Origin of the sequence: Bacillus cereus group sp. MG1, from assembly GCF_040460035.1 — a bacterium.
GTDB lineage: Bacteria > Bacillota > Bacilli > Bacillales > Bacillaceae_G > Bacillus_A > Bacillus_A cereus.
In genome coordinates this window covers 2,800,686-2,858,356 of the sequence record NZ_JARVGY010000001.1, presented here as the reverse complement: position 1 = coordinate 2,858,356, position 57,671 = coordinate 2,800,686, and the positions used below count along the sequence as shown (strand labels likewise).

Sequence of the window (57,671 nt, the reverse complement as noted above, 5' to 3'; positions counted from 1 at the left end):
CTCTTTCGCTTCTTGATCTTTGTAAATCGTTTCTGTAAAGCTAACTGTGAAACAGATTTTCCAAATAGCTTATAGTATCTATCACTCATTCTTTTACAATAGTTATAAGCAAATCTTGCAGCACCAGCATGGTTTCTAAGCACTTGTTCTTGCTCAGGCGTTGGAATCAGTCTGACTTTCTTCGCCAATATCATCAGAATGTAACTCCTTTAATGAAAGATTTGTTCTTCTGAATCGTAGCGTGTTCCACCAGCATTCTCCTGAGACTACCAGGATACAAACCTGTTAATTCCGATACTTGACTAACTCGTGAAAATTTCATTATTATTCTTAGCTCATTAAATCCAATGTAGCACATACGTTCTATGGATTCAATGAGGTTTGATAGATTTAATTAAATTTATCTCGTTCAACTAAGGGCGCAATTCCTTAGCCAGTTCTCTTATGAACTTCTCATATTTTCACATGAGCGCAGACTATATGTTTATCTCTTTAGAGATAGAGGATTTTTCCACCACCATAGGCTTGTGATGTACTCTCGTCAGTTATACGAGATAGTCGTTGAACGTTCATCTTATCCATTTTGACTTAGATGATTCGAGGCGGAAGACCCATTGTTCTAGTGTTTAGGATTTAACCTTGCACGATCTGATTGATTTTTTCTGCTTTCGCGACATTCACGCTCACCATTTCTGGTCACGTTGTAGTTCAATCAGCTTTAGGGATTGCCCGCAGTTAACCCTCACTACTAGCCAATCACTTGACTAGCAGGGCTTACTGATATATTTAATTAACTTTGGTTATAATTGGTTAAATAAATCGTAACAGTTAGTTACCCCCCTAAAGAATCCCCTTTTAAATAGAATAACCTCACCAATAGACTATCAGGTCATCATACCTTTAAGCCTAAAATAAAAAAACGTTCAAGAAAACGTTTTCAACAACTTTCATTTATACTGTACCATAACAATTTCTATTAAAAAAGATTTTTTTGAAAATTTTATTATTTAACAGAAAATCTTACAAAATCGTCACGTTCTTGTAATGTTCATCGATAGGAAGTTTGCCAAAATTATTGCATAATAATAGTATAACAACAGAAATTATTCATGAGGTGATATATATGAACGGAAATAAAATATTAGCTGCGTTATCATACTTTAGTGTACTATTTGCCCCTATCTTATTCCCTATTATCGTTTGGATTGTGGGAGACGCTGAAACAAAACCACATGCAAAACGTGCTCTATGGACACACATCATTCCAAGTATCGCTACATTCATTGGCGTAACTATTCTAGGAATTATGGGCCTTGGATCTGATCAACCAGACGTAACACTTGGAATTGGATCAATGATTGTCTTAGCTATTTGCGGAATCATCAGCTTATACTACTTCATCTGGAACATTGTAAAAGGCATTAAAGTGCTGAAAGCTTAATTTTAAACAAATGTTTGTTTAAAAAGGGCCCCTTGCAATTTGCAAGGGGCCCTTTTCCTAATTCGTTCACTTTATCTTCTGCGTTTCTTCTTTTTTCTCATCATTTTCTTTCGGCGCGTATTCACTTTATCCGCTATAATGTGGAGCGTACTTGCCACAACAATTCCCATTAAGAACGTTACAATTTCAACCTCATGCTTCTTCGCAATTTCTATTAAATTACCATCCAGTGCGACTACATTTAATAGTAATAAAAATGGAGAAAAAACGATTAACATGTACGCAATACGAATCACATCACCAAGTATAATCGTATGCGTAAAGAAAGATCGATGCGGCATTACTTTCTTATAAGGATACCAAAATATACGTAAGAAACCCCATTTGTTATAAGCATTACTGTACGTATCTAAATCTGGTGTTAAAAATGAAGTACCTACTAAAAAACCAATTGCAAAAGTTAATAAAAAATCAAAATTTGTTAATCCATACGAAAAGAGCAAAAACAAAACAACCGGAAGGGATATTAAGTTTATTTTCGTATGCGTTCTTCCTGATGGCATAATGCACTTCCTCGCTTACGTTCGTCCTGTCACCTTATGACAGATTTCACCTATTGACCTAATTTCTGATCGATAAATGTTGTGTCTATATCCGAACTAAACCATTCTGCCAACTTCACTCGTGCCTTATCTTTCACATCTTCATTGACGTATAACGACACCTGTATTAGTGCGGCCGTTAACGCCCCTAAATCATCCGTATAGCCAATTCCAGCAATGAAATCTGGAATCGCATCAATCGGTGCAATAAAATAAGCAAGTGCTCCAATTACAATAATTTTCACTCGTTTTGGAACATCGGGTCTTTGCAAAACGTAAAACAGTAATAAACTTGCATAAATGACCGATTGCCCTGCTTGCTTTGCAACATGTTTTACTTTCTTCCAAAACGCTTCAACTGAAAATTTTTGTTTCATGTAAAAAGCCTCCCTATTTTTAAAAAGAAATAAGCTACAATATGTTATCAGTAAAAGTTTATGGAAATTACACAAAACCTATCAATGAACTTTTATTGTAACAAACAAACCAAAAAAGAACAAGTGTTCGTTAATTTTTACACTATTTCCTTCATATAATAGATTTCTAGATAACCCTTACCCATCTTCATTTCTTATTTCTCAACAAAGAAAATTTTCACTTCCACTTAACATTCTGCTCTACCTTTGTTATATTTTCTAGTTGACGGACATATAAACGAATGTTAAAGTTTTCTCTGGTAGTGACAAATCTTATACAAAAAATGTAAAATGTTATAGTGTTTCTCAGAAATGAATTTTGTTGTATAATACAGAAATGACGTTATGCTTATGAGCAACAAAAGAAACCAAAAGGGTATGCATAGTTATAGTCGTATATGGGTGAATATAGAACCTTTAATTATGGCCAAGAAAACTATGTATTTTTTATTTTAGCATTTTTCGCTCCAAAATCGACCAAGCCTGATAGAGAAAGGGTGGAAATGAATGAAAGAAACCTTGAAATCACAATTTCAAAATGTGCGTTTTACTGTATTCGTAGCTTTAGCCTTATGGCTGAAAACTTACCTTATTACACGCACAAGCTTTGACTTAAAACTTGAATCTTTCATGCAAGAATTCATTTTATTCCTTAGCCCATTAGCAGCATCATTACTGCTTGTTGGTCTTGCATTATTTGCAAAAGGGAAAAAACGTAACTATATAGCACTTGGAATTAATTTTGTCTTAACAATCGTTCTTGTTGGTAACGTAATGTTCTACGGATTCTACAATGACTTCGTTACATTACCGGTGCTAGGACAAACATCTAACTTCGGAAGTTTAGGTTCTAGTGTGAAAGAATTATTTAACTACAAAATTATTCTTGCATTTGCAGACATTATCATTTTCTTCGTTCTATTAAAGAAAATGAAAAACTTTGCACCTACAGAGCGTGTAGCACGCCCGATGCGTTCCCTATACTTCGTATCAACAGTTGCTATTTTCTTCGCAAACTTAGGACTTGCAGAAGCTGAACGCCCAGAACTATTAACACGTTCATTCGACCGCGTTATGCTTGTTAAAAACTTAGGATTATATGTACACCAAGTATACGATCTTGGCTTACAAGCAAAATCAAGTTCACAAAAAGCATTCGCTGACGGTAGTAAATTACAAGAAACAGAAAACTATGTGAAAACAACACAAAGTAAACCAGATCCAAATATGTTCGGTACTGCAAAAGGAAAAAACGTAATTGTTGTCTCTCTTGAGTCGTTACAAACATTCTTAATTGGCGCAACAGTTAACGGACAAGAAGTTACACCATTCTTAAACCAATTTACGAAAGAAAGTTATTACTTTGATAACTTCTTCCATCAAACTGGGCAAGGTAAAACATCTGATGCTGAATTCCTAGTAGATACTTCTTTATATCCACTAGACCGCGGTGCTGTATTCTTCACACACGGTAACAATGAATATACAGCAACTCCAGAAATTTTACGTCAGCAAGGATACTACACTGCAGTATTCCATGCAAACAACGCAACATTCTGGAACCGTAACATTATGTATCCGGCACTTGGTTATGATCGTTACTACAACGAGCTTGACTACAAGATTACACCGGAAACAAAACTAAACTGGGGATTAAAAGATATCGAGTACTTCGATCAATCTGTTGATATGTTAAAACAAGTGAAGCAACCATTCTATACTCGCTTCCTTACTTTAACGAATCATTACCCATTCACTTACGATGATAATACGAAATTAATCGACGAATACAATTCTGGTGATGGCGTATTTGACCGTTACATGGTAACTGCTCGTTACTTAGACGAAGCAATGAAACACTTTATTGAGCGTCTAAAAGCAGAAGGTATTTACGACAACTCAGTAATCGTATTCTACGGTGACCACTACGGTATTTCTGAAAACCATAACCGTGCAATGGCACAGTTCTTAGGAAAAGAAGAAATCACTGCATTTGACCATATGAACTTACAAAAAACACCGATGTTTATTCACGTTCCAGGTCAAAAAGAAGGTAAAACAATTTCAAAACCAACTGGTGAAATTGACATTAAACCAACTATTCTAAACTTACTTGGTGTAGATTCTACAAATGACGTTCGATTCGGTCATGATGTATTCTCACCTGATAATAAAGGATTCGTTGTTCTTCGTGACGGTAGCTTCGTTACAGATAAATACATGTACACAAACAGTACATTCTATGACCGTGCTACTGGCGAAGTTGTACAATTACCGAAAGAAGAATCCCAGCCACTAATTGATCGTGCCCAAAATGAATTGAACATGTCTGATAAAATCATTGAAGGTGACTTACTTCGCTTCTCTGAAAGTAATAAGATCAAAACTGGTGAAGTAAAAACAGTTATTAAAGAAGAAAAGAAGAGCGCTGAGTAATGAACTGCATCCCAATTGTTAGACACAGTCTAACAATTGGAGGTGCAGTTTTTCTATGGCTAAATTTACAGCTGATGAAAAAATACAAATCGTTCTACGTTATTTGAACGGAAATGAAAGTTATCGAGAAATGGGTAGATCGCTCGGTATAAGTGACACAATCATTTTGAATTGGGTAAACCAATATAAACAGAATGGTCTGGAAGCTTTTCTAAAACGATGTACAAATTACACACAACAATTTAAACTAGACGTACTAAACTTTATGATTGAAAACGGTATGTCCTTATTTGAGACGGCAGCTATCTTTAATATTCCTGCCCCTTCAACGATTTCTGTTTGGAAAAAACAGCTCGAAACACAAGGAATTGATGCCCTTCAATCTAAGAAAAAGGGGCGTCCATCCATGAAAAAAGATTCAAATAAACAATTAAAACAACCTTTAGCTGAAGGGTCAGTCGAAGCACTTGAAGCACGCATTAAACAGCTTGAGATGGAAAATGAGTACTTAAAAAAGTTAAATGCCTTAGTTCAAAACAAGGAAAAATCACAAAACAAGACAAAGCGCAAGTAGTCTATGAATTAAGGCATAAATATTCGGTGAAGGCACTCGTGGAGCTAGCTACTATTCCTCGAAGCACGTATTATGATTTAGTAAAGAAAATGAATCGTCCAGATGTAGATGCCGATTTGAAAGCTGAGATTAAAGCGATTTATGAGGAAAATGAAGGTCGTTATGGTTACCGTCGCATTCGTGATGAATTAACGAATCGTGGCCAGAAAGTGAACCACAAGAAGGTTCAGCGCATTATGAAAGAGCTTGGGTTAAAGTGTGTTGTGCGTATGAAGAAATATAAATCCTATAAAGGAAAAGTCGGTAGAATTGCACCTAATATTTTAGAGCGTAATTTTCATACAGATGCACCGAATCAAAAGTGGGTAACAGACATCACAGAGTTTAAATTGTTTGGAGAAAAACTGTATGTATCACCTGTATTAGATTTGTATAATGGTGAAATTATTACCTATACAATTGGTTCTAGACCGACGTATTCGCTTGTTTCAGACATGTTAGAGAAAGCATTGGAACGTTTACCTGAAACGCACCAGCTACTGATGCATTCGGATCAAGGATGGCATTATCAAATGAGACAGTACGTCCGTACTCTTGAATCAAGAGCTATCGTCCAGAGTATGTCTCGAAAAGGCAACTGTTACGACAACGCAGTAATAGAAAATTTCTTTGGGATTATGAAGTCGGAGTTCCTCTACATAAAAGAATTTGAAAATGTAGAGCACTTTAAAATAGAATTAGAAAAATATATAGATTATTATAATACGAAACGGATTAAGGCAAAATTAAAAATGAGCCCGGTACAATACCGGACTCACTTTTATCAAGCTGCCTAATGAAATAACCGTGTCTAACTTTTAGGGGTCACTTCATAATCTCAGCCTCTTTTTTTATTTTCTTCCATACAACTACTTATATTCATTAACTTTAAAATTACATAACCTTTACCAAATATTCACATAGTGTTAATGAAGAATCTCTATAATAAAATATGTAAACGAGGTTCTACATATTTCTTATCTCTCATCTTTCGTAAGATCCCTTAAAGAAATGTGTAAATCTTTTGTTTCTACTTTCTTATAATTGTCTTTCAACTTGTTTTGTTTCCATACACAAAGTATTCAACGAGACAATGTCCCTATGAAAGATAGCTACCCTCCTTGTGCAGCATTCCATAAGAATGTTGCTTTTTTTTATTTAAAAGCAACATTCTCATTTCTTATTTTCGAATTTGTATATACAAAATGCTGTAAAGTGAAACTTTAATCAGCCCTCATCAATCGGGCATTTACGGGCAGTGATTCGCCCACTTCACTTCTTTGCTCTACCGGAATTTGTAAGTAGGGGCTTTACTGCCGTTAATGCGGGGTAGATCATCCTTATTTCTCTATGATTTACAAATACATATATGGTCATATGTAGAGAATTGCTCACATAAAAATTACTATAGTGATTTTTATCTCGCATGAATGAAAGTTTCACGTTACTTACGTACTTACGAAAGGATGGGACGGAAATTGGCATACGAAAAATTTGTACTTTGGAATGATGAAGTTATTGATACAACAAAACAACAAACGTACATAGAACTTGAAGAAAGAGGTTCGCAGTTCGGAGATGGTGTCTATGAGGTTATTCGCCTATATAAAGGGAACTTTCATTTATTAGATCCGCACATAACGAGATTATATCGATCCATGGAAGAAGTAGAATTATCGCTCCCTTTCTCAAAAGCTGAGCTCATCACTTTACTTTACAAATTAATTGAACGAAACCATTTCCACGAAGATGGCACCATTTATTTGCAAGTATCTCGTGGTGTACAAGCTCGCACACATGTATTTTCATATGACAACCCTCCGACAATTTATGCCTATATTACAAAAAAAGAACGACCGGCTTTATGGATTGAATATGGTATACGCGCTATATCAGAACCCGATACTCGATGGCTACGCTGTGACATTAAATCATTAAATTTATTACCAAACGTACTAGCTGCTACGAAAGCTGAACGGAAAGGCTGTAAAGAGGCACTTCTCGTAAGGAACGGTATTGTAACGGAAGGAAGCCATTCCAACTTCTTTTTAATTAAAAACGGAACGCTTTACACACATCCAGCCAATCACCTTATTTTAAATGGCATTATTCGTCAATATGTCCTTTCTTTAGCGAATACTCTTCACATTCCTGTGCAGGAAGAACTTTTCAGCGTTCGTGACGTTTATCAAGCAGATGAATGCTTTTTTACAGGCACAACGATTGAAATTTTACCAATGACCCACCTTGATGGGACCGCGATTCAAGATGGGCAAGTTGGGCCTATCACCAAAAAACTGCAAAAATCTTTTAATCAAATCTTATTACAATCCAATATGGCATCTTCTTAAACACGAATAATTTCTGTCCTTTCATATTCAATATATGCATTTAAATGGAAATCAAGGTGTAATTTTATGCCTTGATTTTTTTCTTGTAATCTTTTTGTCATATTCAGATTCCTATATAAGTCTTGACAGTAATCGACATGCTCTTTAGAATTTTTAACAGTTGGTAAATATTTCTTCACTACATTACAGACAGAAAGGAATCGACAAATTATGAAAAAGTATCTTGCCGGTCTTGCGGCAGTGTCTGTAGCAGGAGGAGCAGCACCTACACTTGATAGTGTTCAAGCTGCACCTGAACAAAATACACAAAAAGCTGCTACAACTGTCCAAGCTTCTGCATCAAACAGCTCATCTTATAAGGTAAACGCGAGCGTATTACATGTTCGTGCGGGATCAAACACTTCTCACGACATCATCTCACGCGTTTATAACGGTCAATCACTAAACGTGATTGGCGAAGAAAACGGTTGGTTCAAAATTAACATTAATGGACAAACAGGCTTTGTTAGTGGCGAATTTGTATCAAAAAGTGGCGCAGCAAACAACAATGTAAGTACAGGTGGAAACAATAAAGTTACCGCTGATGTATTACGTGTACGTACAGCTCCTAACACATCTAGTTCTGTTTCTGGGCGTGTATATGAAGGACAAACATTAAACGTAATTGGACAAGAAAATGGTTGGGTGAAAATTAACCATAATGGACAAGTAGGTTATGTAAGTGGCGAATTCGTATCTGGCGTTTCTTCTAATGCAGGTTCTTCAAACAACAATACGAATAATAACAACCAAGAAGTAAAACCAGCAAGCGGAAACTATACAGTAAATGTATCTTCCCTTCGCGTTCGTACAGGTCCTAGCACTTCTCACACAACTGTAGGTTCTGTTACAAAAGGACAAGTAGTACAAGTTGTTGGAGAAGTTCAAGATTGGTTCAAAATCAATTACGCAGGACAAACTGCTTATATAAGCAAAGACTATGTAACAAAAGGCGGTTCTAACGAAAACGTTACAGAAGGCAACAAACAAGAGCAAAACAATAATAATGGAACTATTCAAACTGGCGGTTCTTACGTAGTTAACGCTACATCTTTACGTGTTCGTACAGGCCCTGCCGCTTACCATAGTGTAATTGGTGGCGTTTTAAACGGCACCACATTAAACGTAGTTGGATCTGAAAACGGTTGGTTTAAAGTAAATTACCAAGGAAAAACAGGCTTTGTTAGTAGCGAATTTGTAAAATTCGTTAAAGGTGGCACTACTACTCCTGAGCAACCAAAACAACCTGAACAACCTAACCAAGGTGCAATTGGCGATTACTACATTAATGCTTCTGCACTAAATGTACGTAGCGGCGAAGGTACAAATTATAGAATCATAGGCGCACTTCCACAAGGTCAGAAGGTTCAAGTAATCTCTGAAAACTCTGGATGGAGCAAAATTAACTACAACGGGCAAACTGGTTATATCGGAACACGTTACCTATCTAAAACACCAGTTGGAGGCGCAGTAGATAATAAGCCTAACAATAACCAAAATAACAATCAAAACAATAACAACAATAATAATACAGGCAACAATAGCGGCGACAGTTCTTCCGTACTTGCATATGCAAAATCAATGCAAGGTGTACCGTACGTTTGGGGCGGAACTTCTGCTAACGGCGTAGACTGCAGTGGCTACATCTACCACGTATTTAAGAAATTTGGTCATAACATTAGCCGCCAAAGTGTTGCAGGATATTGGAGTAGCCTACCACAAACTTCAAGTCCACAACCTGGTGACTTAATTTATTTCCAAAACACTTATAAATCTGGTCCTTCTCACATGGGTATTTACCTTGGGGGCGGATCATTTATCCAAGCTGGAGATAAAGGTGTAGCAATCGCTTCATTAAGTAACTCTTATTGGAAGAGCCACTTCTTAGGATACACGAAAGCACCTTAATTAATAGTTTCAAAGCCTTCTAGTTTACTAGAAGGCTTTTTTGTACGATTTCAACACATTACTCCCTTTCCCCTAGCTTCCCTCTATAAAAATAATGTATCCATTCTTCCATTTCATACACTTTATTCTACAAAAACAATGCATAACGTTATCATAATGTATATATTTTCATAAAAAACATAACCTATTTCATGTCTATTTATTTTATATGTGTTTTTTTGAAGAATTTTCTTTTTATTTAAACTTTTCATTAGACGTTTGACCTCCGATGTCCATTATGATAAGTTACTAAAGATGTTATATTCGCAAACGTATAGACAACTGGTTTATACACTGTTTTTACTATGAGGAAGGAGCATACACTGCATGAATCTTTTATGGGGAATTGGCGGCGTGATTGGAGTATTAGCAATTGCTTTTCTACTATCTTCCAACCGCAAAGCTATTAATTGGCGCACAATTTTAATCGCGCTAGCATTACAAATGTCATTTTCATTTATCGTATTACGATGGGACGCTGGTAAAGCAGGTTTAAAACACGCTGCTGACGGTGTTCAAGGATTAATTAATTTTTCTTACGAGGGAATTAAGTTCGTTACCGGGGATTTAGTCAACGCAAAGGGACCTTGGGGATTTGTATTCTTTATTCAAGCACTACTTCCAATCGTATTTATTAGTTCATTAGTAGCAATCTTATATTATTTCGGTATTATGCAGAAACTTGTTAGCATCGTTGGTGGTGCATTAAGTAAACTTCTTGGAACTTCTAAAGCAGAAAGCCTAAACTCAGTAACGACTGTATTTTTAGGACAAACTGAAGCTCCAATTTTAATTAAACCTTACTTAGCACGCTTAACAAATAGTGAATTCTTCACTATTATGGTAAGCGGTATGACAGCTGTTGCTGGATCCGTTCTTGTCGGTTATGCAGCAATGGGTATTCCGTTAGAGCACTTATTAGCAGCTGCAATTATGGCGGCTCCATCGAGCTTATTAATTGCGAAACTAATCATGCCAGAGACAGAAAAAGTAGATAATAACGTTGAACTTTCTACAGAACGTGAAGACGCAAATGTTATTGATGCAGCTGCACGCGGCGCATCTGAAGGTATGCAACTTGTTATTAACGTAGCAGCAATGTTAATGGCTTTCATCGCATTAATCGCTTTATTAAATGGGCTATTAGGATTAGTTGGGTCTTTATTCCATATTAAACTTAGCCTTGATTTAATCTTCGGCTACTTACTATCACCATTCGCAATCTTAATCGGGGTTTCTCCAGGTGAAGCTGTACAAGCAGCAAGCTTTATTGGTCAAAAACTTGCAATCAACGAATTCGTTGCATACGCAAACTTAGGACCACACATGGCAGATTTCTCTGACAAGACAAATCTAATTTTAACATTCGCAATCTGTGGATTCGCAAACTTCTCTTCTATCGCAATTCAATTAGGTGTAACAGGAACGCTAGCTCCTACTCGCCGTAAACAAATTGCACAATTAGGGATTAAAGCAGTTATCGCTGGTACATTAGCGAACTTCTTAAATGCAGCAGTTGCAGGTATGATGTTCCTATAAACTTATATAAAGTCTTCTCTTTCTACAAGAGGAGACTTTTTTCATGCAATCCAAACGTCTTTTATGCATCTATTAATCACTTTATCCCAAATATAAGAACATTATGATACAATAATCTTTAAGTCTTTTTATTTTTCCGATGAAAATAGAGATACTACTTGTTGTTGCCCTTCAAAAGAGTGTAACGACATGGTCAATTTCTTAATAATTGCGCATACTACAAGTATCTATTGATGAAATAGCTTTAAGGAGGAAAGTTTTGTGAAAGATAAATTCTATAAAATCCTCTCTATGTGGATTTTACAAATTGTATTTTATTTTACTACTGTACATGTGACGAAATATGAGCATGCGCTCATTTTTACAATAATATACGTAATCGTAAATGTACTATTCTTATTTTTAGCTGACAAAACAGCATTTGTTTTCTTCATACTAGGAACCATTATTTCCGTATTTTATTTGTTCTATCAAGCATGGCTTCACTTATGGAGTACATCAGATCAATGGCAATATATGATTATCCACTTCCTGATGGCAGCTAACTTCTTCATTGTATATATAACAACTCACCTATTGAAAAAAGTGATTCATGAAAATAAAACTTTAACTGAGCGTGTGAGAACATTAGAACAATATATTGGAGAATCAAAATTACTAACAAGACAAGAATTCGAGAGACGCCAAGCGTTATTAACGACTGCAATGAATCGTCGTAATGAAACAGGCGTTATCATTTACTTTGATTTCACTTCCTTTAGTAAATATACGAAGGAAAGTGTTATGAACCGTGTAGCTTCTTTATTAGTTGAAACAGTAAGGAATGATTTTGACCTTGCTGCTAAATATGATAATAATACGCTAGTTATTTTATTACAAAACACAAATGAAGCTGGTGCTGACATTGTAATGAACCGCCTAAAGCCAAAAATGGAGCAATGGCTTGCTGCTGAAGCAATCCGAGATATAAAAATTTCACGCGAGCAAATTGGAAACAAAGGACAAACCCTGTTATGATGACTCTCGTTATACTTCTTTTATTCCTTCTGTTTTGCGTACTCGTTTTTTGGATTAGTATCACATTTTCAATTAAATATGTACTTATTTTTACGGCTTTTCTATTCTCTGGCTTACTCGTTTACTACTCTTTATTAACAATCGCGGGCCTAATTCACCGAAATAGTAAACGAAAAGATCGTACGCTAGAACATTATCCGAGCGTCGATATTTTCATACCTGCCCATAATGAAGGTGTCGTTATTAAAGATACTTTAGAGGCGATGGCGAAGATTGAATATCCAGGAAAGCTAACTATTTATTTATTAAATGATAACTCTCAAGATGAAACACCTGAAATCGGCGATGATTTCGACAAAGCTTATGCTCATATTCGCCACATTCGTGTTCCTCCCGGTGAACCGAAGGGTAAATCACGTGTATTAAACTACGGGCTTAGTATTTCAGATGGTGAATACTTCTGTGTTTACGATGCAGATAACCAGCCTGAACCACACGCACTGCGAATGCTTGTAGAGCACGCTGAAACAACTGAAGATGCTGTTGGAGCTGTTGGACACGTTCGTACAGTAAACGAAAAAAGAAACTGGTTGACGCGAATGATTTCGCTAGAATTTCAAATCTTCCAGCTCCTTATGCAATCTGGACGCTGGTTACTATTCCAAACAGGCTCACTGACAGGAACAAATATGCTTCTTCGTCGCTCCGCACTAGAAGAGCTTGGTGGCTATGACCCTTATGCAATTGCAGAAGATGCTGAATTAACATTACGAATTACACAAAAAGGTTATCTCTTACCAATCGTCTCAGAATCAGTTACTTGGGAACAAGAACCAGAGCATTTAAAAATTCTTATTAAACAGCGTACACGTTGGCTCCAAGGGAATTTATATATTTTAGAAAAAATGTTCTCATCACTAAGTTTCTTTAAAGGAAAGCTGCTTGTTCATTCCTTACAACAAGTTCTAGTGTATGTTGTATTTTGGCTATTCCTAATCATTTCGAACGTTTGGTTTGTAATTGGGCTGCTCGGGATATTCCAAATTCAATATAGCATTCCGCTACTATTTATGTGGTATGTCGCATATATTACATATGTTTCTCAATTATTTAGTGCCCAGAGTGTCTAACGAACCTTTACACCGACTAATATTTTTATTAGCGTTATTATGTACTTTACGTACGCACAGCTCTTTACGTACTTATTTATTCGTAGCTTAATCTTATACTTACGTGCAAAGAGCAAGAAACAAGTCATTGGCTGGGATAAAACAGTTCGATTCAAAAAAGATAAATAATAAAAATAAGCACAGAGCGCCGTATGCTCTGTGCTTATTTATTGCCGTATAAATTATATATCAGACAATACCCCTTAGCTGAAAGTAATTTCACGTCCATCCCCCAACGAACGATCGACCTTCATTTATATACGAAAAAGTGATTGCTATTTTTGTAGAACCAATTGCTTCTCTTGCTGTTCTTTGCGCGTTTCAGTCTTAGGTTCCGTGCTTTCTTGGACACTACGATGTGCCACACGTTTCAAACAAATATGCTTCCACTTTCTTTCGTAACGTTTCATTATTCTAGATGTCCCCCTTGAATGCGCTTTAAAACTATTTGAAATCGCTTACAGGAAATAATATAGCACATATATATAAACGTGACAACACATTTCCGACAATTTTTTGTCAAAAATATGAATAGAATTCGTAAGGGATCGAATATTGTCGAAACCTATCGTTTTTTCTTCGTATAAAAGGCATACTACTTATGTGGTAAAGTATTTTATTTCCCCTACCCGCATTTTAAATTCCTTCTATATAAAGTGAAACTTTCATTAGCCATCACCAATGGGGCTTTTACAAGCAGCTCGATTTATTTGCTTTTGCTGAATTTTGAGGTGGGGTTCTTACTGCTCAGCAAATAGAGGGATAAAAAAAGAGCTGATATGAAATCAGCTCTTTTCCTTCTATTATTAATGACGCTTCATACGTCCTTCTTTTTGTAACTCTTTAAATAATGCTGCCATCATAAAGAAAATAACAAAGACGAACGGGAACGCTGCAATAATAGCTGCCGTTTGTAATGCTTCTAATCCGCCAATATATAATAGCGTAGAAGCTATCGCGGCTAGAACGATACCCCAAATCATTTTAATACGATTTGGTGGGTTTAAACTACCATGTGTCGTTAACATCCCTAAAACGAATGTTGCAGAGTCTGCAGATGTAATAAAGAATGTTGCAATAAGTAAAATACCTAAAACTGATAAAGCTGATCCAAAGCTGCCCATCTGATCGAACATAGCGAATAATCCTACTTCTGTTCCCATCTCTTTCACTTTTTCGAAGATATGTGCATCACCAAACAGCTCCATATGAATACCTGTTCCGCCGAAAACAGAGAACCAAAGTGCACCAATTACGGTCGGCACAAGTAACACACCGATTACAAATTCACGAATTGTACGACCTCGTGAAACACGAGCAATAAACGTACCTACGAATGGTGACCATGCAATCCACCATGCCCAATAGAAAATTGTCCACGATTGAATCCATTGGTTCCCACCTTCGTCTAATGGACTTAAACGGAAGCTCATGCTTGGTAATTCCTGAATATAAGAACCGATTGTTGAAGTGAAGTAATTCATAATAAAGTTTGTTGGACCCGCAAATAATACAATAATCATAAGTGCAAACGCAAAAATAATGTTCGTATTACTTAAATATTTAATTCCCTTATCCAGACCTGTTTGCGCAGATAACATAAATAATACTGTTACGATTGCAATAATAACTAACTGTGTCGTTAATGAATTTGGGATAGATGTTAAATAGCTAACACCACCTGCAATTTGTTTTGCACCGAGACCTAATGACGTTGCAACACCGAACACAGTTGCAAAAACAGCTAACACATCAAATGAATGAGCAATACGCCCGTGTTCCCCGCCCTTAAATAACGGACCTACTGTCGCACTAATCGTACTTGCTTTTCCTTTTCTAAAGGTAAAGTAAGCAATACATAACGCTACAAACGCATATAGTCCCCAAGGATGTAATCCCCAATGGAAAAATGAAAAACGCAGTGCAAGACGCGCACTTTCCTCAGTTGCACCTTCTCCAAACGGAGGTGCGTATAAATGGTTTAATGGTTCAGCAACGCCCCAGAAAACTAAGCCGATACCCATACCAGCACTAAATAGCATAGCAAACCATGTCATATAACTATAATCAGGTTCGTCATCATCTTTACCTAAACGAATAGAACCGTATTTCGAAACAATTAAAAAGATAGACACACCTAAAATAATAGAAACGGAAATAATATAAAACCAGCCGAACTTACTAACTAATGCAGTTTGAATTGCGGTTGTTACATTTCCTAAACTACCTTTTCCAATAATAGATTCGGGAATAATCCCCCAAATTGTAAATGCAATACATAATGTTAATGAAACGATGAATGTTTTTGTCAGTTTCCTCATCAAATCCCCCTTCGTAGGTTTCGCTTTTGTAAATAACATAAATTCCGATATGTAAAATCGGATAGAAAACTATAATTTTGCGGTGATTTTCTTACTTTCACCTTCACCAATTCGAATTCTTATGGACAGCCTTACCTTTCGTATAACCTTTTCACTCTGCAAGAGCTACAAGCTAGAAATACTGCTGTCAAATTGTGTGAGAAAAACGCGGATAGGAATGTATTTTCCTAAAAAAGGATGTGTTACATATGTAAAAAAGGGCAAATTTCTTCCTTGCAACCCTTTCGTTTTGTAACAATTATGCGGTTTTTTTTCTAGTATATAGCACGTGTTTATAGCTTCACAAACAAAATGTTTATGTTTATATAACTATATTACCCATAAAACGGTAAAATACTCAAGGAATGTAATCGTTTAGTAAACATTATGTAACATTACTGTAATATTTTTATTTACGTCGAAAAAAACATGTTGTATTAAATATTTTGAATATAACTAGAAACCTATGATTCATATAGAATGAAAAACGCTTTCTTATATTTTTTGTTATATTACAGGATATTAACGACTTATTACGAATGGTTTGTAATTGTGTGTTTTCCCCAAATCCGAAAAAATCTGTTGCTATAATGAGGACACGAAAACAAACGCAATGGAGGCTATCATGAAAAAATTAATTGGTATAGCAACAGCAGCAGTTTTTGGTCTTGGGATTTTCACATCATCTGCTAATGCAGAAACTGTTGTAACAACAGATGTACTAAACGTACGCGAAAACCCTACTACGGAATCAAAAGTTGTCGGTAAATTACTAAACGGTAATAAAATAGATGTACAAAATACAGAGAACGGATGGTCAAAAGTTACTTTAGACGGTAAAGACGCATTCGTAAGTGCAGAGTTCACAAAAAGCATCTACTACGTAACAGCTAACGTATTAAACGTACGTGCTGAAGCGAACACAAACTCAGAGGTTCTTGGAAAGTTGAAGAAAGACGATGTAATCGAAACAACGAACCAAGTACAAAATGAGTGGTTACAATTTGAATATAACGGGAAAACAGCTTATGTTCATGTTCCTTTCTTAACAGGTACAGCACCTGTAATTGAGAAACAAGAAACAACGGCTCCTGCTAAAGCTGAAGCACCAGCTAAGGCTCAAACACCTGTAGCACAAGCAAAACCAGCTGCTAAGCCTGCTGTGAAAGCTGCTGAAACTAGCGAACCATCTGGTGGTCGTGAGTTAACAGTTGTAGCTACAGCATATACAGCTCACCCGAGCGAAAACGGTGGCACATATGGCGGCCGTGTATTAACTGCAATGGGTCATGATTTAACTGCGAATCCAAACATGAAAATGATCGCTGTTGACCCGAAAGTAATCCCATTAGGATCTAAAGTATGGGTAGAAGGTTACGGAGAAGCTATCGCTGGAGATACTGGTGGTGCAATTAAAGGTAACCGTATCGATATCTTACTTGGATCAGATAGCACTGCTCAAAAATGGGGACGCAAAACTGTTAAAGTGAAAATTTTAAAATAACCAATAACTGCTAAATTACAAGCCGGTTCTCTTTATTGAGAGCTGGCTTGTATTTATTTATAATACATATAAGGAGGCTATGCCCATGAATGTACAAGCAAAAGTAGACTGGATTGGTACGCCAAAACCGTACATATATAAAGATGAAGTGACATATAACGCTACTTCTATTGATTTTTCACTCGCTGGCGATGATAAACGCTATAAGTTAATTGTGCTCAAGTCTGAAAACAATACACATTACAAAATTGTGCAATATGGAATAAAACCAGGCTCTCAAAAGCCATTTCCTATCGACATTCCATTTGAACAAAACATGTTACCAATTATAGAGCAAATATTACATGATCCATATGTACAAGAAATATTAAAGGAAACACACTCATAATTGTAAAAAAATATATCAACGATTTTTCAATTATATCTATCATAACTTACGATATATCAACGGTTGGACACGAAATATCGATTTAGCTACAAAAAAGAAGCTGTTCAAATATTGAACAGCTTCTCTCATATTAACGAGTTGGACCAGATACATCTTCTGATTTCAACGTATTATTTGCACCAAGAGAATGATACAACATCTTTCCATTTCCATTCACAGTTACAATATGTTCGTTATTAAAACTTTTGAACTTCACAGATCCATCACCGTAACGAATATGATACTCTTCATATGTCGTTACTTTATATTTCGTATCACTTTGACGCTCTACATTACGAACTTCCATCGTTAATAAGTCTTCTGTAATTCCTTTTTTGTGTAAATACTGTATATAATCACGGTCTTCCTTATACGATTTCCCACTCTTATCATAATTCTTTTCAATTAAACTAAAATCATTTAATGAAATTGCACGTACGTTATCATAAATATGATTTCTTACAAATTCGCCCACTGCTGAACTTGATGTTTCTTTCGGGAATTTTAAGTAATACGTGCTTTGGTCTCCAATTTTAACACTTTCAGATTTCATCACACCAAAATCAGTAGTTTTCTCTAAATGTACTTCTACTGTTTCATCTGTGGATACAGGGCCAAGCTTATAACTTCCATAATTTAATTTTCCACGTTTTTTCCCATTCACAAATACAGTTGCATCACTTTCATCAGAAGAAATGCTTACATACTTACCTTCAAGCGATAAATCCACTTTCACCTTCTCGCTCTGTTCATCCGCTAAATCTACTTCTTTCTCTGTTTCTAATTCAGTCAGTTCTGTCTTCGCCGTTGCCTTTACAACATATGTACCTGGGAAGTATGGCCCCAACTCTTTCGAAGTTTTATCACTAGAAAGCTCTGTTTCTTTTTTGTTATTCACATGTATTTCTGCATTTTTTGCAGTTGTACTAATGCTCATATAATAAGATTTCATGCTGAACTTATACTTTGGATATAAGAACCACTCTTTTCCCTCTTCTACTATTTCCCCGTCCTTAAATGAAGATTTATCTTTAGTTAACTTTTGATCTACTGTCTCTTTCTGTAAATAAGACAGTAATTGTTTGTTGTAAGAAGGATTCTCTTTTAAATAACGCATGTACGCTTTAATATCCTCTGTCTTAATCTTTAAGCTTGAATCATTCGCTTTTACAAACTCATCAATTGCATTAATATCTTTCTTTTGGAATGCTTCAATCATTACATTTACTTGCTTTTCTTTTGAAAACTTATATGCTCCAAATTTATATGCCCCAAATAATAATGCAGCAATAACAGCAAAACCAATGATCAAAAATAAATTTTTCTTACTTTTCACTGATTTTGTCTCGCTTTGTAATTCTGTATATGAAGCAGCAGTGTTATCAACGATTACTTCTACTTTACTCCCACACTCAGGACAAAAGTTCAAATGGTCTGCAACATTCTTTTTACATGTTCCACAAAACTTCAACGTGCTCTCCTCCTATTTTTTAGCTAATTTCATTCCAGCAAATGCCGCTACATATGTCACAATCAAGCTAAACAAAGTTAAATATATAAATGAATTTTGCATAGATAATACCGTTCCACTTGTTCCAAATAAACCTGTTACCGTTCCTGAAACATTAATTTGGAACTTAGAAATCATATTCATTACAATCATCATAATTGTGTAAGAACCACTACATACCGCTAATGTAATATATATATTGGCGGTCGGTAATTTAGCTAACTTTCTTCCCGCTCTAAACATAAAGAACAATGGAATAATAAGCAGTAATAAACCATAATGGAATACATTATTCACTTTATCAAATTCTGCAAGGCTTTCCTCATTTGCTCCTTTTGAAATCAATATCTCCCTAAGCTCTACGCCATTTACAGAGACGCCTGATATAAATGAAAACGATAGCGTGCTCTCATATGTATTTGATTTCTTACCAATTCTAGTAAATTCTTTACTAAGTGCTGGACTTGATACTTCTAACGGCGCAAAATGAGCCATACTCCATAATTGAGGTGTTAACTCTAATGCTAATAATGTACTTTCAGATTTTAAAATTGTTATTTCTTTTAATGGTTCAATACCGTCTTCCTTACTTACTAACGCCATAATACAAACCGCTATCGCTGTTACTAATAGTCCTTTTATCATAGCTGAAACACCGTAATACACAGACGCTCCATATGGCATTAACTCTTGAAATGCTACTGCCATATTGTTTTTGCTTGTATGAGCAATAAATCCTAATAAGGTAAATAATGTCCCACATACAACACCACTCAATAAACTCTTAATCGCTGAATAGCCAACCGTAATCTTACCTGCTTCTGAGAATGGAATTGCAAAAGATTGTGATGCTATAAAACTTATAATGAATAAAAAGACGCCATAAATAATACCAACTGTTGCTGCCATAAAGATTTGATCTTTAATCGTTTTCGCAACATGCTGTTTCCCTAACCAAATTCCTGTACCAGCGAAAATAATAAATGGAATGATTAATAATAATGTAAATGGAGTATGCCAAGATAAAGAAAATATCAATCCACTATCATCGTTAGCTGTAAAACCAAGTAAATGGTAACTTAACATCGTAGAAGTTGCACTCGAATAAAAACTTGGCAACATTTCTAATTCTTTCGCAAATTTGCTAAACATCTCACTTAACATAGAAGCAAATAATAAACTACCAATCCAACCAGCAATTAACATGAGAATACTTGCAACAGCCCCACCAATAAAACCTTTTTGTAACACGGCTTTATCTGCTTTAAATTCAACTTTAGGAGCACCATCCATTGTAGGCAATTTTACAGATTGTTCTTTTTTCTTCACAACAGATAAAGAATACCCGCACTTTTGACAATATAAATTTTTTTGAGCATTTTCACTGCCAAAACCTTTGCAGTATTTTGCAGTATCTTTTTCTAATGTTACTGCATCTATAGCTCCTGCAATCTCCATACTACCTTCATTTGGGCAATAATTTACTTCTTCACCATGTTGTTTTCCACATGTGCGACAATACATTTAATTCACTCCCCACTTTGCTTAATTCCACAAACTGGACAGTAAGTAGAGTTTTTATCGATATGCTCATTACATGAAATACAATTTACCGTTTCACCTTCATTTTCTACCGCTAACATCGGGTTAGATTTTCCACACGAACCACAAAACTTATCATTTATTGATAAAGGTCCACCACATTCACATGTAGCTTTTTCACCTTGTTGTTTTTGCAATTCAACAATGCGCTTTCTTGCTTGATAAATAGCTACATCAAATTCTTGAACTGGAGCAATCATTTCTTTTAAGCTCGCTTCATTTACTCCACTTCCTCTTAATTGAACATACACTTGCTGCCCAACCTCTAATAGAACCTCTGCTTTTTTCTGCATTTGCACTTGCATTCCCTTTTTCAATTGAGCAATTTCTTGTGCAACTTGCAACTTCATTTTCCCTTGTTCTATTCCTTCTTGTAACTTATTCATTCCACTACCTAACTTCGTCTGTAAATCTGACAAATTACTTCTCCTCCTATACGTATATATTCATATATGAAATTAACATTTTATATATTACCATGATTTTCAAGTTATGTAATCCAAATTTCATTTTTTCTGTTTTGAGCATTTTTTGTTTATAATGGTAAAGGAAAGAAATATGTGTACGGAGGAATATTATGCTGCAACACTCAATTACGAAAGATGAAATTATGATGATTGCGAATGAGTTCGTTCAAGGACTAGATCCACAGCAAACAGCTGATCAGGAACATGTCGCTACAGCTCGGCACCTATATCGTAGTGGTGTTGTCTACAACGTTGACTTTGATGGTTATACACTGTCAGGAACTGTAGATGCGGAAGGCAACGTATATAGCGTTCATATTCCGATTCGTAATGTCGCTGAAAGTTATTGTGATTGCTTCGCACCAACACAATGTGAGCATATGCTCGCTGTATTACTATCTGCAGCGTCTAGTTTCGGGCAAGTAGGAGATGTATTAACTTTATTTAAAAATAATACGAAACCTTCCCTTCCTCCTATTAGAACTGCAAGACAAGTATTGCAATCATCAGCTTTTGAAGAAACGGATTATAAAAGTTGGGAATCATATTTTGAAAAAGAATATGAATCATTTAAAAAAGAACAAGCTCGCCTTACTTATAAACAAATGTATTTTCTTATGAGTATCTTTACAGATTTCTATACGAAGCTTGAGCGGAAAGCTCCGCGCGTCATCGCCATACATGAATTATTCAGGTTACATGCAGCAATTTACTGCTTTCAAAAATTATTAGAAGAAATTCAGGCATTCGAAGCAAACAAAACGTATTCTTATCACCAACCTGTTAATGTCATTCGCCTATTTGTAGATAAAGTGGAATCCATCGTTCGGGACTTACAATCAGAAGCGATTCCTTCAGAGTCTGAAATAATTTTGCAAGAAACAACTCGTCTCGTTCATGAAGTATTCTTCTCTACCGACGCTTATACGCAAGAGCGATTTTTCATTTATCGTCACATATGGAGTGAACTTTTAAACAATAAAGAGAACATACAAGAGGAAGAAAAACGAATCGATACGAAAATCAATCCACTATCCAAAGCATTAGCGTCTTCTCATCTTCTCTTTTTAAATGATGAAGATTTACTAGCGATGGACTTACTAAAGAAACAACCTGCTTCTGTTGTGAGTCTATACTTCTATTGGTTAGAAGAACTATTAAGTGCCATGCAATGGGATCGTGCAAAAAACTGGCTTTCCTTTACGTATAAACAAGTAAAGAAAACGATCCAAGATCACGAAAATACGATTTTCATAAAAGATATCGTTCGGCTATTTGTAATCATGTATGAAACATACGCAACACATACAAATGAACAAGCTGGTTTTGAAATGATTTTACAAGAACTATTACCGTATAGTTTCACAAACTACGAACAGTACGTACTCGCGAAAAAACAGTATCGCACATGGGCAGAGCTTCATCTCTTATATGGATTTGAGGCAATCGAACTGTTGAAAGAGCCACTGAAAGATATTGAAAAAGAAGCGCCAGAAGTGGCACTTCCTCTTTACCATCTTGCTGCTGTAGAGGCGATTGAAGAACGAAATCGTAAATCATATAAACGTGCAGTTCGTTACTTAAAGAAATTACGTACATTATATAAACGATTAAAACGCACCGATGAATGGGATGCTTTCATTATTCACATCGCCAATCTCCATTCACGTCTGCGTGCACTACAAGAGGAATTACGGAAAGGAAAATTAATCGATGATCAATCAAACTGAAGTAACAATTAGGCTCCAGCATGTTAGTCAAGGTTGGTTCCTTTGGGGAGAAGATGACAGCGGTACTCCATTATCCGTAACAAGTTGGAAACGAAATGCATTCACATGGCACTCCACTTCTTTCTACGGTACGTTTCTAAAAGAAGCAACCTTCGAAGGAAAACAAGGTGTGCTGCTAACAAATGCACAAGCCTTTGAATACATTGCAAACAAACCGATGAATTCCTTTGCACATATTCAAATAAACGGCATGATTACAGCACTTACGAAAGATGCAAATGAACTATGGGATGCCTTTACGAGTGGTAGTTTCGTACCAGATATGAATCATTGGCCTAAACAACCATCTTGGAAAGTTCAAAATACACCAATTGAAGATGACACATTAGCATCGCTTTTCTCAGCAGCAGTAAATGAAAGCATATTACAAGACAACCGCTCAAATGACGGCTGGGAAGATGCTAAAAGACTATATGAACATTATGACTTTACGAAAAGACAACTGGAAACAGCACTACATGAAGAAGATTGGCTTCGGAAAATTGGTTATATTGAAGATGATCTTCCGTTTACAATCGGACTAAGACTACAAGAACCACAAGAAGAATTTGAAATGTGGAAGCTTGAAACAATTGTGACACCAAAGCGCGGGGCGCATCGCATATATGTATATGAAAACATCGATTCCTTACCGAAAAGATGGCACGATTACGAAGAACGGATTACAGAAACACAAGAAGGTTTTAGTAAACTCATACCGTGGTTAAAAGAAGGAGATACGTTCCGAAATGAACTCTTTGAAACAGAAGCGTGGAACTTCTTAACAGAAGCAAGCGACGAGTTACTTGCAGCCGGTATTACAATTTTACTACCATCATGGTGGCAAAATTTAAAAGCAACAAAACCGAAATTACGTGTCCAGCTGAAGCAAAATATAGCACAAACACAATCGTTCTTCGGTATGAATACGCTCGTTAATTTTGATTGGCGCATTTCGACGAACGGCATTGATTTATCAGAAAGCGAATTTTTCGAACTCGTTGAACAAAATAAACGTCTATTTAATATAAATGGTCAATGGATGCGACTAGATCCAGCCTTTATCGAAGAAGTAAGGAAACTCATGAACCGTGCCGATAAATACGGACTAGAGATGAAAGATGTCCTGCAGCAACATTTATCAAATACGGCTGAAACAGAAATTGTAGAAGATGATAGTCCGTTTACTGATATTGAAATCGAACTAGATGGATATTATGAGGAACTATTCCAAAAGCTGCTTCATATTGGAGATATTCCAAAAGTAGATGTCCCTACTTCACTAAACGCAACACTTCGCCCGTATCAACAACACGGCATTGAATGGTTATTATATTTACGAAAACTTGGATTTGGAGCATTGCTAGCTGACGATATGGGACTCGGGAAAAGTATTCAAACAATCTCTTACTTACTATATATAAAAGAAAACAATCTCAAAACAGGCCCTGCATTAATCGTAGCGCCGACATCTGTTCTTGGAAATTGGCAAAAAGAATTTGAGCGTTTCGCACCGAATTTACGTGTTCAATTACATTACGGAAGTAATAGAGATAAGGGCAATTCTTTTGAAGATTTCCTTCAATCAGCAGATGTTGTATTAACATCTTATGCATTAGCTCAACTCGATGAGGAAGAACTAACTTCATTATGCTGGGATGCTGTTATTTTGGATGAAGCACAAAATATTAAGAACCCACATACGAAACAGTCGAAAGCAGTACGAAACTTGCAAGCAAATCACAAAATCGCTTTAACTGGTACACCGATGGAAAATCGCCTTGCTGAACTTTGGTCCATTTTCGACTTTATTAATCATGGATATCTCGGAAGCTTAGGGCAATTCCAACGCCGCTTCGTCACACCAATTGAAAAGGATCGTGATGAAGGAAAAATCCAGCAAGTTCAACGGTTTATCTCACCATTTTTACTGCGCCGAACGAAGAAAGATCAAACAGTCGCATTAAATTTACCAGATAAACAAGAACAAAAAGCTTACTGTCCTCTTACTGGTGAACAAGCTTCCTTATATGAACAACTTGTTCAAGATACACTGCAAAATGTCGAAGGATTAAGTGGCATTGAAAGACGCGGCTTTATATTACTTATGCTGAACAAGCTAAAACAAATTTGTAATCATCCAGCTCTTTATTTAAAAGAAGAAGAGCCACAAAATGTCGTTGAACGCTCTATGAAAACAAAAACGTTAATGGAGCTCATAGAAAATATAAAAGATCAAAATGAAAGTTGCCTCATCTTCACTCAATATATCGGCATGGGGAACATGCTAAAACGCGTGCTAGAAGAAAAATTCGGCCAGCGTGTCCTCTTCTTAAACGGTAGTGTACCGAAAAAAGATCGCGACAAGATGATTGAGGAGTTCCAAAACGGAACGTATGACATTTTCATCTTATCCTTAAAAGCTGGCGGAACAGGATTAAACTTAACTGCTGCCAACCATGTCATTCACTACGATCGTTGGTGGAATCCAGCTGTGGAAAATCAAGCAACAGACCGCGCATATCGCATTGGTCAAAAACGATTTGTTCATGTTCACAAACTCATTACAACAGGAACATTAGAAGAAAAAATTGATGAAATGCTAGAAAGAAAACAATCTCTAAACAATGCAGTCATCACAAGCGATAGTTGGATGACTGAACTATCAACAGACGAACTAAAAGAATTACTCGGTGTATAAAGTGAAACTTTAATTAGGCCAATCACGTAGAGTTTTACTACCCGCAAAAAAAGCGCTAATCTCGAAATGAGATTAGCGCTTTTTTCTATTCCAAAACCAATTACTTATTATAATCCCCGTTAACCCGCCGCACGTATCAAGCAATGAATCTTGCCACATTGGTGTACGGTCTCCCGTAAACCATTGGTGAATTTCATCAAATGTTGCATAACCCGCAACGAAAAGAAGGGCATATATAAAACATCTTTTCCTCGAATAACCTGATCGATGAAAAGCGTAATAAATCAATGAACCTAGCATAAAGAACACCATAAAATGAGCACCTTTACGAAGGAAAAACTCAATAAATCCGCCTACACCTTTATTCGCAATACTAACAGGGGTTCCTCCACCATAATCGATAGATACCCATGAAAAATGCTCTTTCACAAATTCAACATTTACATATTGTTCAATATCTGAACGCATATCCTGCTTTTTATATGGTTGTGCCGAAGAATAGAAAATCAGCCCCATCCATAGTAATACAGGAATCCAAAATAACCATTTACGATTCATTATCCAGAATTCTCCTCTCTTCATCTTTTAAGGGTACCAAAAAAAAGAAAAAATTTCACGCCAAAACATGACATTCACGCCCTATTTATAAAGTGAAAGGGGGTGATACACATGGCAATTGAAACAATCGTAATGGATTTAACTTTACGTCTTGTCTTAAACAACGGATTAGATAAGAACGGCAAAACAGTTTTCAAGAGCAAACAATTTAAACGTGTTAAAACAAATGCGAGCTTAGATCAAGTACACAACGTAGCTCATGCTCTAGCTTCCTTACAAGCATCACCACTTCACTCTGTACAACTTGTAAGCACATCAGATCTTTCTAAACTATAAAGTAAAACTCGGATCAGTGGGGATTTTATTCATCCCCGCTGATTATTAGCCCGCAATTTAACCAACAGACCCAAATCCCGTAAATAGCGGGATAAATACAAAGGAGGGAATAACACATGCAAGTACTAGAGTTGATTTTCGCGAAAGAAGATGGAAAAACAGTCGTTTTTTCTATCGATACGCCCATCACACCAATCGATGCACAAGTCGTAAATCAAGTAATGGATACAATCCTTGCCTCATCTGTATTTTCATCCATTGATGAAAATACAAGAAAAAAGGGAGCTCGCCTTGTAGAAAAAAATGTATCTGAAGTTCCAATTACTCTATAAAATGAAAAAGACGAATCTGCATCATTTTGCAGATTCGTCTTTTTTCTTCGGCATTTCAATCGGGATAAAAACCTTTGAAAAACCGACGCATACATACTTATAATGTTCTTCCCCTATATCAAACTCAGTCGTATATGTTGAGAAGAATATATAATCATTTCGCTTCGTATAATGATCAATTAATAACCCAACTTGTGGTTCAACATACTTTTTCGCTAACTTTTTACCGGCCGATGCCAAATCGCCAAGGAGACCCTCTTCATTCTCTTTTTGAACTTCATCTAGCTTCTTACTCACATCATTACGCTTCATAAACTGTTTCGCTGCCCATTCTGTATATTCGCCCTTACTCGGATTACTGTTTGCTAAATATACTAGGAGAACGACAACTAAAGCCATAATAATATACTTTTTCTTCATACTATATCACCGCCTACTCTTTTCTATTTTCATATATATGTACAAGCGATGCAACTTAGAAAGACTATCACCTATTGATTGTAAACGAATAGCCAAAATTTACAATATGAAATAGAATATTAACAATTAATTTACTTAATTTATATATAATTATATTCAGAATGGAAATTATAAGGGAGGATATAGAATTATGGATAATGAAAACAACATTTTTATTTCTAGTTCTACAATGATGCTTGAACCATGTAAACACCCTTATTACCGTACAAAAATTATTGACAGTAGCGGAAACCATCTTTACTCCTGTCAAACTGCTCTCCAACTTATACAGAAATCTTGTCTAACAAATATTCATTCTACTTATCAAGGGAGACGTAATGCTGTAAAAACAAAATTTAAATTTAAACAAAACGTTCCAATTCCGATCAATCATAGAGAATATATTTGTGCTTTCCCAACAGAATCTCCTGCTTCTCCAAATTGTATTTGGCTTTTCTTCAAACATGTTCATACAATAGAGTTTTTCAAAAAAGCTAAACGAGCTAAAATTCATTTTTCAAACGGAGCTACCGTAACGATACAAATTAGTTCCCATAAGCTAAGTCAGCAATTATGGAAAGCGGGATATGTATTATCCCAAATGAACATGCAAGATTCATCACCTTAATAACAAATAGAATGGAAGGTAGTATTTCCTCACCTTCCATTCTATTTGCTATTTTTATCCTTTTACACTATCGCGCATTTTCTCGATTGCTTGCCGATACATCCACCTTACTTGATAATATGTCATTTCCGTCTCTAAAGCGATTTCTCCCATCGTCTTCCCTACAAAAAAACGTTCAAAAATAATATACTTCTCCTTCTCGTCTAACACACTCATAAAATCCTTCACTCTTATTTCAACATCTTCAAAATGAAAGATATCCTCATACTCACCTACACATACACATCTTTCTTGCAAAGTAGATTCTTTCTTCAATCTTTCTAATATATAACCACGCACCGTTACAAGTGCATATGCAGGGAAATATCCCTTCTTTGCATCAAATCTTTCATACGCATGCCAAAGACCAATTAAACCACATTGATAATACTCTTCATAATCTTGACGGATACCTAATTTCTTTATTTGATTTACAATCATCCCTTCATACAAAACAACTGTCTCTATAAAAGTCGCTGGCTTCACACAGTACCCGTTTCTAAAAGGTATACCTTTCTAGTATTCCGCGGTACCTTCACAATATAAAAATAAACAAAAGATTTCACCGTGAGTAATTTCAAATACTACCGACGGAATTTGAAATTACACCAGCTAGTATTTGAAATTTTGTTGGTGGTATTTGAAATAGGGGTAAAAATAAAAAAGGCTCCTTCTATACATTAGAAGGAACCTTTTGTTTATGAGTTCTCAAGTTATACTATTCTGTAGTTATATTTTTGAAAAATCTATCGATCGCATATAGACCAGTAGCTAAAATATAACTTGTAACATGAACAAAAAATTTGCTATAAGTTTCTTAAATATATGTATCTTCTCCTTATAACAAAAATGCAGCAATTACTTTTATAATTGCTGCATTTCTTTCTAGTTACATGAAATATCAATATTATTGCACCAATCCTCTTAGTGCACCAAAGCCGATCGTTAAAATGAAGAAGATAACCATAAGAATCGTTGCCTTCTTTTTACTTAAACCGGCCGTAATTTGAAGACCTAACCATGTGATAACAAATCCCCAAATTGTAAATACTTCAATGCTATTTGCAATACCTTTTACAGCGCCTCCACTTGAAGCAAAAATTGGGCCTAAACCAGTGTAAAGTTCTTTTCCTGAACCACCTAGAATAAGTGCTAAAACTATATTTATTAATAAACCAAGTACTGAAATAATGCTTGAATATACATTAATTGTTAATAATTTCTTGTAAGAAGTATCATTGCTCATTAACATCATTAACACTTTATATACAGCAGCACTAATGAAGAAACCTATTATCATACCGATAACACCAAATACAAAACCAGCACCGAAAGTCATTACAGGTGTAACATTAACCCCTAATTCTTGATTGAGCTTAATTGATTCAGGTGTTAAAGAATATACATAAGCACCAATTCCACCAGTAATCCCCGATAGTAAAGAAAGTATCCAAAACGCACCCCAAACTGCATTACTATTCTTCATTCTCTCAAACTGCTCACCTGGAGAAGTAATCATTCCTAATAATGATGGCTTCTTCGCACCTACATCTTGCGTATTAATATTTGCTTCCATTATAACGCCTCCTTCTATTTATATAACCCGTTCTAACGGGCGGTTCACTTCCTCATATAGAGGCTACGAACCGCCCACTAGAACGGTAATGTGTAGTTCTACTACACTATTAATTACTCATAACGCAATGCTTCAATTGGATCTAATTTCGCAGCTTTATTTGCTGGAATTAATCCGAAAATAATACCGAGTGTCATCGAGAACAGTACGCCTCCAACGACAACTTCCCACGAAACGAGTGGTGGCCATTTTGCGAATGTAGAAACGATATATGCTCCGCCATACCCAAGACCAATTCCGATTAAACCACCTAGAAGTGTTAACATAACAGCTTCAATTAAAAACTGTAATAAAATTTTACTACGCGTTGCTCCAAGTGCTTTACGTACACCAATTTCACGTGTACGCTCCGTTACAGATACAAGCATGATGTTCATAACACCAATTCCACCAACGACTAATGAAATACCAGCGATACCACCGATGATCATTGTCATAATACCAGTCATCTTCGAAATACCTTCTTGAATTTCTTTTAAATTCATAACTTCATATTTACCAGTTGCATCGGTCGGTTTACGACTATTTAAAACATCTGCAGCTTTTTTACCTGCTTTTTCTAGATTATCTACATTTTTTGCTTGAACAGAAATATTTTGAATTTCATCTTTTCCATACAGTGTCGGCCATAATGAAATTGGAACTAGTGCTTCTGATGGTCCCATTCCCATAAACTCATTATCTGATTTGTAGACACCGATAATTTGCATCGGTTGACCTTTCATTTCAATAATTTTACCGACTGGATTGGTATCCTTAAACACCTTTTCTTCCATTTGTTTACTAATCATGACAACGTTATTACCCTGATCCACATCTGATTCTTGTAAAGAACGTCCCTTTAACAACTTTACTTTATTTACTGCAAAGTACTCACTATCTAATCCAGTAATACTTACCATTTCTTTTTTATCTTCAATATCAAGTGGTTCCATGCTGGAATTTGTTGTTACCACATGTGCGATCTCTGGAATTTTTTTAATTTCAAAAATGTCTTCTTCAGTTATCTTCGGTGCTTCTACCATTCCCATACCGAAAGGATCGTTTATATCTGCACTATAATGAATCGGAACCGTTTGATTACCTGCCCCAACAAACTGCGATTTCAATGCAGCTTCCCCGCCTTGCCCAATTGCAACGACAGTAATAATCGAACCTACCCCAATAATAATACCGAGCATCGTAAGAGCTGAACGCAGTTTATGAGCTAAAATAGAAGACAGGGCAATTTTTATACTATCTAGTAAACTCATACCGCACACCTTCTATCTTCTGTAACTTTCCCGTCTCGCAGTACAATGCGGCGGGAAGAATACGCTGCTACTTCCTCTTCATGCGTAACCATAACAATCGTCGTACCTTCTGCATTAAGCTTCGTGAAAATATTCATAACTTGCTCACCAGACTTCGTATCAAGTGCACCAGTCGGTTCATCGGCCATAATGAACGTTGGGTTATTCGCAATCGCTCTTGCAATCGCTACACGCTGCTTCTGTCCACCTGATAACTCATTTGGTAAATGATGCACGCGATCTGCCAATCCAACTTTACCTAGCGCTTCCAAAGCACGCTTGCGACGCTCCGCTTTCTTCACGCCACCATATACGAGCGGAAGCTCAACATTTTCCACTGCGGAAAGACGAGGTAGTAAATTAAAATGCTGGAATACAAAGCCAATATATTCATTACGAATTAAAGCAAGCTTTGACTCGTCTGCTGTTAAGATATTCACGTCATTCAGCATATATTCGCCTTCTGTTGGACGATCTAAACAACCGATAATATTCATAAGCGTCGACTTACCAGAACCAGACGGCCCCATAATTGAAACGAACTCACCGCTCTGAATCGTTAAACTAATACCATGTAAAATCGGCACCGCCAATTTTCCTTGATAATACGTTTTAGCAATATGATTTAACGTAATCATTTCTCTTTCACTTCCATTCCGTCATACACATCGTCGGAAGGATTTTTAACCACCTTTTGCCCCACTGTTACGCCTTCTACAACCTCTGTCCAGTCTCCATCAGTAGAACCTTTTTTCACATTTTGTTTACGAAGCTTACCTTTTTCCTCAACATAAACAAATGCATCATCGCCTTTTTCTACAATGCTCTTACTTGGGACAGCAATCATTTTCTTATTCTCTAAGTTTACCTGCAATGAAACGTGGTAGCCTGGAGATAAACCGTCTTGGCTATCAAGACTTGCTTTATATGTATATTGAGACATATTTTGAGTTGCTTCACCCATGCCGCCAGCTTGCGCCATCTCTGCACTTGTTGGGAACTCACTTACCTCTGTAATCTTACCTGTCCACTTCTTCTTATTATTTGCTTTCGCAGTTACAGTGAATGTTTGATCTTTTTGAATTTGTGACTTCTGAAGCTCAGTTAACGTACCTTGAACTTGGAATGGATCTTTAGAAGCTACTTGTAAAAACGCTTTTCCTTGACCGCCTAGCGCTTGAGATGAACTTTGTGCCGCATCTTTATCTAACTTTTGAACAACACCAGCAAAATTGCTATAAATCGTAAGTTCTTTCTGCTTCTTACTTAACTCTTCTTTCTGCAACTTTCCTTTTTCTTTCTCAAGGTCAATTGTTTTTTGTCCTATCTCTAACTCGTTTACTTGCTCGTCCATTGGATCTGTTACTTCTTTCCCAGCCCCGCTATCTTTCGCCTTCTTAATTTCTTTCTTCAATGAATCAATCTTCTTTTTCCCTTGATCGTAACGCATATCCGCCATCTTCTGATCAAGCTCAGCTTGCTTCATTTGAAGATTAATCTCTTCATTGTCATAAGAGAATAACTTCGTACCTTTTTCTACCTCTTGCCCTTCTTTTACCTCAATATCTTTCACTTTTCCTTTGGCCGGATCTGCATAGAAACTTTCAATATTACCAGGCTTCACCTGACCAGAAATTAACTTCGTATTATTCAGCTTACGTTCTGTCACTTTCTCAAAACTTACAGCATCAGACGTTGTTGATGCACCCTTCTTCTTACCTTGCATAACAAAAATATTAATTGCCGCTACAATAACAATTAGTGCAATAACCCCAATAATAATCCATTTCTTCTTCTTGTTTGGAGTACGAACCGTATTTGGTAACATATTCTCTCTCCTTTTTATAACTTAATAGTTTAATATAAAAATTGTATAAAACTTTCTGAAAATAGATTACATATTATTACATTGTTTTTACAAAGTTTTACACATCCATTTATATTGTAACAAAAATTCCAATGATTAGAAATATGACATTATATCTTTTAAGATAGATTTAAGGAAAGTTTATATTATATAGAAAAAGCCATCCAAAATAATAATTGGATAGCTTTTCAAACAAAATATTACGCTACTTTAGGATCTTTTCTCTCATGTCCACGTTGAACAATAAATAAGAAGATTGTTGATAAAACCGCTCCTGTTAATAGTAAGATGAAACAACCATCCCAGCCAGAACTATCAACAATAACACCAATTGCTGCGTTAGCTACAAGACTTCCGCCTACGTAACCGAATAGACCACACATACCAACTGTCGTACCTACTGCAAATTTCGGTACTAATTCCATCGCACTTAAACCGATTAAGAACTGTGGTACATAAATTAAACAACCGATAATAGAAACTGCAATACTTACAACAAGTACGCTAGTTGCTTGCCAATATATAAACGTACCAATAACAACTCCAACCATACTAATAATACATAATGGCATACGTTTTCCTTTAAATAATTTATCACTTAAAAAACCAACGATTAATGAACTTGGAATTGCCATACCTTCAAAGATTGCATATGCCGCATGCGCTTCTGCTTTTGAAAATCCTTTAACTGTCGTTAAATAAAGTGGAACCCAGTTAATAACACCGAAACGAATTAAATAAACAAAAGCATTCGCAATACATAAGAACCATACAAATTTATTTTTCACTACATACTTCATTAAAATTTCTTTTGGTGACATCTTGTTAGCATTATCTGCTTTTTCAAGATTTTCATAGTCATTACGATACTCATCAATTGGAGGAAGACCTTCAGATTCTGGTGTATCCTTCGCATTGATCCAAACAAGTACTGCAATTACCATTGCGATAATCGCAGGGAAAATAAACACGCCGCCTTGCCAATGATTTTCACCGAAAATACCTACACCAATTCCGACAAGTGGTGGTACAAGCATTCCACCAACGTTATGTGAAATATTCCAAAGGCCTGTTTTCGTACCACGTTCTTTCTTCGAGAACCATTTCGTCATAACAATACTACAAGGTGGTGCTCCCATACCTTGTACAATACCGTTAACAACAAGTAATGTAACAATCATCCCAAAGGATGATGCAAAGCCGAAACAAATATTTACAAGCCCTGATAAGAATAAACCGACTGCAATAAAGCGCTGGGCGAAAGCTTTATCTGATAAATTACCCATAAAGAACTTACTAAATCCATAAACAATTGCCATTACTGAGCCTAGTAGACCAATTTCAGCTGTACTAAAACCATATTCTTGTACTAAATACGTACTTGATAACGTAAAGTTACTACGAACTAAATAATAAGCAGCATATCCAACTGAAATTCCGATTAACACACGAATACGTAGTAATCGATATACACGGTCGATCATATCCGCTGGCAATCTTTCAATTGCAGGTGCTGGCTTGAGCCATTTAAACATATATTTTCGTCTCCTTTTCTCACTTCAGAGAGAGACGCTGTCTATTCCATATCTCGATTATTCCGCTATTTGATATATTTTGGTTCGTCCTTCTAACCGGCTGTCCTTCTATTTCTTTCTCATTCTTCGCAAACATCGTTGGTACGCCAAACGACACTTTTTCTAAAATATGCCCCGCTTCTTCTGATAAACAATAATCAATAAATAAATCCGCAATAATACCACTCGGTGCACGTTTTAGTTTCGAAATCGCATTAACAGATAACCCTGTTTGCTCAGGTTCGTTACTTAAAATCGGAAAGCCTTGTTTTTGAAGCATTCTCTGATCTCCCATAAAGTTGATGCCTATCATATATTCACCGCTCGCAACAAGTTCTGCTGGGATGTAACCATTCACTGTTACTTCTCCAACTTGTTCTGCCAGATTCTTCACATATCCCTTCGCTTCCTCTTCACCTAACGTATCAATCAGTGATTGGAAAAACGTATATGCTGTACCTGAAACATTTGGATCGGGCATGACAATCTTTCCTTTATATACTGGATTCAATAAATCTTTCCATCTTAACGGATACGAGAGACCGAGCGGCGCTATTTCCTCGTTCCACCGCTCTTTATTAATCGCAATTGCCAGCTTCTCCACTTCATAACCGTACCAATAACCATCTTTATCTTTAACAGTTTTTGAAATACGATTTGCATGTTGGCTTATCACAGGAATAGAAAGATTTTTTTGCTTCATCATTTGATGCGCATCTACTGTACCGCCAATAATAATATCCGCCTTCGGATTTCCAGCTTCTTCTTCCACTCTACGAAGAAGTTCTTCTGTTGAAAGACGAATAAATTCATACGTACATCCGCGCGGCTTACAAAATGATGAAAGTAACGCTTCACCAACTTCCTCACGAGCCGCTACATACGCAACAATATGACGATCATCCAAAATAGGGAGACCATTTTTACTATATTTAATAGAGGTTGTATCTCGAGAGCAACTAGACATCGCTCCTCCAATTACTAGCAAAAAGAAGAAAAAGGCTATCTTTCTCATGACGCATTCTCCTTTACGAATAACTCTGCTAGAGAGCCTTTCATATACATGACATTTCCGTTATTATCACCGAGATATTGCACAACAAAGTACGATGGATACACAGAAATCGTAAGAATATCTTCACGATCATTTTTTACGCGCTTACCTGTTTTATAAGCTGTAATATAAGCAATCGGTTCATTCTGCGATTGTAATAACTTCTGAATTTCTCCGTAATCTGTAATTTGCTTTGCGTACCAAATAGAATCAAGTATGTGCGTAAGATTGATAGTACGTACCACATCGCCTTGACGTACTACGACATCCTTTGCTGAAGCAAAGAAATCACTAATACGCTCTGGCGTGTAATACAGGCTTAATAAATACGTTTGAAGTGCTGAAATCATCGGATCCATGCCATTCTTTCCGTATACATTTTCCCCATACTGGAACAAGTCACCTACTGCAAAAGTACGCTTATGTCCATTCAAGTACGTTACTTCTCCAGTAAATACTTGTTCTTGGCTCTTAACGTCCCCTGGCTCTATTCGAATTCGGTCAAAGAATGAAACAATCGTATGCAAACGAACTTCATCCGTTACAACGATTTCTCCCCACTTTTCATGTCTTACTTTCACTTCAATTGGAAGAGATTCATTCACCCTTTGTAAAACGGCTTGTTTATCATTTACAATGTTGATTCGATTATAGATTTGCTTCTCCATAACATAAAACAAAACAAGAGAAACAATCATACAAATGACAAACATAAGAATTTGAAATGATAGCCTTTTCATTTCTGCCTACCTCCAAGATAAAAAAACGTTGTTTCGAAAATACCGCATAATTGTTTCATAAATGTATCATTTAACCGCTTTCAAGTTTTTTATGTCTTCCATCCTTCTCGGAAGCAAAAATGTAATGAATATTGTAGTACCTATTTCTTCACTACTCTCAATCCGCATGCTTCCGCCCTGCTTATTCATAATCTCCTGACAAATATACAAACCATAACCATTCCCGTAACTAGAAGGAAGTGCCTTTCCTTTCGGAGACTCATTCCACTCTGCAAGCACCACTTCATCTATACCGATCCCATCATCATGAACAAAAACCTTCGCCTCATGCTCATTTACAATTACATTCATACGAATGTGCGAAGCATCACTATACTTAATTGCATTATCAAGCACATTTAAGAAAATTTGCTTCGTCTTATCAAAATCCGCAACAACATGTACATCCGTTAACTCATTTACCACTTCAATTTCAAACTGATTTAGACGAGGTTTCACAATTGAAACTGCTTCTTCTGCCAATTCCTTTATATTCACAACTGTAGGAGACACTTCAAACGTACTCGTCCCATATTTCGAAGACTTAAGCAGTTCCTCTACAAGTGATAATAAACGCTCACTTTCCACCGCCACATAACGAAGACTTTCCTGTACATCTTCTTTCGATTGTAACTTCGGAATTAAATCCACATAACCGATAATTGCCGTTAGCGGTGTTTTTAGCTCATGCGTAATGCGGTCTAGAAAATCTTTCTGCTTTTCTTTCTCCTCCTGCAACTGCTTAATATGCAGCTCAATTCCATCGGCCATCGCATTAAAAGATGCTGAAAGCTGAGCGATTTCCACATACTCATTTAACTCAATCTTACTCTTATAATCACCATTCGCGAGCCGCTGTGCCATTTGTCTCAACTGATCAATTGGTTTATGAAGAGACTTCGCCAAACGAATCGCAAAGAAAATACCCGTAGCTACTAAACAAAGAGATGTCATTAAGAAAGTCCAGCTCACATTTGTTAAAACTTCCTTCTCACCCGTTAACTCATTTATAAAACGAATACTTCCAATGACATCGTTTCCATAATAAACCGGGCTTGAAAACAAAAGAATAGGAGCTGGATCCGCCTCCTCAAAAACGTAAGACTTCTTCCCCTTCAAAGAACTCTCAATGTCGATGTTACGGTGAAGCAATGCTCCTTTTTGTGTATCTGCAACAACATCGCCATTCTTCCCGATCATCTGCACACGGACATCCATACGCTTCGCTAAATACGACGCAATTAAAAGTGAATTCGGACCAAGCGTATCCACTTCTGCTTCCTTCTCTAAATAATTCATCGTATAAATTTGTGCTTCTACACTTAACTTTTCTAAAGAATCTGCTGCGTTATGATACATATTCTTTTCTAACGTAATATAAACAACTGCATATAAAAGAACAAAAATCGGAATTAACAGCCCAACTATTCCAAACACCATATTTCGCTTTAAAGACATACCATCACCACTTAACAATCCAGTTTATAGCCAACGCCATAAATTGTCTTAATATATTCCCCGCTCGTCCCAAGCTTCTTTCGAAGTCTCTGCACCATAATATCAACTGCTCTCGTATTTCCGATATACTCAAATCCCCATACTTTCTCAAGCAACTCATCCCTCATAAACACACGCTGCGGATTTGAAACAAATAACTGACATAAATTAAACTCTCGGTACGTTAACTGAATCTCTTGTCCACTCACATGTACCTTTCTTTCCTTAGGACAAATCACTATCTCTCCAGCCTCAATTACTTCATGACTTACAGCCGCCTCCGTCTTCTTTACACGCCGCGCCATATTCTTAACCCGAAGAATAAGCTCCGCATAATTAAACGGCTTCGTCACATAATCATCAGCACCAAGCTGCAAGCCAAGCAACTTATCATTCATCTGACTCTTTGCCGTTAACATCAGCACCGGAATATCCCTATCCCTCTCACGGAACAAACGAAGCAACTCATACCCATCCGTATCCGGAAGCATAACATCCAAAATCAATACATCCGGCCCTTCATTCCATCTCTCTAAAGCTTCTCTCCCATCAGCCGCTGCCAATACTTCATAACCTTCCATCTCCAACTGCATCCGAATCAAATTACGAATACTCGATTCATCATCCACCACAAGTATTTTCATCATTTTCCTCCTTCCACCACGTATTATAGTACAGTTTAGTATAGCAAAAATCCTATAAAAAAAGAGAGGGTATTGTCGAACATATTTTGTCGACGATACCCTCTCCCCTTTTATTATTTAGCTACAAAATAATCCGTTACATATTGTGCCCAAACTTCATGACCTTTAGCAGTTGGGAAACCAAATTCTTCTTTTAAGTATGGTAGGATAGCCTTTGTCGATGCATCCGGCCATGCTCCCCAATGATCAATATATGTATAATTATTTTGCGTTGCAAATTGTTTTAATGCTTCAATCGATTTCGGATAATTTTTCGCACCATACACTGGATTCGATGGTTGAATCATAATCGTAGCGCCTTTTGCACTAGTAGAAAGTGCTTGAACAAACTTCTGTGTATTCACAACAGAGTTCCCATTACCAGTTTTACCGTTATCGGTAATAAATGGTGGTTCAAATAAAATCACATCTGGATTGTCTTTCGCGATCTCTTTATCACGCTTATTCGCGATTAACTCTTCTGTGCTTTCACCCTTATATTCCTTTACAGTCACATTCCATAAACCCTTACCGTAAGCCGTTTCTAAATTAGCTGTTAACTTAGCTGCCCAAGCACCTTTTTCAGATGAAGAACCTTCATCACCAACGATAACAAGATTTACTGCCTTTTTATCCTCAGCAGCTTTCTTTAACTTCTCTTTCACTGCATCTGGCAAGTTCTTCGCGTATGCTTCGTTAAAAGATGACTTCGCATCTTGTTTTTTCTCTTCCTTTTTCTCTTCTTTCTTCGCTCCGCTATCTTTCACTTCAGCCTTTGTTTTCGTTACTTCACTCGTTTGTCCCGTTGCATTCGCAATCTTCTTATTCCAGTACAATTTACCGCTCACAATCGAAGCAACAAACAATACAAAAATAACAAGGACAAGTACCGCTTTCTTATTCATCGATTCACCTCATCTATTAATCTCACAATATATAATACTAATATAAATCCATGCAAAAATAAACCCAACTCCTTCCAAAGGAGTTGGGTTATTACATATTATTTAGTCACTTCAAGATGTGCTCTTAACTTATTCGTTAAATCTTGTTTTGCTGCATCCGGAACATAGTAGTACCAAATACCATCAGCGGCTTTGTGGCCGTCACCTGGGATTTGAATTTCTTCACTGTTCTTCAAGCAATCTTTATAGTTCTTTTGCATATCAAACATTTGATCTTGCGTTAAGTTTGTTTTCACGTTCTTTTGAATTGCTGTTAACACATCGCCATAGCTTGTTAAAGAAGAGAAGGTTGCACCTTTCTTAATAACAGCTTGCATCACTTGACGTTGACGCATTTGACGACCGAAGTCGCCTCGTGGGTCTTCTTTGCGCATACGTGTATATGCTAGAGCTTGGTCACCTGTTAAGTGAATATTCCCTTTCTGGAAGTGTTTCCCTTCTAGGGAGAATTCTAAATCATTATTAACATCGACACCGCCTACTGCATCTACAATATCTTTAAATCCTTCCATGTTTACTTCAATATAGTAATTGATAGGAACATTTAAGAATTTTTCTACTGTCGCTACAGACATGTCTACGCCACCAAATGCGTACGCATGGTTGATTTTATCACTTTTACCCTTTCCAACGATTTCAGTATACGTATCACGAGGAATACTTACTGTTTTCATTGAATTATTTTTAGGGTTTAATGTAATGACCATTAAAGAATCTGAACGTCCTTTATCTCCACCACGCTCATCTGCACCTAATAGTAAAATTGAAACAGGTTCAGATTTATTGATTTTTTCTTCTGGTTTATTACCTTGATCGCGTTTTAATGGTTTATGAACTTCATCTAATGTTTTTGAAACAGAAGAATATATATTATAAGCGTAAGCTCCTCCACCTATAATTAGTACTCCTATAATTCCTAATATCCAAAATAGGATTTTCTTTTTCATGCTTTTAACCTTCTTTCTTCAGGTACCGCTATCAAATTATTATAACTACAAAATATAAAATACATTATACATGTAATTCAATTTTTAAGCCAAACTATATTGATAACTCAATGAAAGTTTTAGCAACCTATAACCAATTCTCTAGTTACTAACTTTTTGATATCCAGTCTTATTTTCAGACTGCCACCTCCAAGAATCTGCACACATTTCTTCTAATCCGCGTGTTGCCTCCCAGCCTAATTCACGCTTTGCTTTCGATGCATCAGCAAAACATACTGCCACATCACCTGGGCGACGCTCTGTAATTTTATAAGGAACTTTCTTACCCGAAACTTTTTCAAATGCTTCAACCATCTCTAGTACACTATAGCCCATACCTGTGCCCAGGTTATAAGCATCTACTCCTGTTGTACTCAGTACTTTCTCAAGCGCCTTTACGTGACCATTTGCTAAGTCCACAACATGGATGTAATCACGGACTCCTGTTCCATCTTTCGTTGGATAGTCATTTCCGAATACGCTTAATTCTTTTAACTTACCTACTGCTACTTGCGTTACATATGGCATTAAGTTATTTGGGATTCCATTTGGATCTTCTCCGATACGCCCACTTTCGTGTGCACCAAATGGATTGAAATAGCGAAGTAATGCGATACTCCATTCTGCATCTGCAAATGCTACATCACGCATAATTTGCTCAATCATTAATTTCGTTTGACCATATGGATTTGTTGCACTTAATGGAAACTCCTCCGTAATCGGTGACGTTTCCGGGATACCATATACAGTTGCAGATGAACTAAAGATTATCTTCTTTACATTATGTTTCTGCATTACTTCACATAGCACTAACGTGCTTGTAATGTTGTTATGATAATATGTTAATGGAATCGCTACTGACTCCCCTACAGCTTTAAATCCTGCAAAGTGAATAACTGCTTCAATTGAATTTTCTTCAAAAATTGCGTCAAGCGCTTCGCGATTTAAAACATCTTCTTTATAAAACTTAAATTGTTTTCCTGTTATTTCTTTTACTCGATTTATAGATTCTACCGAGCTATTCGAAAGATTATCCACTACTATAACTTCGTAACCGCTATTTAGTAATTCTACACATGTATGACTACCAATATATCCTGCTCCACCTGTTACAAGTACTGCCATAATTAACAAACCTCCCCATTACTACATATCCTTATAATAAGCATGTAAACATTAATCTAGCTAGAATTTAAAATAGCTAGGTTAATAAAAAATTTCTTTATTTATAAAAATTAGTCTTACAGATTTTCATCCTATAAATTACCCACTAATTATAAAGAAACTTTTTCACGAACTACAGCTGGTCTTCCTACGGAATAATAGTCTACATTAAACTTTTTCACATATTCTAAACCATGGCAATTACGACCATCAAAAATAATAGGTTGTTTCATTAATTTGATATACTGTTCAATAGGGAATTCTTTTATATCATCCCATTCAGTTACAATAAGTGTTACATCGGCATTTTTAACTGCTCCTGCAACAGAGGGCACATATTGAACCTCATTAGGTAATACTTTCTTTGCATTTTCAGTAGCAATTGGATCATAAGCTACGACCTTCGCACCCATTTTTACTAAATCATTTGCAATAACAATAGATGCCGCTTCTCTCATATCATCAGTATTTGGTTTAAAAGCTAAACCAAGCATAGCCACTTGTTTTCCTTCCATATCACCTAATACATTTTTTATTTTTTCAACGAGCGATGCCTGCTGATTATTATTTACTGTAATAACTGATTTTAACAGATCAAAATCATGCTCGACATTACCAGCAATTTGTATTAAAGCATGTGTATCTTTTGGGAAACAAGAGCCCCCATATCCGATACCTGCTTTTAAAAATTGTGTACCAATCCTTTTATCTAATCCCATACCATTAGCTACATGCTCTACATCCGCACCTAACTTTTCGCAAATATTAGCAATTTCATTAATAAAGCTAATTTTTGTAGCTAAGAAAGCATTTGCTGCATATTTAATCATTTCTGAACTTCTAATTGTTGTTTTAAAAACAGGAACATTAAAAGGTTTATTCACTTCTTCCATAACATCAGCAGTTTTAGCATCATCAGCCCCAATAACTATACGATCTCCATAGAAACTATCATGAATTGCAGAACCCTCTCTTAAAAATTCCGGATTCGATACCATGTTGATTTTCACATCTGCTTTCAAATTTTGCTGAATTAAATTTTTAACATGATCATTTGTACCAACTGGGACCGTACTTTTAATTACTACAATCGAATCTTTTTTTAGATTATTAGCAATATCTAAAGCAACTTGCTCAATATATTGTAAATTAGCCGAACCATCTGTTTGTTGTGGCGTACCTACTGCTATATAAATAACATCTGCTTCTTCAATCCCTTGGCGACAATCGGTTGTAAATAACAATCTATTATCATTAATATTTTTACTCATCAACTCATCTAAACCAGGTTCATATATTGGTGAAATACCTTCTTTCATTTTCGCAACTTTATTCTCATTAATATCAATACAAGTTACACGATGTCCAATATCCGATAAACAAACCCCTGTTACTAGCCCTACATAACCTGTTCCGAAAATAGCAATATTCATTTTTTATCCTCCTTATTTATTAACAATAAAAAAAGCCCCTTAAAGAAAAAGGCTTTTAAAACTTATTTAACAAAATGTTTTACAACTCCATTTAGGGCATAATTTATAAAGCACCATGCAGATTTTAGGATACTTAACCCTTCAATTTCCCTATATAATTTCCAATTCATTTTAGCCATTTTGAACTTTTTACTAGAAATAGAGTTTTCAACTTTTCTATACTTCGATAAAACCTCATCTAAGCCATAGGCATAATGACCTTGTCTTAATATTTTTAACCATGTTGCAGTATCTTGGCGGGTCCTAATGTTAGGCATTTGTACTTTCCCTAGCTTCTCAATATCCAACATCACCGTTAAACAACCAATTATTGTATTTTTTAATAATCCATTATAATTAATTTTTTCTGGCACATGTACAATTTTATCAGTAAGGGTACCATCTTGATTCATAATTTGATAACCCGTAAACGAAAAAGCTACATCATTATTCTGCATAAAAGTCAATTGTTTTTCTAATTTTTCGGGTAGCCATAGATCATCGCTATCTAAAAAAGCTACATACTTCCCTCTTGCATTATTAATGCCCGTGTTTCTCGCAATTGCTGCTCCACAATTTTTCTGCAATTCAATTAATCGTATACGATTATCTTTCTTAATCTCTTCTTTTATCAATTCACAAGTATTATCTTTTGAAACATCATCTATAATAATCATTTCCCAATTTGTATAAGTTTGAGATTGGACAGATTGGATTGTTTCTTTAATAAAAGAACTTGCATTATATGATGGGATAATAATTGACACAAGTGATTGATTCCCTATTTCAATCTCACTTAGATTTATTTCCATTTCAATACTACTCCTTCAGATTTTCTTTGATATTTTCATCAAAATTTTAACAGCTCTTTAAAACTTTTGATGAATGAGCGAATTGGTTTTTCAGTTAAATGAAATTTTTTTACAAAGAAAATTGTTAGCATACATATAGCTGGAATAGTTCCTCTCATCCTTTTAAATAATGGTCCTTTTCCTGTAAAAGTATTAGAATCAATTAGTTTATTTTCTGATGTTTTCTTTTTATGAAAAACAATAATTTGATTAACATAAGCTATACTATATTTCTGTTTCAATAAATCTGCGAGCAAGATATTTTCTTCACCAGATGGATATTTTGCCCCAAGACCAAATCTCTCATCAAACTTCAAATCTCCAATATCAATTTTATTTAAATTAATAAAGAACTCTATTGATGAAATTTTTAAAACCCCGCGAATACCTAATTTTTCTATAGGAGCTTGTGGATATTCTTTATAATATTGTTGAATTTCGGGGTCAAATATCTGAAAACTTAGCGCGTCGATATTCCTATATTTAAATCCTTCAACAACCGTTTCAAATGCGTTTTTAGGATACCAGCAGTCATCATCAGAGAACGTAACAATACCATTATCCACATATTCTAAACCTTTATTTCTTGCATGAGATAACCCTTTTTTGCTTAATATAACATGATGGTAATTAAAATTGTATTTCATTAATAAACTGCTAATTCTATCATGATTTTCTTGAGACACAATAATAACTTTAATATTATTAATAGTTTGCTCTTCTAAACTATTAAATAAGCGTTTAATATACTCAATTCTATTTCCTAACGTGGGTACTATAACATTAACTAAATATTCATTTCCCAATTTTCTCACCATACTTTTATCACTTAATTAATAACGCTCCATAATTCTTTATATTGCTGACGTATATCCTGCCAAGTATTATTTTGAGCTATTTTCTTAGCACTGATACTTAAATCCTCTTTAATATTAGGATTATCTAATATTAAATTAATCCTTTCAGACAGCTCCTCGTCATTATTTATAATAAAGTGTTCTAATCTTGTATTTTTAAGCAAATAATTCATCTGAACATCTTTACTTACTATAACTGGTGTACCAACAGCTAATGCCTCTAATGGTGCTAAGCCAAAAGTTTCATATAAGCTATTTTGGATATAAAGATTTGAATAATAATAAGCACTTATCAATTCACTTTGATTTAAATTACCTATATATATAACCTTTTTAGGATCCATCATATTCATTACCTTGTCATGAACATTTCCCTTTGGCCCAGCGATTACTAAGATAAAATCATCCCTTTTTATATCATTCACAACTTTAACTAATTGTTCAATTCCTTTGTACTTAAAAGTTCCGCAAGCAGTAAATATAATCTTTTTTCTTTTTTCTAAAGGAATAAGTTCGTTAAAAATATTTTTGTCTGGCTTTATAGTCAGAAATTTTTCGGAAACGCCATTTGGAATAACTTTCAATTTCTTTTTTGGTATTTTATAATCACTTATAATCATTTCCTTTAACCCTTCTGACACGCATATAATACCATCTGCAAGCTTCAAAGTAATAAATTCCGCCATTTTACAAGAAATTCTCAGATTAGAGAAGTGCAAATTTTCCCGCGATACTAAGCCATTTGCGGTATAAAGAATATTCTTTCTTAATATTTTCCCTATTATAACTAACAATGCATTTGATCGTGTAAAACCAAATATATGCAAATTACTTACATCTCTAGAAAATATCCCTTTTATACATGCTCTTATATCCCTTCCTAAAACAATTATATCCTCATTATCTATATCATTAACAATACTATTGAACACCTTTTGTGGACCAGACATTTCTTTTTCTATGTTCTCTACTTTAACCCCTATTACTAAAGTTTTTTGCAACAGGATCTCCTCCGTTCTCTCTTTTAATTAAATCACTACCTAACTTTATTGTAGTAAATATAAAGAAAAACCATAAAAAGTTTAGATAATTATTTCTTAATAAAGAGAATTCTGTACCCTGATGGAATAAAATAGCTACTATTATTGCAATATTTCCAGAATACATGAGCCACTGATTTTTATACTCTAAGTTGTTCTTGTATTTTTGAAACTGTTGAATTAAAATCCCTAATGTACAACAGACAAAAAATAGAAATAATCCTAAACCGATAACCCCTATCTCAGCTGTAATACCTAAATATAGACTATGTGCATGATTTACTCCAACATTCATTTCTCTTAAAAACTCTTGACTAGAATTGAACCCTATCCCCAAAAAGAAATGGTTTGAAATAACATCGGCTAATAAATCCCATGCTTTTCCTCTTCCTGCCAAATCTAAGCTTAATCGCTGGTTACTTCCCTGTAATAAAAGGGCTATTATTCCTCCTGCAAAAACACTTAGAATCAAAGATATTCTCATGAATTTCCAAATGTTTTTTCTTAAACGGTTCATTCCCCTACTATTATTTAACCAAAAGAACAGAAATAAGAAGATTCCAAATGCCAATATCCCTGTTCTTGAATATGTTAAAAACAAGGCATAACATTGAATTAAAAATGATATTATAAAATAGAAAGTTTTTATTGACTGTCTTAAAAACAAAATCAGAGTGGTCGCTAATGATATTAATAGTATGTATGATAATATGTTAGGATTTCCTGTAATAGATGAAAATCTCAGTGTCGCTCCTGAATAATAAACTGCCTGTTCTATTCTTATAGGACCTAAGGTAATATAATTTAGTGAATATTCGTCATTAAACCACATCATTAATCCAAAAATTTTAATAAATATCATTAAGATAGCTAAAAATAAACCTACTAACATTTGAATTTTATAACTAGCAATCAATGTTTTTTCAATCATTCGATCTACATTAACAATGTATGCCATTGCGAAAATAGGACCAAAAATTATAAATGTTCTCCATAAAGTTTCAAATTGTATTTCACTCCAAAAACTTGAAATAGCACAGTAAAGACCTAAGACATATAAACAGCCCATTGATTGCAAATATTCTTTAGTAAAATTAGCATTTTTACTATTTAAAAAATTAAATAACCACAGCACAAAAATAATTAAAAAATTAGCATAATAACTATATGGTGCTTTTATTAATGGTTGCATGCTATTTACTACCGGCACATATAAAATGAATAGTGAAATTAACATTATGAAAATAGAGTTATAAACATAAGAATTCTTACTATCCATCTTTTGAAGTACAAAACTTTTGTCTTTCATATTTTAACCTCTACTTTTAATAAATTTCCCTAGTCTGTATTTTAAGACCTTTGGTAAACGGCTTATTAATATTAAAATTACCTTAGGATTTAAATATATATTTTTCACTATACCCTTAATATCTTTTTCTTTTATTTTTTCAATGAAGCTATAATATAAATTTAGATTTGAGAGTCTTACCATCCTACCTTGCAATTGATTAATTAATTTTTTATTCCCTTGAAATTTTTCATGTTTTAACAGTTCCCTATTTGCTTGTATTAACTGTTGGATTCTCTTTGTCTTTTGTCTTGTAAGAGAATCTCCCCTCTGCCTATAAAAGTATAACGGTTTATTATAAAAATAACATTTATTAGACTCGCATAGTACCTCAAGATAAAAAACATAATCTTCCCCAAATATCAATTGATCATTAAATCTTATATTTTTTTTCTCCAATAGATTTCTTTTTATTATCGGTTGCATTCCTAAATCTAACTCTACTAATAACTCTGGGGTAATATTAAGGCTAGATTCAAGCTTTTCTTTGTAATTTTGACATTGTGTTGCATACGGACTTACATGCCCATCATATATTAGGAAAATATCATCAAATATCATGTCAGCTTCTTTAATTCTAGCAAAATTAAGCAACTCTTTTATTCTTTCTTGATCCCACCAGTCATCTCCATCTAAAAAAGCTATCCAAGTACCTTTTGCTTTAGAAATCCCAAAGTTTCTCGAATAAGCCGGACCTTGGTTAGAACCATTTTCATATAGCTTTATCCGCTCATCTTGTAAAGATTGAATGATTTCAACTGTTTTATCCCGTGATCCATCATCAATTACTATAACCTCTAATTGCTTAAAACTCTGATTAAGTACTGAACTTAACGCTTCCTCTATATATTCTTCTACATTATAAGTGGGAATTATTATAGATATCTCAGGAACAGACATTTATAGCCTCCTCTACATAATAGATTTCTTTTTTTGAATCATATTTTTTATTAAATCTTTTTCTGATAGAATAACAATTAAAACAATGAGATAACTTATTACTAATGAGATAAATATATTAATATTTCCTAGAAATAATTTATTTATGACATACAAAAAAATTAAACTTAATAAACTTTTAGAACTACCCCTAAACACGGTAAATATTCCCTGCTTATTAAAAATTATTAAACCCAGTAATAGTACAATCTCTATTAAAACAGCTGCGATTGCTGCTCCTAAACTACCGTATAACTTTCCAAAATACGAGTACGCAAAAATACCTGTCCCAAAACTAATTAATAATGCAATAGATCTATATTTTTGCAAACCTTTAGTTGTTAAACTATCCGCTAAAGGAAAGTTAATTGATTGAATAAAAACAATAATAGATAAAATAGAAAGCGTTTCAGCAATTCCTATCCAGTTTTCCCCTAACAGAAAAACTGAAATTTCTTCTGGAAATAGTATTATGGGTAGAACCATAATTACAGACAATAAAGTCATTAACTTGATTTCGATAACTATTACCTCTCCATGTTTTTTTAGCTCACTTCTATCAATAAGCTTAAACAAAACTGGATAAAAAGCTGCTGCTACAATACCTGGAATTTGATATAGAACAGAGGGGATACGTAATGCAGCGTTAAAATAGCCAACCTGTTCTAAACTAGATACCTTTTCTAAAGCAATAGGTCCCATTAAAGGCATAAGTATTGTTAAAAAAGCAGTTAACGTAAAAGCACTTAACCCATTTAAAATAGAATTATCTAATCCTTTATGCAATTTAATTTTATTAATGACAAAAGAGATACTTATAATACCCCCTAAAATACTACATAGCCCATAAGTTAAGGCTACCATTAAAAGACTATATCCAAAATAAACTCCAATAAGAAGACCTATGACAGAAATTAAGCCTGCCATGATTCGAATAATTGCAGTATATTTCATTTTTTCGATAATTTGATAATATACCGCTCCTACATTTTGTAGTGCTGCACCAAATATTGTAGGGATTACCATCAAGAAAATTACCTGTTTCATTTCTTTCTGACTATACATAAAATTTACTAGAATAAATACAATTACAGAGGAGAATATACAAATGAATAATCTTGTTACCAAATAGCTATTTAAAAGTTTAGATATATCTTTATCAGCTTTGGTACCCTCCCTAATAAATGTATGAGTTAATCCTAGATCTGTCATTGAACTTGCAAAAGTGGAAAATACTAATGCAATACTTAAAATACCATATTGTTCTGCCCCAAGATACCTAGCTATCACAATTGCTGAAATGGCGGTTAACATTCGTACCATCACATTTCCTACAAATAAAAATGAAGCATTTTTAAGAATTAATTGTAAGTTCATACTAATACCATCCTGTATTTATAAGATACATTATCTAGCTCCGTCACCTGTGCATACTACCTTAATAGTCTTTAATATAATTTTAAAATCCAACAATAAACTGGAGTTGTTAATGTAATATATATCTAGCCTCAACTTTTCTCTCGGTGTAATTTCATAACCACCATTTACTTGCGCCCATCCTGTCAGTCCTGGTTTTACCTCTAGTCTCTTTTTAAAACCTGGAATTTCACGCTCAAATTTCTCAGTAAACATAGGTCTTTCCGGCCTTGGTCCTACAAGAGACATTTCACCTTTTAAAATATTAAATAATTGCGGTAGCTCATCAATCCTCGTCTTACGAATAAATAATCCTATCTTTGTAATACGTGGATCATTCTTCTCTGCCCATTTTGCACCATTTTTTTCTGCATCATTTCTCATAGAACGTAATTTAATAACATTAAACTTCCTACCATTCATACCCAATCTTTCTTGTAAATAGAAAGGCGACCCTGGGGATTCTAAAATAATTAGTAAACTAAATATCAACATAACAGGTGCCAATATAATCAAGCCTAGTAAAGCGAATATAACATCTAATATATACTTACTCCCTAAATATAACTTGGATTGTCTATTTTCGACTTGAACGATTTGATCATCTGATGTAACTTGATATTCTCTCGCTATATTTTCACCAGTCTTCATATTCCCTCTCCCTTATAATCTTATTCATTGATTTCTTTATGTACTAAATCATTCATATATTTTATTAATTGCTTTTTTAATTCCTTATGCTGTAATGCTACCTCAATTGTCGTCTTAATAAACCCCAATTTCTCACCAACATCATAACGCTTTCCTTCAAAATCATATGCAAATACCCGTTGAATTTCATTTAATCGTTGAATTGCATCTGTCAACTGAATTTCCCCACCAGCACCTGTTTGTTGATCTTCAAGGAGCATAAAGATTTCTGGTGTTAATACGTAACGTCCCATAATTGCTAAATTTGATGGCGCAGTTCCTTGAGCTGGCTTTTCAACAAATTGGCGTACTTGATAACGGCGATCATTCCTTTCAACTGGATCAATAATACCGTAACGATGTGTTTCATTTTCTGGTACTGTTTGTACACCGATAACAGATGATTGTGTACCTTCATATTGATCCATTAATTGACGTAAACATGGCGTTTCTGCTTGCACAATATCATCACCAAGTAATACTGCAAATGGCTCATTTCCAATAAATTTACGGGCGCACCACACTGCGTGTCCTAGACCCTTTGGTTCTTTTTGTCTTATGTAATGAATATTAATTTTTGATGAAGCTTGTACTTTCTCAAGCATTTCATACTTCCCTTTTTCTAAGAGATTTTGCTCTAATTCAAAGGAATGATCAAAATGATCTTCAATCGCACGTTTACCTTTTCCGGTAACAATAATAATATCTTCAATTCCTGATTCTATCGCTTCTTCTACTATGTATTGAATTGTTGGTTTATCAACAATTGGTAACATTTCTTTCGGCATTGCCTTTGTTGCCGGTAAAAACCTTGTCCCCAGTCCCGCAGCTGGAATAATTGCTTTTCTTACTTTTTTCAAATCTAGTACCCCCAAACATATTATTATATCCACATGTAACAATAACAAAAACCCTACTTATAGGGTCGTCTTTACAACTCCATAAGTAGAGTTTCTAACATAAATAAATTATGGGCATCCAACCCATCCTCACGTCATACTCCCGACGACAAGCGTCTAAGGTAGGTTCGAAATAAAAATTTCTACCCACAGCACGACCGAGTGCCTCCGTTGATAACGGTTAGGAGACATCACCAATTCTTTATTTAAAAAATACCGAACAATTTTTTACGACGAATTTGTTCTGGATCTTCTTTATAAATTGCCTTCCCGCTAATTAATAAGTACGGATTTTCTTTCAAATCACTCATAACACTCATTCCAAATTCTTTCTCAATTAGTTCATAGCTTTCCGCTAAATGAAATCCTCTTGATGTCGTGTTATGTGCATCTGATGCGATCATATGTGTTAAATTATGTTCTACAAGCTGTAGTGAGAATTTTTTAATTTTTTTTCCAAATTTCCCAAGTAAACTACCTGCTGTCACTTGTGTTAATGCACCTTTATTTACAAGATTATATAACTTATCTGGCCGCTCGATTAACTCGGCATTACGTTCCGGATGAACGATAATTGGAATCATTCCCTTTACGCGCAATTCATATAGTAGTTGTTCTGCATAACGAGGTACGTGATTTGATGGGAATTCAATGAATATATATTTATTTGTTTCATTTAAAGTAACGATTTTACCAGCTTCATAGTCTTCTAATAAATCGCCATATAATCTGACCTCTTGCCCAGGTAAAATGGTAAGTGGCATATTATGTTGTTGTAGTTCATCATTTAGTTGTTTTACATGATGAATAATTGAGGTACGTTCATTTACATATTTTCCATTTTGATGGTGTGGCGTTGCGACAATGGTATGTATTCCTTCTGAAACGGCTTGTTGTGCCATTGCTAAACTATCTGTTACTGTCTGTGCACCGTCATCGATCCCCGGTAAAATGTGACAATGTAAATCTATCATTTGTTTCATCCTCCCTCTCTCCTATAAAGATCTTTTTTCCCTTGAATATGAGATATCGCTCATATTCAAGGGAAAAAAGGAGATATGTTTTTACCATATCTCACTTTAAAATTAGTTTGCACCGTAGTAGTAGTATAGGCCTTGTTCACGTTCACGGTCGTTTAGAACAACGCCCAACAATTTACCTTTAGCCGATTCTAACAATCCTTTTGCTTTTACCGCTGTTTCTTTCTCTGTCGATTCACTACGAACAACAAGAATAGAAGCATCACATACATTTGCCATAATTTGCGCATCTGTTACAGCTAAAATAGGCGGCATATCAAAAATAACTAAGTCGTACATGCTGTATGCTTGTCCAAGAAGTTCTTTCATTGATTTTGAACCTAACAATTCAGCTGGGTTTGGGGGGATTGGACCACAAGCTAAAAAGTGTAGATTATCAACTAGTGTTGTTTGCACACATTTCTCTAAACGTTCACTATGTGTTAATACATTCGTTAGTCCAAAAATATTGTCTACTTGGAACATTTGATGCATTGCTGGTTTACGCATATCTGCATCAATTAATAATACTTTTTTTCCTTGTTGAGCAAACACAACAGCCATATTCGCTGTCGTTGTTGTTTTCCCTTCACTTGGATTTGCAGACGTGACCATTAATGAATGTAAATTCGTATCAACAGCTGCAAATTCAATATTCGTTCGAATATTACGATATTGTTCTGAAATTGGTGATTTCGGTTGTTGATGAGCAATTAATTGACGGCGTTGACGATGATTCTTTTTCTTTTTAAATAATTTAAGAGCCAATTGTTTGTCCCCTCACTTTTCTTGATGATGGAGCGTGTGATTTCACGTTCATTGTTTCTTCATCCATACGAGCTACAATTCCTAATACTGGTAAGCCAAGTAAGTTTTCCACATCTTCTTCTTTTTTCACTGTGTTATCTAAGTATTCTAGTAAGAATGCAAGACCAACTGAAGCCATTAAACCAACAACGAAAGCAATTGCCACATTTAACATTGGACGCGGTTTAATTGGAGATTGATTTTCTGCAACTTCTGCTTTAGATAATACTGTTACGTTATCAACGTTCATAATTTTTGCAACTTCACCTTTAAATACATCTGCAGTTGCATTCGCAATATCGCGAGCTAATTTCGGATCTTTATCCTCAGCTGTTACAGAGATTACTTGTGAATCCTTTTCATTCGCAACATTAATCTTTCCTGTTAGCACTTGAGATGTCATATTTAAATTTAATTTTTCATTCACTTGTTCTAAGATTACTGGACTTTTAATGATAACCTTATATGTATTCGTTAATTGAATATTCGTTTGAATTTCACCAGCTTGGAACATTGCACCCTCTTGCTTCTTCTGATTCACAAGAATTTGCGTCGAAGATTGATAGATTGGTGTCATAAAGAAGAAGCTAATGATAGCACTTACAATAGCTGCACCAAAGGCGATTACGAGGATCATTGCTAAACGTTTTTTTAAGATATGAAATAACTCTTTTAAACTAATTGTTTCTTCCATAGGTTCCTCCAACTTTCTAAAATTTACACATAGGAAAAATTATAACATATAAATCTTACATTTTTTATTTTTAATAATTTAGTTCTATATTTGTTCACAAGAAACAAGTATAATCTTACAAAATAATCTTAAATATGACAACACATTCCAATGATTCTCCAAATTATTTATCATATCATGCTTTTTATGCTATGTAACTTGAGAAATAAATTTAAGAATACAAAAAAAGCCAACAAGTATTTCTTGTTGGCCTGTTTCTATTTTAGTAATAACCATACTGCTCTTTTTCTTCTCTTTTATCATTCAAAACGACTCCAAGTATTTTGCCTGATGCTTTATCTAATATTTGTTTCGCTTTTACGATTTTATCTTTTTCCGTCTTTTCACTTCGTACAACGAGTACGATTCCATCACATTTGTTCGCTAGTATTTGTGCATCCGTAACCGCAAGCACAGGTGGTGTGTCGATTAATATAATATCAAACATGTTATATGCTTCTAGCAATGCCTCGTCCATTGCCCGGCTCCCTAATAGTTCTGCTGGGTTTGGCGGGATTGGACCTGCTGCCATTAAGTATACGTTCTCTATATCTGTTTTTTGAATGCATTGCATAAGTTTTGCTTGTCCTGATAATAAGTTCGTTAATCCATTTGAACTATGAATGGCAAATAAGTTTTGTATCGTCGGCTTCCGCAAGTCAGCTCCAATTAATAAAACTTTCTTTCCTTGTTGTCCGAAAACAACTGCTAAGTTTGAGATTGTCGTTGTTTTCCCATCACCTGGATCTGCCGAAGTAACAATAATAGAACGAACATGATTATCTACAGATGTAAACTCAATGTTTGTACGAATGTTACGGTATTGTTCTGTAATACGCGATTTAGGCTCTTTATGTGTAATTAATTGTCGTAATGGTTTTCTTTTCTTTCTCCCGAACATATTCATAATCTCCTTTTGTGAAATGCGACATTTCCCTTTTCTCTCTCTTATGCTCGATTTCATACGTCTAATTAATATTTTTGCTGATTTCCCCATATCTCATCATAATCAATAACATTCTAATTTGTCTTACTTAAGTACCTTAACAATATGACAATGCCCTTATTTCTTTATTACCTTTATCACTTATCCTGTTTTCTAGATAAATACTAAAGTAAGTATATGGTAATTTCCATCTATTTACAAGTTATTTTCTGATTAGTTTGTATATTATTGTTTCATCGTTATATAGCAGAAATTAAAAAATCCCCTTGTCTTTTCACAAGGAGATTTTTCAGTACTATCTATTCTTTTTTATCACCAATCGCAAATGTAATTTCTGCCTCACATGCAACTTCACCATCTACTGTTGCGATTGCTTTTCCTTTTCCAATTGGGCCGCGTACGCGTGTCATTTCTACTTCTAGACGAAGCTGATCACCTGGGCGTACTTGTTTTTTGAAACGGCAATTGTCGATACCTGCAAAGAAAGCAAGTCTTCCGCGGTTTTCTTCTTTCTTTAATACTGCAACTGCTCCTACTTGCGCTAATGCTTCTACAATAAGTACACCAGGCATAACTGCATAGTCAGGGAAGTGTCCGTTAAAGAATTCTTCGTTTGCGGATACATTTTTAATCCCAACCGCTCTTTTTCCTTCATCTACTTCTAATATTTTATCAACAAGTAAAAATGGATAGCGGTGAGGAATGATTTCTTTAATTTGTTCTATATTTAGCATGTAACAATCGCCCCTTTTGTAATATTGGTCTTACCACTTGGACATATTGCTATTATCCCATTTTGTTTATTGTTTGTCATTACAAAGTAACATTTTATATTTAGTACAACTTCCTAAAAAAAATGCACACACTCTATTCCATTAAAATAGTTGCACATTTTTGCAACTGACACGGAGGTGGAAAAGAGTGTATGCCCAAATTAGGGAAAGGCAATATGTATTGAAACATTATTTGCCTTAATGTCGTATTCGACTCATTATATTATAAACGTTTTCAATTAAGGAAATATTAAATTTAACCATATATATGAATATTTTACCTGTTTCCTTCATATTTCTCTATTTTCCTTCCATTTTCGCAAAAAAACAAAATAAAAAAATATAAAAACAAAAAAGAACTAAGGCATTAGCCTTAGTTCTTTCAAATTATCTCAAAGCACGCTTTGGTAATCTGTCGATATTCTCTAACATAATACCTGTACCAACCGCAACGCAGTGCATTGGGTTTTCAGCAATTAATACTGGTACTTTTAGTTCTTCTGCTAGAAGCATGTCGATACCGTGTAGTAAAGCTCCACCGCCTGTTAGAATAACACCGCGGTCGATGATATCTGCAGATAATTCTGGTGGTGTGCGCTCTAATACACCTTTTGCAGCTTGTACAATAACAGCTGCATTTTCTTTTAATGCTTCTGTAATTTCTTCAGAGCATACTGTAATTGTACGTGGTAAGCCTGTTACCATGTCACGTCCGCGAATTTCAAGTTCTTCGCTACGTGCACCTGGGAATACTGTACCAACTTTAATTTTAATATCTTCTGAAGTACGTTCTCCGATTAATAGCTTATACTTACGTTTAATATAGTTTAAGATCTCCATATCAAACTTATCGCCAGCCATTTTGATAGAGGAAGAGGTAACAATATCACCCATAGATAGTACAGCGATATCTGTTGTACCTCCACCAATATCAACAACCATGTTACCGCTTGGTTGGAAGATTTCCATACCAGCACCAACTGCGGCTACTTTTGGTTCTTCTTCTAAAAATACTGTTTTACCACCTGAACGTTCAGCAGCTTCACGAATTGCTTTTTGTTCTACTGATGTAATATTTGTTGGACAACAAATTAAAATACGAGGTTTTGAAAAGAAGCTCTTTACGTCCAATTTGTTAATGAAATACTTTAACATTGCTTCTGTAATTTCAAAGTCTGCGATTACACCATCTTTAAGTGGACGAATTGCTACAATATTACCAGGCGTACGTCCCACCATGCTTCTCGCTTCTTCACCTACTGCTAATACTTTACCACTATTACGATCAATTGCCACAACAGATGGCTCATTTAATACAATACCCTTACCTTTAACATGAATTAATACGTTAGCCGTACCTAGGTCAATTCCGATATCTCGCGCAAACATTCCCGTTTTTTCCTCCTCGATATTCAAAATCAGGTTACACCCGAATTCTTTTCACCTAATTTCTGATTTTATCATAAATTTAACAGAAACGTAATATTCGCAAAAAGAATTCTTCTGAAAAATATTACCGAATGTGAACGGAATGTTTGCTACTGTAACATTATTGACGTACAGGCTTCTCTACATCTTCTTTTCTATACTTTTGTTTTGTTGCTTCTCCCCCTCTTAAATGACGAATAGACTTATGATAATCAAGAATTTCTTTCACTTCATTTGCGAGCTCTGGATTAATTTCTGGTAGACGTTCTGTTAAATCTTTATGGACTGTACTCTTTGATACCCCAAATTCCTTTGCAATGACACGCACTGTCTTTCTTGTCTCCACGATATACTTACCAATCTTGATAGTTCTCTCTTTGATGTAATCGTGCACACCACTCGCCTCCCTAATTTGGATGTGAGAAGGGTGAAATGAGCCTCGCTGCATACGACTAAGAAGTAAGTGTGAGTGCTGTTTGTAAGCGTTAAACATTCTTGGATTTATAATGAAATGATTCACGATTTCTCACCTCAAACACTCTCTTTGCTTTGGTTTATACCATTGTATTGCCCGCACTACTGATATATGCTACATGTTCACTATTTTTGCGGACTAAGTTAAGAAAAATTACGTTTTTTTGTGAGAAATACGTTAAAACTGACTATTATAGCGAAAAAAAATGACACCTTATAT

53 protein-coding genes and 1 pseudogene (1 of these 54 only partly in view) are annotated in these 57,671 nt (G+C 35.2%); 15 read left to right on the top strand and 39 right to left on the bottom strand.

Annotation, left to right across the window (positions count from 1 at the left end; all coding sequences use genetic code 11):
• Positions 1-194, bottom strand: the 5' portion of a protein-coding gene (locus QCI79_RS14790; RefSeq protein ID WP_021727855.1) for an RNA-guided endonuclease InsQ/TnpB family protein. 937 nt of this gene lie to the left of the window's left edge; 194 of the gene's 1,131 nt are visible here — the first part of the coding sequence; it begins with the start codon at positions 192-194; its stop codon lies beyond the left edge, outside the window.
• Positions 195-1,123: 929 nt separating this feature from the next.
• On the opposite strand from QCI79_RS14790, the gene QCI79_RS14785 reads away from it, so the two are divergent.
• Positions 1,124-1,441 (top strand): magnetosome magnetite crystal formation protein family, encoded by a 318-nt coding sequence (locus tag QCI79_RS14785; RefSeq protein ID WP_001014099.1) that lies wholly within the window; start codon positions 1,124-1,126, stop codon positions 1,439-1,441.
• A 71-nt stretch (positions 1,442-1,512) separates the two neighbouring features.
• Here QCI79_RS14785 and QCI79_RS14780 read toward each other — a convergent pair whose 3' ends face one another.
• Both QCI79_RS14780 and QCI79_RS14775 read right to left on the bottom strand, forming a co-directional pair.
• Positions 1,513-2,004 carry a metal-binding protein gene (locus QCI79_RS14780; RefSeq protein WP_001139064.1) on the bottom strand — a complete coding sequence of 164 codons (492 nt, stop codon included), beginning with the start codon at positions 2,002-2,004 and terminating at the stop codon, positions 1,513-1,515.
• Positions 2,005-2,054: 50 nt separating this feature from the next.
• A complete protein-coding gene (locus QCI79_RS14775; protein WP_000810370.1) occupies positions 2,055-2,420 on the bottom strand; it encodes a YkvA family protein in 366 nt (121 codons plus the stop codon).
• Positions 2,421-2,966: 546 nt separating this feature from the next.
• Between QCI79_RS14775 and QCI79_RS14770 the strand changes: the two genes are divergently transcribed.
• From QCI79_RS14770 to QCI79_RS14740, 7 genes and pseudogenes are all read left to right on the top strand, one after another.
• On the top strand, positions 2,967-4,895 hold the full coding sequence (locus QCI79_RS14770) for an LTA synthase family protein (protein WP_000665352.1): 1,929 nt from the start codon (positions 2,967-2,969) through the stop codon (positions 4,893-4,895).
• Between the two features lie 55 nt (positions 4,896-4,950).
• Positions 4,951-6,305 (top strand): IS3 family transposase gene (locus tag QCI79_RS14765; RefSeq protein WP_085959128.1). Its coding sequence is split into 2 segments (ribosomal slippage): positions 4,951-5,404 and positions 5,404-6,305, totalling 1,356 coding nucleotides; the frame shifts between segments, so codons are not numbered across the junction.
• Positions 6,306-6,974: 669 nt separating this feature from the next.
• A complete protein-coding gene (locus QCI79_RS14760) occupies positions 6,975-7,859 on the top strand; it encodes a D-amino-acid transaminase (RefSeq protein WP_074595267.1) in 885 nt (294 codons plus the stop codon).
• A gap of 210 nt (positions 7,860-8,069) precedes the next feature.
• A complete protein-coding gene (locus QCI79_RS14755) occupies positions 8,070-9,806 on the top strand; it encodes a C40 family peptidase (RefSeq protein ID WP_000760289.1) in 1,737 nt (578 codons plus the stop codon).
• A 366-nt stretch (positions 9,807-10,172) separates the two neighbouring features.
• Positions 10,173-11,384: a NupC/NupG family nucleoside CNT transporter gene (locus QCI79_RS14750; RefSeq protein ID WP_021727869.1), complete on the top strand. Its 1,212-nt coding sequence runs from the start codon at positions 10,173-10,175 to the stop codon at positions 11,382-11,384.
• A gap of 261 nt (positions 11,385-11,645) precedes the next feature.
• On the top strand, positions 11,646-12,401 hold the full coding sequence (locus QCI79_RS14745; RefSeq protein ID WP_000653221.1) for a diguanylate cyclase domain-containing protein: 756 nt from the start codon (positions 11,646-11,648) through the stop codon (positions 12,399-12,401).
• Positions 12,398-13,699 (top strand): annotated as a pseudogene (locus QCI79_RS14740) (glycosyltransferase family 2 protein). The gene QCI79_RS14745 and the pseudogene QCI79_RS14740 overlap by 4 nt, the downstream one beginning before the upstream one ends.
• A gap of 146 nt (positions 13,700-13,845) precedes the next feature.
• On the opposite strand, the gene QCI79_RS14735 reads toward QCI79_RS14740, so the two are convergent.
• Positions 13,846-13,980: a hypothetical protein gene (locus tag QCI79_RS14735; protein ID WP_000833067.1), complete on the bottom strand. Its 135-nt coding sequence runs from the start codon at positions 13,978-13,980 to the stop codon at positions 13,846-13,848.
• Between the two features lie 396 nt (positions 13,981-14,376).
• Positions 14,377-15,891, bottom strand: a complete 1,515-nt coding sequence (opuD, locus tag QCI79_RS14730; RefSeq protein ID WP_001230117.1) for a glycine betaine transporter OpuD — start codon at positions 15,889-15,891, stop codon at positions 14,377-14,379.
• Positions 15,892-16,555: 664 nt separating this feature from the next.
• Here opuD and QCI79_RS14725 point away from each other — a divergent pair.
• Positions 16,556-17,434, top strand: a complete 879-nt coding sequence (locus tag QCI79_RS14725) for a cell wall-binding protein EntA (RefSeq protein ID WP_021727871.1) — start codon at positions 16,556-16,558, stop codon at positions 17,432-17,434.
• 85 nt (positions 17,435-17,519) lie between these two features.
• Positions 17,520-17,822: a DUF3910 family protein gene (locus QCI79_RS14720; RefSeq protein WP_001102537.1), complete on the top strand. Its 303-nt coding sequence runs from the start codon at positions 17,520-17,522 to the stop codon at positions 17,820-17,822.
• A 130-nt stretch (positions 17,823-17,952) separates the two neighbouring features.
• On the opposite strand, the gene QCI79_RS14715 is transcribed toward QCI79_RS14720, so the two are convergent.
• Genes QCI79_RS14715 through QCI79_RS14705 form a run of 3 tightly spaced genes read right to left on the bottom strand, consistent with a single transcriptional unit; the run spans position 17,953 to position 21,392 of the window.
• Positions 17,953-19,332 (bottom strand): zinc ribbon domain-containing protein, encoded by a 1,380-nt coding sequence (locus QCI79_RS14715; protein WP_021727872.1) that lies wholly within the window; start codon positions 19,330-19,332, stop codon positions 17,953-17,955.
• Between the two features lie 12 nt (positions 19,333-19,344).
• Complete coding sequence (locus tag QCI79_RS14710; protein WP_021727873.1) at positions 19,345-20,895, bottom strand: hypothetical protein; 1,551 nt, start codon at positions 20,893-20,895, stop codon at positions 19,345-19,347.
• A 5-nt stretch (positions 20,896-20,900) separates the two neighbouring features.
• On the bottom strand, positions 20,901-21,392 hold the full coding sequence (locus QCI79_RS14705) for a zinc ribbon domain-containing protein (protein ID WP_001281755.1): 492 nt from the start codon (positions 21,390-21,392) through the stop codon (positions 20,901-20,903).
• 158 nt (positions 21,393-21,550) lie between these two features.
• On the opposite strand from QCI79_RS14705, the gene QCI79_RS14700 reads away from it, so the two are divergent.
• Positions 21,551-23,170: an SWIM zinc finger family protein gene (locus QCI79_RS14700; protein ID WP_000939136.1), complete on the top strand. Its 1,620-nt coding sequence runs from the start codon at positions 21,551-21,553 to the stop codon at positions 23,168-23,170.
• Positions 23,154-25,910 (top strand): DEAD/DEAH box helicase, encoded by a 2,757-nt coding sequence (locus tag QCI79_RS14695; protein ID WP_021727874.1) that lies wholly within the window; start codon positions 23,154-23,156, stop codon positions 25,908-25,910. Before QCI79_RS14700 ends, QCI79_RS14695 begins: the two co-directional genes overlap by 17 nt.
• 72 nt (positions 25,911-25,982) lie before the next feature.
• On the opposite strand, the gene QCI79_RS14690 is transcribed toward QCI79_RS14695, so the two are convergent.
• Positions 25,983-26,468: a VanZ family protein gene (locus tag QCI79_RS14690; protein ID WP_001080708.1), complete on the bottom strand. Its 486-nt coding sequence runs from the start codon at positions 26,466-26,468 to the stop codon at positions 25,983-25,985.
• A 111-nt stretch (positions 26,469-26,579) separates the two neighbouring features.
• Between QCI79_RS14690 and QCI79_RS14685 the strand changes: the two genes are divergently transcribed.
• Together QCI79_RS14685 and QCI79_RS14680 are read left to right on the top strand one after the other, a co-directional pair.
• Positions 26,580-26,804: a DUF1659 domain-containing protein gene (locus QCI79_RS14685; RefSeq protein WP_000963862.1), complete on the top strand. Its 225-nt coding sequence runs from the start codon at positions 26,580-26,582 to the stop codon at positions 26,802-26,804.
• Between the two features lie 116 nt (positions 26,805-26,920).
• Positions 26,921-27,136: a DUF2922 domain-containing protein gene (locus QCI79_RS14680; protein WP_001197593.1), complete on the top strand. Its 216-nt coding sequence runs from the start codon at positions 26,921-26,923 to the stop codon at positions 27,134-27,136.
• Between the two features lie 21 nt (positions 27,137-27,157).
• Here the strand turns inward: QCI79_RS14680 and QCI79_RS14675 are convergent, their stop codons facing one another.
• Positions 27,158-27,556, bottom strand: coding sequence for a DUF4359 domain-containing protein (locus tag QCI79_RS14675; RefSeq protein WP_000731406.1), 399 nt, complete (start codon positions 27,554-27,556; stop codon positions 27,158-27,160).
• Between the two features lie 190 nt (positions 27,557-27,746).
• Between QCI79_RS14675 and QCI79_RS14670 the strand changes: the two genes are divergently transcribed.
• The gene (locus tag QCI79_RS14670) at positions 27,747-28,223 is read left to right on the top strand and encodes a competence protein ComK (RefSeq protein ID WP_000368313.1); all 477 of its coding nucleotides are present in this window, start codon (positions 27,747-27,749) and stop codon (positions 28,221-28,223) included.
• 54 nt (positions 28,224-28,277) lie between these two features.
• Here QCI79_RS14670 and QCI79_RS14665 read toward each other — a convergent pair whose 3' ends face one another.
• The 29 genes from QCI79_RS14665 to spoIIID form a co-directional block, all read right to left on the bottom strand.
• Positions 28,278-28,748, bottom strand: coding sequence for a sigma-70 family RNA polymerase sigma factor (locus QCI79_RS14665; RefSeq protein WP_000801278.1), 471 nt, complete (start codon positions 28,746-28,748; stop codon positions 28,278-28,280).
• Between the two features lie 421 nt (positions 28,749-29,169).
• Entirely contained in the window at positions 29,170-29,838 is a 669-nt protein-coding gene (gene yknW, locus QCI79_RS14660; RefSeq protein WP_000387916.1) for a YknW family membrane protein, read from the bottom strand.
• Between the two features lie 113 nt (positions 29,839-29,951).
• A complete protein-coding gene (locus QCI79_RS14655) occupies positions 29,952-31,151 on the bottom strand; it encodes an ABC transporter permease (protein WP_000054347.1) in 1,200 nt (399 codons plus the stop codon).
• A complete protein-coding gene (locus tag QCI79_RS14650) occupies positions 31,148-31,828 on the bottom strand; it encodes an ABC transporter ATP-binding protein (protein ID WP_000631604.1) in 681 nt (226 codons plus the stop codon). The genes QCI79_RS14655 and QCI79_RS14650 overlap by 4 nt, the downstream gene beginning before the upstream one ends.
• The gene (locus QCI79_RS14645; protein ID WP_000937331.1) at positions 31,825-33,018 is read right to left on the bottom strand and encodes an efflux RND transporter periplasmic adaptor subunit; all 1,194 of its coding nucleotides are present in this window, start codon (positions 33,016-33,018) and stop codon (positions 31,825-31,827) included. The genes QCI79_RS14650 and QCI79_RS14645 overlap by 4 nt, the downstream gene beginning before the upstream one ends.
• 239 nt (positions 33,019-33,257) lie before the next feature.
• Positions 33,258-34,592: an MFS transporter gene (gene pgtP / locus QCI79_RS14640; RefSeq protein ID WP_000477602.1), complete on the bottom strand. Its 1,335-nt coding sequence runs from the start codon at positions 34,590-34,592 to the stop codon at positions 33,258-33,260.
• A gap of 19 nt (positions 34,593-34,611) precedes the next feature.
• Positions 34,612-35,646, bottom strand: a complete 1,035-nt coding sequence (locus QCI79_RS14635) for an ABC transporter substrate-binding protein (protein ID WP_001225645.1) — start codon at positions 35,644-35,646, stop codon at positions 34,612-34,614.
• Complete coding sequence (locus QCI79_RS14630; protein WP_000826626.1) at positions 35,643-36,425, bottom strand: DUF3919 family protein; 783 nt, start codon at positions 36,423-36,425, stop codon at positions 35,643-35,645. The genes QCI79_RS14635 and QCI79_RS14630 overlap by 4 nt, the downstream gene beginning before the upstream one ends.
• 66 nt (positions 36,426-36,491) lie before the next feature.
• On the bottom strand, positions 36,492-37,922 hold the full coding sequence (locus QCI79_RS14625; protein ID WP_000054027.1) for a HAMP domain-containing sensor histidine kinase: 1,431 nt from the start codon (positions 37,920-37,922) through the stop codon (positions 36,492-36,494).
• A gap of 11 nt (positions 37,923-37,933) precedes the next feature.
• On the bottom strand, positions 37,934-38,605 hold the full coding sequence (locus QCI79_RS14620) for a response regulator transcription factor (RefSeq protein WP_000699553.1): 672 nt from the start codon (positions 38,603-38,605) through the stop codon (positions 37,934-37,936).
• A gap of 113 nt (positions 38,606-38,718) precedes the next feature.
• Positions 38,719-39,549: an SGNH/GDSL hydrolase family protein gene (locus tag QCI79_RS14615; protein WP_001034164.1), complete on the bottom strand. Its 831-nt coding sequence runs from the start codon at positions 39,547-39,549 to the stop codon at positions 38,719-38,721.
• 98 nt (positions 39,550-39,647) lie between these two features.
• Positions 39,648-40,556, bottom strand: a complete 909-nt coding sequence (gene tagU, locus QCI79_RS14610) for a polyisoprenyl-teichoic acid--peptidoglycan teichoic acid transferase TagU (protein WP_000727051.1) — start codon at positions 40,554-40,556, stop codon at positions 39,648-39,650.
• A gap of 141 nt (positions 40,557-40,697) precedes the next feature.
• A complete protein-coding gene (gene galE, locus QCI79_RS14605; protein ID WP_000279912.1) occupies positions 40,698-41,720 on the bottom strand; it encodes a UDP-glucose 4-epimerase GalE in 1,023 nt (340 codons plus the stop codon).
• Between the two features lie 149 nt (positions 41,721-41,869).
• Positions 41,870-43,192 (bottom strand): UDP-glucose dehydrogenase family protein, encoded by a 1,323-nt coding sequence (locus QCI79_RS14600; protein ID WP_001017343.1) that lies wholly within the window; start codon positions 43,190-43,192, stop codon positions 41,870-41,872.
• Between the two features lie 62 nt (positions 43,193-43,254).
• Positions 43,255-44,043, bottom strand: a complete 789-nt coding sequence (locus QCI79_RS14595; RefSeq protein ID WP_000405132.1) for a glycosyltransferase family 2 protein — start codon at positions 44,041-44,043, stop codon at positions 43,255-43,257.
• 38 nt (positions 44,044-44,081) lie between these two features.
• Entirely contained in the window at positions 44,082-44,900 is an 819-nt protein-coding gene (locus QCI79_RS14590) for a glycosyltransferase family A protein (RefSeq protein WP_000251820.1), read from the bottom strand.
• 11 nt (positions 44,901-44,911) lie between these two features.
• Positions 44,912-45,940: a glycosyltransferase family 4 protein gene (locus QCI79_RS14585; protein WP_001173037.1), complete on the bottom strand. Its 1,029-nt coding sequence runs from the start codon at positions 45,938-45,940 to the stop codon at positions 44,912-44,914.
• Positions 45,912-47,288 (bottom strand): O-antigen ligase family protein, encoded by a 1,377-nt coding sequence (locus tag QCI79_RS14580; protein WP_000653502.1) that lies wholly within the window; start codon positions 47,286-47,288, stop codon positions 45,912-45,914. Before QCI79_RS14580 ends, QCI79_RS14585 begins: the two co-directional genes overlap by 29 nt.
• A 3-nt stretch (positions 47,289-47,291) precedes the next feature.
• Positions 47,292-48,227 (bottom strand): glycosyltransferase family 2 protein, encoded by a 936-nt coding sequence (locus QCI79_RS14575; protein WP_000115839.1) that lies wholly within the window; start codon positions 48,225-48,227, stop codon positions 47,292-47,294.
• 12 nt (positions 48,228-48,239) lie between these two features.
• Positions 48,240-49,643, bottom strand: a complete 1,404-nt coding sequence (locus tag QCI79_RS14570) for an oligosaccharide flippase family protein (RefSeq protein WP_021728724.1) — start codon at positions 49,641-49,643, stop codon at positions 48,240-48,242.
• A gap of 30 nt (positions 49,644-49,673) precedes the next feature.
• Positions 49,674-50,333 carry a sugar transferase gene (locus QCI79_RS14565; RefSeq protein ID WP_000847751.1) on the bottom strand — a complete coding sequence of 220 codons (660 nt, stop codon included), beginning with the start codon at positions 50,331-50,333 and terminating at the stop codon, positions 49,674-49,676.
• Between the two features lie 20 nt (positions 50,334-50,353).
• Positions 50,354-51,232 carry a UTP--glucose-1-phosphate uridylyltransferase GalU gene (galU, locus tag QCI79_RS14560; RefSeq protein ID WP_000757798.1) on the bottom strand — a complete coding sequence of 293 codons (879 nt, stop codon included), beginning with the start codon at positions 51,230-51,232 and terminating at the stop codon, positions 50,354-50,356.
• Positions 51,233-51,477: 245 nt separating this feature from the next.
• A complete protein-coding gene (locus QCI79_RS14555; protein WP_002133780.1) occupies positions 51,478-52,245 on the bottom strand; it encodes a tyrosine-protein phosphatase in 768 nt (255 codons plus the stop codon).
• Between the two features lie 111 nt (positions 52,246-52,356).
• A complete protein-coding gene (locus QCI79_RS14550; protein WP_001185475.1) occupies positions 52,357-53,058 on the bottom strand; it encodes a CpsD/CapB family tyrosine-protein kinase in 702 nt (233 codons plus the stop codon).
• Entirely contained in the window at positions 53,048-53,791 is a 744-nt protein-coding gene (locus tag QCI79_RS14545; protein ID WP_000393138.1) for a YveK family protein, read from the bottom strand. The genes QCI79_RS14550 and QCI79_RS14545 overlap by 11 nt, the downstream gene beginning before the upstream one ends.
• Positions 53,792-54,053: 262 nt before the next feature.
• Positions 54,054-54,731, bottom strand: a complete 678-nt coding sequence (locus QCI79_RS14540) for a CpsD/CapB family tyrosine-protein kinase (RefSeq protein WP_000467955.1) — start codon at positions 54,729-54,731, stop codon at positions 54,054-54,056.
• A gap of 344 nt (positions 54,732-55,075) precedes the next feature.
• Positions 55,076-55,510 carry a 3-hydroxyacyl-ACP dehydratase FabZ gene (gene fabZ, locus QCI79_RS14535; RefSeq protein WP_000931959.1) on the bottom strand — a complete coding sequence of 145 codons (435 nt, stop codon included), beginning with the start codon at positions 55,508-55,510 and terminating at the stop codon, positions 55,076-55,078.
• Between the two features lie 426 nt (positions 55,511-55,936).
• Positions 55,937-56,938, bottom strand: a complete 1,002-nt coding sequence (gene mreB, locus QCI79_RS14530; protein ID WP_000457978.1) for a rod shape-determining protein — start codon at positions 56,936-56,938, stop codon at positions 55,937-55,939.
• Positions 56,939-57,098: 160 nt separating this feature from the next.
• Entirely contained in the window at positions 57,099-57,371 is a 273-nt protein-coding gene (gene spoIIID, locus QCI79_RS14525) for a sporulation transcriptional regulator SpoIIID (RefSeq protein ID WP_000544012.1), read from the bottom strand.
• Positions 57,372-57,671 lie beyond the last annotated feature (300 nt).

Excerpts from the sequence above, each read along its gene's own strand:
- QCI79_RS14785 (WP_001014099.1), top strand. The coding sequence starts at position 1,124 with ATGAACGGAAATAAAATATTAGCTGCGTTATCATACTTTAGTGTACTA.
- QCI79_RS14780 (WP_001139064.1), bottom strand. The coding sequence starts at position 2,004 with ATGCCATCAGGAAGAACGCATACGAAAATAAACTTAATATCCCTTCCG.
- QCI79_RS14775 (WP_000810370.1), bottom strand. The coding sequence starts at position 2,420 with ATGAAACAAAAATTTTCAGTTGAAGCGTTTTGGAAGAAAGTAAAACAT.
- QCI79_RS14770 (WP_000665352.1), top strand. The coding sequence starts at position 2,967 with ATGAAAGAAACCTTGAAATCACAATTTCAAAATGTGCGTTTTACTGTA.
- QCI79_RS14760 (WP_074595267.1), top strand. The coding sequence starts at position 6,975 with ATGGGACGGAAATTGGCATACGAAAAATTTGTACTTTGGAATGATGAA.
- QCI79_RS14755 (WP_000760289.1), top strand. The coding sequence starts at position 8,070 with ATGAAAAAGTATCTTGCCGGTCTTGCGGCAGTGTCTGTAGCAGGAGGA.
- QCI79_RS14750 (WP_021727869.1), top strand. The coding sequence starts at position 10,173 with ATGAATCTTTTATGGGGAATTGGCGGCGTGATTGGAGTATTAGCAATT.
- QCI79_RS14735 (WP_000833067.1), bottom strand. The coding sequence starts at position 13,980 with ATGAAACGTTACGAAAGAAAGTGGAAGCATATTTGTTTGAAACGTGTG.
- opuD (WP_001230117.1), bottom strand. The coding sequence starts at position 15,891 with ATGAGGAAACTGACAAAAACATTCATCGTTTCATTAACATTATGTATT.
- QCI79_RS14725 (WP_021727871.1), top strand. The coding sequence starts at position 16,556 with ATGAAAAAATTAATTGGTATAGCAACAGCAGCAGTTTTTGGTCTTGGG.
- QCI79_RS14720 (WP_001102537.1), top strand. The coding sequence starts at position 17,520 with ATGAATGTACAAGCAAAAGTAGACTGGATTGGTACGCCAAAACCGTAC.
- QCI79_RS14710 (WP_021727873.1), bottom strand. The coding sequence starts at position 20,895 with ATGTATTGTCGCACATGTGGAAAACAACATGGTGAAGAAGTAAATTAT.
- QCI79_RS14700 (WP_000939136.1), top strand. The coding sequence starts at position 21,551 with ATGCTGCAACACTCAATTACGAAAGATGAAATTATGATGATTGCGAAT.
- QCI79_RS14695 (WP_021727874.1), top strand. The coding sequence starts at position 23,154 with ATGATCAATCAAACTGAAGTAACAATTAGGCTCCAGCATGTTAGTCAA.
- QCI79_RS14690 (WP_001080708.1), bottom strand. The coding sequence starts at position 26,468 with ATGAATCGTAAATGGTTATTTTGGATTCCTGTATTACTATGGATGGGG.
- QCI79_RS14685 (WP_000963862.1), top strand. The coding sequence starts at position 26,580 with ATGGCAATTGAAACAATCGTAATGGATTTAACTTTACGTCTTGTCTTA.
- QCI79_RS14680 (WP_001197593.1), top strand. The coding sequence starts at position 26,921 with ATGCAAGTACTAGAGTTGATTTTCGCGAAAGAAGATGGAAAAACAGTC.
- QCI79_RS14675 (WP_000731406.1), bottom strand. The coding sequence starts at position 27,556 with ATGAAGAAAAAGTATATTATTATGGCTTTAGTTGTCGTTCTCCTAGTA.
- QCI79_RS14670 (WP_000368313.1), top strand. The coding sequence starts at position 27,747 with ATGGATAATGAAAACAACATTTTTATTTCTAGTTCTACAATGATGCTT.
- yknW (WP_000387916.1), bottom strand. The coding sequence starts at position 29,838 with ATGGAAGCAAATATTAATACGCAAGATGTAGGTGCGAAGAAGCCATCA.
- QCI79_RS14655 (WP_000054347.1), bottom strand. The coding sequence starts at position 31,151 with ATGAGTTTACTAGATAGTATAAAAATTGCCCTGTCTTCTATTTTAGCT.
- QCI79_RS14650 (WP_000631604.1), bottom strand. The coding sequence starts at position 31,828 with ATGATTACGTTAAATCATATTGCTAAAACGTATTATCAAGGAAAATTG.
- QCI79_RS14645 (WP_000937331.1), bottom strand. The coding sequence starts at position 33,018 with ATGTTACCAAATACGGTTCGTACTCCAAACAAGAAGAAGAAATGGATT.
- pgtP (WP_000477602.1), bottom strand. The coding sequence starts at position 34,592 with ATGTTTAAATGGCTCAAGCCAGCACCTGCAATTGAAAGATTGCCAGCG.
- QCI79_RS14635 (WP_001225645.1), bottom strand. The coding sequence starts at position 35,646 with ATGAGAAAGATAGCCTTTTTCTTCTTTTTGCTAGTAATTGGAGGAGCG.
- QCI79_RS14630 (WP_000826626.1), bottom strand. The coding sequence starts at position 36,425 with ATGAAAAGGCTATCATTTCAAATTCTTATGTTTGTCATTTGTATGATT.
- QCI79_RS14625 (WP_000054027.1), bottom strand. The coding sequence starts at position 37,922 with ATGTCTTTAAAGCGAAATATGGTGTTTGGAATAGTTGGGCTGTTAATT.
- QCI79_RS14620 (WP_000699553.1), bottom strand. The coding sequence starts at position 38,605 with ATGAAAATACTTGTGGTGGATGATGAATCGAGTATTCGTAATTTGATT.
- QCI79_RS14615 (WP_001034164.1), bottom strand. The coding sequence starts at position 39,549 with ATGAATAAGAAAGCGGTACTTGTCCTTGTTATTTTTGTATTGTTTGTT.
- tagU (WP_000727051.1), bottom strand. The coding sequence starts at position 40,556 with ATGAAAAAGAAAATCCTATTTTGGATATTAGGAATTATAGGAGTACTA.
- galE (WP_000279912.1), bottom strand. The coding sequence starts at position 41,720 with ATGGCAGTACTTGTAACAGGTGGAGCAGGATATATTGGTAGTCATACA.
- QCI79_RS14600 (WP_001017343.1), bottom strand. The coding sequence starts at position 43,192 with ATGAATATTGCTATTTTCGGAACAGGTTATGTAGGGCTAGTAACAGGG.
- QCI79_RS14595 (WP_000405132.1), bottom strand. The coding sequence starts at position 44,043 with ATGGAAATAAATCTAAGTGAGATTGAAATAGGGAATCAATCACTTGTG.
- QCI79_RS14590 (WP_000251820.1), bottom strand. The coding sequence starts at position 44,900 with ATGGTGAGAAAATTGGGAAATGAATATTTAGTTAATGTTATAGTACCC.
- QCI79_RS14580 (WP_000653502.1), bottom strand. The coding sequence starts at position 47,288 with ATGAAAGACAAAAGTTTTGTACTTCAAAAGATGGATAGTAAGAATTCT.
- QCI79_RS14575 (WP_000115839.1), bottom strand. The coding sequence starts at position 48,227 with ATGTCTGTTCCTGAGATATCTATAATAATTCCCACTTATAATGTAGAA.
- QCI79_RS14570 (WP_021728724.1), bottom strand. The coding sequence starts at position 49,643 with ATGAACTTACAATTAATTCTTAAAAATGCTTCATTTTTATTTGTAGGA.
- QCI79_RS14565 (WP_000847751.1), bottom strand. The coding sequence starts at position 50,333 with ATGAAGACTGGTGAAAATATAGCGAGAGAATATCAAGTTACATCAGAT.
- QCI79_RS14555 (WP_002133780.1), bottom strand. The coding sequence starts at position 52,245 with ATGATAGATTTACATTGTCACATTTTACCGGGGATCGATGACGGTGCA.
- QCI79_RS14545 (WP_000393138.1), bottom strand. The coding sequence starts at position 53,791 with ATGGAAGAAACAATTAGTTTAAAAGAGTTATTTCATATCTTAAAAAAA.
- QCI79_RS14540 (WP_000467955.1), bottom strand. The coding sequence starts at position 54,731 with ATGTTCGGGAGAAAGAAAAGAAAACCATTACGACAATTAATTACACAT.
- fabZ (WP_000931959.1), bottom strand. The coding sequence starts at position 55,510 with ATGCTAAATATAGAACAAATTAAAGAAATCATTCCTCACCGCTATCCA.
- mreB (WP_000457978.1), bottom strand. The coding sequence starts at position 56,938 with ATGTTTGCGCGAGATATCGGAATTGACCTAGGTACGGCTAACGTATTA.